The following is a 57,671-nucleotide window of genomic DNA, read 5'->3' on the forward strand; positions in this document are numbered from 1 at the left end:
GGTTATTTTTCACAGGGTTAGGATAAATGTTTAAAGACAGATTATTTTGATCTGTTACAGATAAACTTTCACCAGACATTTTAGAAGTTATTGCAAAAATATTTACAACACCACCTGAATCTTTTGTAATATCAATAGATGTAATCGTTTTTGTTTGATTAGCATTATCTATACTTAATTCCAACTCATAAATACGAGGATTATTAAATGGATTTTGAATAACGTTATCAAACGTACTAACTCTACCTATTCCAGAAATAGCAACTGGTAAAGCTGTAGAATAATACCAATCTGGTACAGTTACCGAAGTAAAAGATTGGCTAGTGTTGTCACTAAAATTAATATCACCAGAAATTGAGGCAGACCCACTTCCTGAGGTAGTTAACAAATATATTTTCTCTGACGGGTAGCCTGCAGGTAATGTTATCGTCTCTTCAACTCCAGCCGTTTCTATTCTTAAAGAATTATTCGCATCATAAGATGCAAAATTATATTCTAGTCCGTCTGTATTTGGACTTGGTAATACACCGTTAGCAGGAAGTCCAAAGCTTAAATCTGCATCCGTTTCTTGTACTTTAAAATCTTCACTCAAGTAAGCATAACCCGTACCATCAATATCTTGAGGCGCAGATACAGAAGCATCTCCTACTCCGTTAGCTATTACATCTGCATTTAAGCCTGTAAGCTCTAGAGGTTTATAATCTCCAAATACAAATGGTCCTGCCCAAGGGCTAAAATTTACATTATCTGGACATAAAGCTCTAACATAAAACTCTTGAGTAACTCCTATATTTGTATTAGCATCGTATGTAGTTGCGCTTACTGTCTCACCACTTCCTGATGGCAAACCACTTCCTTCAGGTTGTACCGTAATTTCCCAACTTGTAGAAACTGTATCTACCCAAGATAATGTAGTTGTTACAGGTCCAATCTCTGCACTTAAATCAGTAGGAGCATCACAATATGGAACTTTTTTAGCACTCACAGCAAATAAATTAAAAACAGAATCTCCTGTGGCATCATTTTGAAAATCCATACCTGTAACTAATTTTGTTTGGTTTGCGACATCAACATCAATCGGTATTTCAAAAATATACGGTCCGCCTGATGGTGCTCCCGAAAGAGAGTTGTCACTTCTGCGCCCCCTTCCTAAGTTATTAGCTATAATAGTAGCGCTATTTGCATACCAATCTGGAATTGACACTGTAAAAGCCTGAGTACTGTTGTCGTCAAAAATAATATTTCCTGAAACTGAAGAAGTTCCACTACCAGAAGTAACAGCTAAATATATAGTTTCGATATTCTCGTTTTCTAAAAAAGTAACACTACCAGATGTAGGTCTACCTTCCTCTAATCCGCCTGCTCCAGCTAATGAATTAGTTGGTCCAATTAACCTTAATGCATTGTTTGAGGTATAATCAGCTAACTGATAAGGGATATTTCCATTATTTAATTCACCATTTGTTGGCAGACCATAAGTAATTCCCACGTTGTAAGCAATGTAGCAATAATCATCCGTAGCTTTATCTACACTTGCTGTAGTAGTACCTGCTAAATCACCCGTCTCCGCAATTACATCTTCATTAAATCCTGACGATATTGTTAAAGCAACATAATCTCCTGTTGTAAAGAAATAAAATTCGGATACATTGTTTGTTTTAGATTTTGCAAAAGAAGCCAATAAGCATAATGCAAAAAGATAAAAGAAAACTTTACTCTTTTTTAAAATGTCGTTTTGTTTCATAAATTAATTGATTTGATTAATAACTATTTAAATTATACTTGAATGACTTTTTATAAACACCTTACTACAAGTACAATTTTTCCCATTCGCAAATTCTTATAATTTTAACATTTTGACTCAAAACATTGTTTCATTTTGTGTCAATTTTGTTTCAAAACATTGAAAAATTGTCGTTTACGAAAGAAAATAGCCAATAAAAAACGCCACTGACTTCAGTGGCGCTTCGAAATAAAAAGAATAATTTATTAAGTTGAATTATAACTCTCCTTGTAAATAGACAGACACAGGAAAATAGCCTTGATTATCTACAAATTGAGCATCAGGAACATCCAAAACAAACGTATGAGCACCAGCTGAAACACTGCCTAAATCATAAGTCCTGATTGGAATAACATCTCCAGGACACCAATTACTAAAAGAAGCCCAAACACTATCTGGTCTAGGTGTCGGCCCATAAATTCCATTGGCTTGTGTATTATAAACCCTAAAAGGCTCGCAGGATTCTCCACCTGGCGTATAACTATCCACTAACATCCCATCCATGTATAAGAAATGTTGTCTTCTCTCATACTCTTCACCACCAGAATTTGCTCCATGATTTGAGATAACCACATGGATTTGGGCATCAGAAATATCAGTAGTCGTCGTAAAATTAAATGTTTTAATTGATTGACCTATTGCGTCTGAAGCTCCTGAATCATAATCATTAAAATTAAAATATGTAGTTACAGACTCTAAATACTGATTTTGTGGTGTGTAAGATTCATTTCTGGATTTAAAAATTACCGTACCTCTAAATACATCATTCCTCCCACTACATCCTGCCACTTGTTCGTTTGCAGCATAAGGAACCCCAAATACATTGAATTCTAAAAAGAAATCGTGTGTAGATGAGATATTTTGATCATTCAATATTTTTGCAATATTATCAACTTGAAATAAATATGGCACTTCATCCGGACTTACATTTTTATTCATAAAAGGGGTTATAAATCTTCCTATCTCTATACGCTCTACAATATTAGACTCAGAATAGTCATCACCTTGGTTCACTAGATTTAAAAATAAATTACCTATTCTATCATAATTATCACATAAAGCCCCAATTATAACTTCAATTTCTAACTCTTCATTGATTTGAGAAATATGCTCATCCGTGATTTTGGTCACATACGATGCATTGTTAACCCTTGTAATTCCAGAAGGTACAGGCTCATTGACAGTAGCCGCATAACCATCATAAAAAACTATTTCGTCAAAAAACATTATTTCTGTTGATTGTGCTATAACAGTTAGTTGGATCGCATTAGAGTTGTAGGTTAATCCATCAATAGTATATTCCGCTCTTACTTCATACTCACCAGTTTCTAATGGTATGTATACATTAGATTCTATCAACTCATCATTTATAAAAAATGACGAGTCATTTGTAAGACTAGTAGAGTTATCACCATGAACAAAAAATGTAAATTGGTCACCCATTTCAATCTGGTTAGCACTGCTTGATAGCACAATTTCAGTTAATGGAATTTCAGTTGCGATTACCGTTACAACATTACTTTCAAACTCTCGCCCACCTGTACTATAAATTGCTTTAATATTATATTCTCCAGGTGAATTAGGCATAAAACTTGTCAAATTACTAAGTTCTCCATTAATATATATATCTGATTCACTAGTAACAATTTGATCTAAATTCGTAGTAACAGTAAAATTCACCGTTGTATTAATATTAACTTCAATTGCACTAACAGAAAGTTCAATAGATTCCACACTAACCTTGTTTTCATCATCTTTACTACATGACAAATAAGTTAATAATGTAACACTGAAAAGTGTTAAAATAGTAAGTTTTGCTTTCATTTATTTAAAATTTATTTTTTACGAACATACTTTCATAAGTGAAGAAATGGAATAAAATCTGTTTCATTTTCTAAAACATATGTTTCAAAAAACAACAAAGAGAAGTTACCCTATCTTTTAAGCGTAAAATGAGCTTTAAATGTCTTTACACTTTCCTCCAAAACTCCAGGCTCTCTATATTCTACTAAAAACCAATAGTCATCTGTTGGCAAATCATTGCCATTATAAGTACCATTCCATCCTTCACCCGAAGGGCTTATTTGTTTTATTAGTTTTCCATAGCGATCAAATATGTAGATTTTAGCGCTACTTTGATCTTCTAACCCTACTATATTCCACGTATCATGTTCAGTATCCCCATTTGGTGTAAAATATTTAGGGTAGCCTATTACGATTACAGAATCTATTGACTCTCCACAGCCATTTTTATCTCTTACAGTGACTAAATGCTCTCCTATAGAAACATTTGTGAATATACTTTCATCTTGCCAATCTCCCTCATCAAGACTATATTCATAATTTCCAAGACCAACAGCATTAACTTCTATTATTTGATTTTCTGAAAATGCTGAAGAATTAACCATTACCTCTATCAATGGAGGCGAACTGTTTACTACTTCTGTACTGGCACTACTTGAACAATTTGTTTCTATTGAAGTCATTCCATCCGTTGCAATTACACTATATGTCCCGGCTTGGGTTGGCTCATAACTCCCTTCTGTAGCTCCTAATATTTCTTCACCATTATAAAACCAGACAAAACTGTATTCTGGAGTTGCTAAATAAGTATCTATTATTGGGGATTGTATAACAGAGTTTCCATCTGCACTTAAGCATAGCGTGTAACTACTTTCCAACTCAAAAGTCGGTTGAGGATTTACCTGTAAAGTCAACGGAGCTATATCAAAGCATAAGGATGTATCTAAACCATTCCCATCTAAAGTATTATTATCAACCCTCACCCATATCTGTTGTGGGTTTACTGTGTTTTCATATAGAAAATCTAACTCATTTTCTGCCATTACAGCATCTACTTGATTTAAATAATAGCTAAGGTGATAGTTTGACGGATCTTGTCCATCTAAAATTTGAGCCTGAATACTTCCAGGTAACAAATCTGAAATATCTTCTACTGGAGTTAAATCAAAAACCGCTGAGTTATTTGCAGAATTGTTATCAAAATCTATTTCATCATCACAAATTTCATATACAATAGCTTCTGAGTTTTCATTTGCTAATGCTCCTTCCTGTACCTCAACATCAAACGATACTGTACTCACTGAGCAACCTGTTTCATTATTTGTTATAGCTATATAAATTGTTTGTGGATTACTAGTGTTAGTATAAGGCATGACCAAGTTATTCTGAACAGAATCTGCATCTTCTTGAGTTTCGTGATATGTAACGGTATACAATGTCTCATCTAAATCCCCTAATACCTCATTATTTTTTAAAGTCAAATCAAATTCATAAATATCGTCAGTATTGATTTCGCATACGATCATATCTGAAACTTCAGAAGTTTCTGGCAATGGATTTACCAAAATATCAAAATCAACTATAGTATAACATCCCGTAGAATCATTTGTAACTCTTACATAGATGGTTTGAGGATTACTTATATTTGTATAAGATTCTGGAGCTGTAATTTCATTGGTTAAATCTTCTGCATCTTCATAACTTTCATAGTATGTAGGTGTAACACCTAGTTCACCATTCAACAATAAGTTTTGATTTGTAGTTAAGTCAAAAGCCACCTGAAAATCCCCTGAATTAACATCATCACATAGAGTTAAACTAGGTAATTCTTCTGTCGGTGTCGGGTTAGGAAGTACACCAATTGTCAATATTTCTTGCGCTGTACAACCTGTATCAGTATCTGTTACTACAACAAATAATGTTTGAGGGTTAGCAGGCTCCCCATTTATTGAAGTATTAGTATAAGCTGTTGCATTAATTGCATTATCTTGAGCTTGGGCATCTTCTTCTGTCTCATAGTATGCAACACTCCAACTCGATTGTCCTCCTGTTATTTCATAGTTCTTTACTGTTAAATCGAATACCGTAATTTCATCAGCGATATCATCATCGCATAACTCTAATGGAGTTGGATGAATTGGCTCTGGTGGTAATGCCACTTCAATATTAAACATACCAACATCTACACAACCAGTTATATTACTTAACAATCTTACATAAATGACCTGAGGATTTCCTGAATTTATATATAAACTAGGATTAGATATTGGTGCATTACCAGATAAAGCATCCGCTTCGGTAATATGATATGTTAAAGTCACATCTGTTTGAGACCCTATAATTTCAGAATCCTTTGTTGTTAAGTCAAAGGTCGCAGTGCCATCACTATCAGCATCACAAATAATATAATCTTCAATTGTAAAAGGCACCTCTGGCTTCTCTAAGACCCTAAGAGTTAATTGCTCAGAAATGTCGTAACATCCTGTTATCACATTTGTTAATCTCAGATAAATTGTTTGAGTATCAATTACAATATTTTCATAAGGACTAGCCAAAGCATTAGACCCTGTGTTTGCGTCTTCTAGTGTTTCATGATAAGTAACCTCTACATCTAATTCTCCTCCAATAATTTCATCGCTTTTAGATTCTAAATCAAAGCTTGAAAAACCATCATTATCCTCATCACAAACTTCCAAATCAGTTGGTGTTGTTGGTGAAGGTATAGGATTAACTCTTAATGTTAACGGTAAGGTTGATGAGCAACCCGTTTCATTATTGATACCTTTTACGATTACCGTTTGAGGGTTTTCAATGTTGGCATAAGGACTTGTTATTGGATTGAGATTATTATCTGCATCTTCTTGAGTTAAGTAAAAAACAAGCTGAATTCCTGTTTGACCATTTAAAATATTATCAATTGCAGTTTCTAAAATGAATAACTCTACTTCATCTCCGGTATTATCATAATCGCATAATTCTAAAGGTGATGGTTGGTATAAAACAGGTAATTGACTTACTTCTAAATCTAATGTTGTTATTTTAAAACAGCCCGTATCATTATCTTCTATCCTTACCCAAAGTATTTGCTCAAAAGCATCTATATTAGTATAATTACCAGGTGTACCAATAGGGTTTGTATTATCTTCTGCACTAGCTGATGTTTCATGAAAAGATATTATGAAAGAAGAAGGATTTGACAAATTCTGAGTGATTTCAGAGGTCTTAGATGTTAGATCAAATTGTCCAAATCCATCACCAGATTCATCATCACAAATACTTAATGGGGTAATTTCATCAAAACCTAATTGAGGTGTTGGGTTAACAACTAATTCTAATTCAACTATTGTTGCACAATCTGTTGCTATTGTAAGACTTTCAACTCTAGCATATATAGTTTGAATATTTTCAACAATATTATTATACGGACTACTTATAGCATCAACATTGTTTAATGCATTAGCATAAGTTTCATGGTAACTTACTGATAAACTATTATCTCCATTAGTAATCTCGTCATCCTTACTAGAAATATCGAAACTACCAAAACCATCACTATCTGGATCACAAAACTCTAATGCCGTTGGCGTAATCGCCGCAGGTGCTTGCTCTACGGAAAGAATTAAAGTTGTTGTATCGTAACATCCGGTAGTACTATTTTCAACTCTAACATAAATTTCTTGATCATTAGATGTGTTTGTATAGGGTATCTCCAAAGAATCTATATCATTATCTGCATTGTATTGTGTTTCGTAATAACTTACTGAATAGCCTGAGTTTCCTCCTGTAATCTCATTATTTTTTATGGTTAAATCCATACTTGTAAGACCATCCGAAACAGCATCATCACAGACTTCTAAAGGAGTTGGATCAATAATCTGTGGTAAAGTATATACCTCTACATCAACATAAGCTGTGTTTGGACAATTTCCACCAGTTATATATTCTACACTATAAGTCTCACCAGGAGTGGCGTTAGTTATTTCACCAGTGGTTGGATTAATATTTGCACTATCAGTAGGTGTTTCAGAAAACGAAAAGATTCCACCCGCTTCATCTACACTAGAAATTTCTGCGCCATAACAATTTGGCGCGTAAGAAAAATTAGGACTCTCGTATGGATTTACAATAATTGAAAATTGAGATATATCATAACAAGACGTGTTATTTACATTTTCAATTCTTACATAAATAATTTGGGTTTGAGGATCCTCATTTTGGTATGCTCCTGCCGATGTAATATCTCCTTCAGCAATCTCTGCATTTTCATATGATAAATGATAAGATATATTAAAAGTATTTGGATCCTGGGTTCCTAAAGCTTGTAAACCCGCTGGCACTAAATCAAAAACAGAAAACCCATCATTAGAACTATCATCGCAAACTTCGATGTTAAAAGGTGTCTCTGCTATAGGTAATGCATCTACAGTTACAACTATAGGTACTAAATCACTTTCACACCCATTAGTAGTTTGCTGAGAAACATAGTATGTTGTTTGAGAAACCACACTTGTATCCACGACTGGCTCTCCAGCTAAAGGTGTATTACCTGAACTATCTGAATACCAATTTAAGGTATAATCTTCTATAGGCTCCACATCTAAAGAATCAACCACACTATTCTGACAGAAGAAAACATCTTCGACTACTGGTGGCTCTACAAATCCTTCACCATAAGTTATTGTGATTGAAAAAGTACAATAAACAGAGTCCCACTCATAAACATAATCGCCAAAAACAGAAAAACCTGTTATTGTAATATTATTACTATTTACATTACTAATAGTGGTAGCCGAAGGATTATCAGGACTAGCAATCCAAGTACCTCCACCTAGACTTTCTATTACAGCTTCATCACCACAATAAATCTCAATTGGCCCTTCTGTAAGTATACCCAATTCAGCAGTAAAACTAATACTATCCAAGAAATTACCAACACTATTGTCTCCACTACTACCATTTACAGATTGAAATATAAATCTTGTAATAGGCTGACCTGCTGGTACGGTATAAGTCCCTGTATTATAACTCCAAGATGTATTTCCTGTAGAAACTGGTGGACCAACATTGACATAAGGTCCTCCTGGTGGTCCTGCTAATAGCTGACATGTATCAGTTCCTTGACGACCTCTATGAGCAAAACCATAATTAAAAATCGTTCCTTCGGGACTATCGTAATCTTGATATAATCCTGAAACAACATTGGCATTCAGCTCCACAAACTGGCTTCCAGAATAAGCAGGTACATTTTCAAAATTAGGGGAAGGCCACAATTCTATTTGACCATCCGATGCCGTGGTGTTCCAACCTGGCATACTATTTTGATTAATAAACAATGGATATATCCCACTGTGATTTGGCTCTTCAAAATCGTAATTTATGGTTGTAACATTACATTCATTACTACTATCCTGAGGGAAGATACAAAACGTTACAAAAAGTAATAATACAAGAGTATATTTTCTTGAAACCACCATTAGTTTCTATGTATTTATTGGATTTTACACTTATTTGATTCTTACAAGAATAAATCATAATTATAATATTAGCTGTAAATCCTGTTACATAAACTAGTGATATTGTTTCAGAAGCATTGATACTGGACTTTTCAGAACCAACAATAGCTAAAATTCTGAAAAACCGTTGAGATACCAATCATTAAAATTAAACACTTATAACCTCAACTTACACATGTTCATATAGTTTATCCGTGAATTTTTTGAGTCCTATTTCTGGCATAAACTGATCTGAAATGGTCAAAATAGCATTCAAATTGTTTCTTAGATGTTCTATATTTATAGGGTTTAGATCTATTGATGTTTGCAATAAATGAAGTGCCATATCTGCTAGGAGAAGTCGTTGTTTTTCAAGCCAATCATCATCACCTTTAACTGCTTTATTATTTAAATAACTCGCTTCAACAAGTGCATGAAGCTCTTTACTAACGTTTAGAATTACTTGCTTATCTTCATTTTTCATTCTTAACTATTTTATTTTAAACGTCTGTCGCTTTCTGCTATTGGCAAATCATTAATACTTGCATAACGCTTTTTCATTAAGCCATTAGCATCAAACTCCCAATTTTCATTTCCATAAGCTCTAAACCACTGATTGTGCTTGTTTCGATATTCATACTCAAATCGTACAGCAATTCTGTTTTCGTTGAATGACCATAATTCTTTTTTCAATTTATAATCGAGTTCATTTGTCCATTTATCTTGTAGAAACTCAATAACTGCATCACTACCATTTATAAATTGGTTTCTATTTCTCCACTCTGTATCTACACTGTATGCGAGTGCTATTTTTTCTGGATTTTTACTATTCCAAGCATCTTCAGCCATTTGAATTTTCTCAATAGCGGTTTCTTTATTAAAAGGCGGTAAAGGATATTTCTTTTCCATTATTATATATTTTTATGTTCTTTTTTTGATGAGCAAAAGAGCAGATATTCCACACAAAATACCTGCCCTTATTTATTTTTAAACTGTCTTTACAGTAACACTAGGTTTTGTTTCTAGCTTGTGAATAAAGTACCATAACGGAATACCGTAAGCAAAATGTCTTACCATAGTTACAATTGGTATCATAATACCTAGATTAACTCCAGCTATTCCTGCTCCTAAAAGTGGTAACATAAAAAACCAAACTAGCGCCACAGTTTCGGCAGTAACAAATAAAAGTGACCTTAGCCAGTTTGGTCCCCAAAGTGATGGTGCAATACCAGCATAAAGTACTGAAAGTAAAATACCATTAGCATAATGACCTACAAGCCCATAACCTAAACCCAAACCTGTTTTCTCTCCTAAAAGTGAAGGAATATCCCAAAAGTTCCCTGTCATTAACCATCCTACTATATCAAATAGGATGGTTCCTAAAACACCTGCTACAATGGCTTTTTTCCAATTAATCTTATTAGTGTTCATCATTTTTTATTTTAAGATTAATTCAATTCAGGCTCTAATTCTGGTGCCAAAGGAAAATCGACAGGAACATTAGTTACGTTATGTAAATAGTTCATCACAACTTTATCTGCGATTAATAAGATTAAGTCTACCAAATTACCTTTACTATAACCTTGCTCAAAGAAAACTTCAAGTTCTTCACTAACATCTTTTCCTTTAGATATAGTTATAGCTTTTGCTAATTTTGCTAAAGCATCTATTTTTTGATCCCAATCAGATGAAGCTGTTCTTATTTGCAGTATTTGCTCGTCTGTAAAACCGTTCATCTTTCCGATAGCTGTATGAGCTGCCAAACAGTAACTACAGTTGTTAACTTGACTTACCACTAAGTTTACAACTTCTTTTTCCTTATTACTAAAAGATGTTTTTCCGTTTTGAAATTGAAGGTAATTAGCTAGTGCTGTTTCAGAATATGCCATAGTTGCATACAGATTAGGCACCATACCAATGGCTTTGTTTAAATTGTCAAAAATTGCTTGATTGTTATCAGATACTTCTCCTCTGACAGGAACATTAAATTGATTCATTTTACACTGTTTTTAATTAATAATTAATTTACAGTGCAAAAATGGCTCATATGTGTAAGTGACTGTTAGGCAGGAATTCCTGACTTGTTGGCTATTTTTCCCATAACCATATTTTTGCGGTAAATTGATGGTGAAACTCCTTCTATTTTCTTAAAAAAACGACTGAAAGCTTGTATATCCTCAAACCCAATATCATAAGCTATCTCTTGAATTTGCTTCTCTGAATATTGCAATAATCGCTTAGCTTCAAGACTTCGCCTTTGATGAATAAATTGCAAAGGTGTTTTAGAACTGATGTTTGAAAACACGTTTGAAATAGTTTTTGGGGATTTATTCAGCAACTCTGCATAATCCGAAACTGTGTGTTTGGTTTTATAATGTTTTTCTACCAAGAAATTAAACTCACGTACCAAATCTGATTCTGATTGCTCACTTGGATACTGCGACTGATTTTTAAAGATACGTGTGTTCATAATCAAAAAGCGTTTTAGCATCATTTGAAGCATATCTTTTTTTAGGTCATCAGAAGATTCCATCTCTAAAGTAAACATGCGCCAAAAAATCTCGAACCGTTCTACATCACTAAGCGGAACTTTAATTGATGGTAATGCCGAAGCAGCAAAAAACAGTACACCTTTACATCCTACTTCAATATCATGATCTAAGATGCAATAGAACGGTCGATTAAACTTTACTAATCGTACTTTTTGAATCTCATCAATTTCTAACTTATGAAATTCGGTTAAAAAAATCATTTCATACTTATTAAAGCATCTACTCTGCCCATCTATAGTTAACCTATTATTATCTGAAATAAACCATAGAATGGTTAATGAGTTTTCTAATTTTTGTTGAAGTAAATAGGAATTCTTTGCCGTAATTTCTTGTAGTGTTAGAAATTCACCAGATGTCGATTGAAATTGCATTAGCTTAATGGTCGATTGATTAACGTACTATTATATAGTCGATAATTTTTTCAATCCTTAACAGTTGCTATAGCAATGTTTATTTTTAAATCTTTTAATAAATGAGCTTTAGTAAAGAGTTTACAAACAAAAAACCCACAGTTTTATCAACTATGGGTTTAGAAATTTTTGTGACCTCGACAGGATTCAAACCTGTAACCTTCTGAGCCGTAATCAGATGCGCTATTCAGTTGCGCCACGAGGCCGTTTTAAAGTGGGTGCAAATATAATACATTTATTAAAAAACCACCAAACTATTTATTTCAAAATTGGAAATCATTATTTTTGACATATGATAGCAAAAGAAACCTTAGAGCCTTTTAAATATTTATTCGATACTGAAACTATTGACAATATCGCTGATGTTGCTGTTCTTAAAAGTTTCAATAAAAATGATATTATTATTGATATTGGTCAGGAATTAAAATTTATCCCTCTGCTAATAAAAGGAAATATTAAGGTGCTAAGGGAAGACAACACTGGTAATGAACTATTGTTGTATGTGCTAGAATCTGGTGATACTTGTGCTATGTCGCTAACGTGCTGTATGGCAAAATCTGTAAGCAAGATTAGAGCTATTGCCGATGATGATGCTACGGTAATTATGATTCCTATTGATAATATGCGACTTTGGTTTCATAATAATGAAAGTTGGAGAAACTTTATTTTAGATAGTTACCAAGTGCGTTTTGATGAAATGCTAGAAACTATAGACACTTTGGCTTTTATGAAAATGGACGAGCGTCTGTTTAAATATCTCAAAGATCACGTAAAGCTGTCTGCTTCTACAACTTTAGAAATTACACATCAGGAAATCGCTGAAGATCTTCATACTTCTAGAGTTGTGGTTTCCCGAATTTTAAAACAGTTAGAAAACGAAGGAAAAATTGAACTGGGCAGAAACAAGATTTTTGTCCTTGAATTTTAATTTTTATCATTAAAAATTAGCTATGAATTTTATTTTAGAACCTTGGCCATGGTATATAACTGGCCCATTACTAGCTTTAGTAATGTTTGCGTTACTTTATTTTGGAAGAACATTCGGCATGTCTTCAAACCTTAGAACACTATGTGCAATTGGTGGTGCCGGAAAAAAAGTACCTTTCTTTAAATTTGATTGGAGAAGTCAACGTTGGAACCTTATCGTGGTTTTAGGCGCTATAACTGGTGGTTTTATTGCACACTTCTTATTATCGAATCCAATAAACATGGATCTTAATCCTGAAACGGTAAACGAATTAAAAACTTTAGGTTTTGAAAATGCTGGAAAATCACTTTTACCTAAAGAATTGTTTGCTTGGGACAATGTATTTTCTATTAAAGGCTTACTTATTTTAATTGCTGGTGGTTTTATGGTTGGATTTGGAACGCGCTATGCTGGTGGTTGTACTTCAGGCCATGCCATTACAGGCCTTAGTAGTTTGCAATTACCTTCACTAATTGCTGTTATTGGCTTTTTTGTAGGAGGTTTAATCATGATTCACTTCATCTATCCAATATTATTTTAAGATGGGAAAGTATATTAAATTCTTTGTTGTAGGTATTGTTTTCGGAATTGTTTTAGTAAAATCCGAAGCTGTTTCTTGGTATCGTATTTATGAGATGTTTAAGTTTCAATCCTTTCATATGTATGGCATAATTGGTTCTGCTGTGGTGACTGGTATTCTTCTTATTTTACTTTCTAAACGTTTAAAACTAAAAACAATTGAAGGTAGCCAATTACGTGTACCTTTAAAGGATAAAGGCTTTACTAGATATATTATTGGTGGCTCAATTTTTGGTTTAGGCTGGGCACTTTGTGGTGCTTGCCCTGGGCCTATGTATATCTTAATTGGTACAGGAGCTTTCTCTATATTTATTGTTATTGCAGCCGCTTTACTGGGCACCTATGTATATGGTTTACTGAAAGATAAGTTACCACATTAAAATTTTAGCCTATATTTTTATTATCTTTAGTATTAGTAAGATTAAAAAACTAATATCATGAAGAAAAATATGGGAAGCTTAGACAAAGGTATTAGAGTAGTATTAGCTATAACCGTAGCTTTACTCTATTATTTTAATGTCATTGAAGGAACTTTAGCTTATGTATTAATGGCTTTCGCCATCATCTTTTTATTGACAAGTTTTATAAGTTTTTGTCCACTTTACACCGTTTTAGGTATAAATACTTGTAAGATTAAAAAATAAGATAACGAATATCTTAAACAATTTCAGCACTTAAACCTGCTTGAAGTAATTTTGAACAACGTGGTTTTAAATCATCGTAAGCACCTGTTTTAACTGTGCATTTTCCTTTATAATGTACTATGATAGAACACTGTTCGGCTTGTTCTGGAGTATGATCACAGGCATAAATAAGCGTATCAATGACATGGTCAAAAGTATTGACATCATCATTGAATAGCACAATTTCATTTTGTTTTAAAAACTCTTCTTCTAGTAGTAATTCTTCTGAATATTTTTCTTTTGTCATAACGTAAATGAATTTGAGGATAACTTAATTCACCACACTAATTTATAAATTTTAGCGATACCCACTGGCCTCTTTCTATAATTTCATTCAATTTTAACATGTGTTTTTCACATTCTGCCTCAATCATAGGTATGTCTTCTTTGTAAAATCCACTTAAAAACAACATCCCATTAGCATTCAAACATTTAGCATAAGATGCCATATCTGCAAGTAGAATATTTCTATTGATATTAGCTATAATAGTGTCGTAATGTCTACCTTCTAGCAAAGTTGCATCACCTTCATAAACTGAAATGTTTTTGCAATCGTTTCGTTCTACATTTTCCAAACTATTTAGATAGCACCAATTGTCGATATCTATAGCGTCTATTTTTGTAGCCCCAACTTTTTCTGCTAAAATTGCCAAAACACCTGTACCACATCCCATATCTAATACAGATTTGCCTTCAAAATCATTTTTTAATATATGTTGAATCATCATGTGTGTTGTTTCATGATGACCTGTTCCAAAACTCATTTTAGGCTCTATAACCAAATCGAACTTTGTATTTGGCTTTTCGTGAAATGGTGCTCTTACAGTTACCAAACCATCAACTTCAATGGGATTAAAGTTCTTTTCCCATTCTTCATTCCAGTTGGTTTGTTCAATTTCATTAAAATCATAAGTGATTTTAAACTCAGTTGATTTTAAAATCTGTATGTCTTCAAGAATAAAAGCATCCCATTCGTCTTTTTTAATGTACGCTGTTACTCCTTCTTCATTTTCTACAAAACTTTCAAAACCAGCATAACCCAATTCTGCAATGAGAATTTCTGTTGCTGGTTGAACCGGTTCTACAACAAAATCGTAGCCAATATATATTTCAGACATGTTAAACTATTTATTATTGCAAAAATAGTAATCATTACCCGAGTTGTATTATTTTTGCCTCCCAAAATACTCTTTTATGCTGAAGTATATTTATGCTATTTTGCTAATTTCGCTCTCATTTTCTATTCATTCTCAAGAAAACAACGACATAAAACTTTCTGCCCTACCTTATTATAGTTACGGAAAAGGACTAGGTATTACTTCACCTGATAGTATTTTCAAATTGAATATTAGGTTTAGAATGCAAAATCGATTCACTTATTTAAATAATAGTGATACCGAAGATGGCTACGAGGCAATGATAAGACGACTGCGTTTGCGTTTTGATGGCTATGTGGGTGATCCTAGTATTATTTATGTGATTCAATTATCGTTTTCTCCAAATGATGTGGGCGCTATTGAAGATGGCGATAACTTAAATATTATTAGAGATGCTATTGTATTTTACAGACCAAATGAGCATTGGAATATTGGTTTCGGACAAACAAAATTACCTGGTAACCGACAACGTATAAATTCTTCTGGTGCATTACAACTTACAGACCGCTCTATAAACAACGCTCGATTTAATATTGATAGGGATTTTGGACTACAAGTGTATTACTTAAACGAATTAGAAAACAAATTTTCTTATAATGTTAAAACAGCTGTCAGTACTGGAGAAGGAAGAAACTGGACTAAAGAACCAGATAATGGGCTGGCCATTACAGGACGTTTAGAACTTTTTCCTTTTGGTGCTTTTAAAAGTAATGGTACGTTGTTTGAAGGAGATCTTAAACGAGAAGAAACACCTAAATTGATGCTTTCTGGTGTATATCACTTTAATAATAATGCTAGAAGAACTCGTGGTACCATTGGTGATGATTTATATGAACAACGAGATTTACAATCCGTACTTTTAGATGCTGTATTGAAATATAATGGTTGGGCTTTTCAAACGGCATATATGAATAGAACAACAGATGACCCTATTACCATAAATCCTGAGGATGCCTCAGATTCTAGATACGTTTTTGTTGGTCATGGTTTTGATACGCAATTGAGTTATATCTTTGAAAACAACTATGAAGTTATTGGTCGTTTCTCATACCAAGAACCTCACAAAAAAATTGAAACGCTTACACCTCAAACCAATCAGTACAGCTTAGGTGTAACCAAATATATTTGGGAGCATTCTCTAAAACTACAGGCTGAAGTAACCAATAGTGAATTTAATTATTTTGATTCAAGTACTTCTAACGATTGGTATTTACGATTTCAGATTGAAATAGGTATCTAAATCTGTTATAGTAATTGTCTTTCCATTGCTATTTTAATCATTCCAACACTATTTTTCGCACCAAGTTTGCTCATAATGTTCATACGGTGTGTTTCAACAGTTTTAGGACTAATAAATAGCTTTTCTGAAATTTGTTGCGTAGTCAGTTCTTCAGAAATTGCAATAAGAACTTCGCGCTCTCGTCTGGTAAGTTTTATGTTTAAACCGTTATCAAAAGGTTTGGACTTGGTTTGATTCAGCAATCGTTCATTTATACTTTTTTGAATATACAATTCGCCAGACAATACCGTTTTTAGTGCCGTTACCAGTTCTAACTTATCAGCGTTTTTTAATAAATAGCCATGAATACCATTTTTGAACATACGCTTCACAAATGACATATCATCAAAATTAGTCAAGGCTATTATCTTTAAATCCTTATGAGTTTTCAGTAGTTGCTTGCTTAAATCTATCCCGTTAATATCTGGTAAATTTATATCTAGAAGCAATACATCTGGATAATCATTCTTTAAACCTTCAATAGTTTCTTTGGCATTAGTATAGGTTGCAATAACTTTGATTTCTGCAGTATTATTCAACATGGTTTCTATACCACGAAGTACCATTTCATGATCGTCTGTTATAGCAATATTAGTTGTCATTCAAATTGTTTAAGTCAATATCTATGGTATACGATGTGCCCTGAGCATTAGAAATTACATCTAAATTCGCATTAAGATAATCTACTCTAGACTGTATATTACTTAACCCAATACCTTGCGAATCTACGTTATTCTTATCAAAACCTTTACCGTCATCTTCTACTGTAATCTGAACAAGATTGTCTCTATGACTTATCTGAACATTAATCTCACTTGCTTCTGCATGCTTTAGAGCATTGGTGATTAATTCTTGAATAATTCTGAATGCATTAACCTCAGCTTTTTTCGTTAAACTAATGTCGTCTCCAAGATGTTGAAACGTTATTTGCTCTTTACTTACGGCATCTAAATTAGCACAATAATTTTCTGTTGCTTCAATGAGATTAAAATTCTCTAAAGATGGAGGTACTAAATTATGGGAAATAGCTCTCACTTGCTCACAAGAACTATCAATCATTGCTATGGCTTCGTTAATGACATTATTATTCATCTCTAACAACGTTGAAAGTTTGTGCTTAATGGCAGATAAATCTCCATTGACACCATCATGCAATTCCTTAGCAATACGTAAACGCTCCTTCTCTTCCCCTTCGATTAAAGATTCTAAAGATTTGATTTGATATTCTCTTTTAAGGGTTATTAACTCTTGATTTTTTCGTTTTTGTTTTTGTCTAAACACAATCCAAGACGCTATGGCAATTAACAGTAATAACACTACCAAACCTGAAACATAAAGAAAACGTCTATCCTTTTTCTGAATTTCAATTTCTTGCTCTTGCAAGGTTATTTGCTGCTTCAGAATAGATTTGTCTTTTTTCTCAGTTTCAAATTGAATTTGAAGTGCATTAATGTTCTTCAGATTGTTTTCATTGAAAATACTATCTTTATAAATAGTGTAAGCTTTGTAATGTTCTAATGCTTTTCTAGGTTGATTAGTAACATTATAAATCCTGTAGGCTTGTTGATGTGCAGTTTGATACTCTTTTATCGATGGTATATCATTTTCAAATGCCTCTTTGATTAGCGCTTCACTTTTTTGATAATTCCCCAAATTGAGATGCACCACACTCAACTGGGTTAATGTTTCAGCAATGTCCGCTTCGTAATTATGCTCTCTTTGAATTTTTAAGGCATTAGTTAAATAACTCAGAGCTTCGTTATACTTCCCGTTTTCAATGTAAATATGACCTATATTGTTACCTACTTTAGCAGTTCCCCAATTATTCCCAATTTCTTTATCAAGATCCAAAGCTATCTTAAAATATTCTAAAGCTTCATCTGATTTTTCTTGCTCGGCATAGACTGCACCAATGCTATTATAAACATTAGCCAGGTTACCTTTGTCGTTCATTTTTTGATGCAAAGCAATCGCTTGTTCATAATTTTCAATAGCCTTATCGTACTTCTTTAAATTTTTATAGACAATACCAATACTATTGAGGGTAAAGCCGATACTAGCAGAATCCTTGATGGCTTCGTAAAGTCTTAAAGTTTTGTGATACTCCTTTAAACTTGATTCGTAATCGGTTTGCAAACTATAAATCACACCTTTTTGATAAGCACTGTTGGCTATCTTAAACGTGTCACGTTGTTCTTTGGCATAATCTATATAAAAATCAATAAAGCGGTGGGCTTCCGGATAATTTCCAATGACACGATTGTAGACTGCATATTTATAATTTGAAATCGCTACACCGTCCATATCTTTAAGCTTAGAATAAACAACCATTGAAGTATCTAAATGTGCTTTTGCTGTTGACACATCAGAATTAAGATACATCCAAGCCAATCTGGAATGTGCAAGTGCTACTCTAGAACTATCTTTGGACTCTTGAGTAACATTAAGCAAACTATCCATGAGTACTTGGCGTTGCTGACTATAAATAGCCATGGTAAAAACCAGAAATAGATAAGTGAATAGCGATTTCAAATTGATAGAATTACTTTTTGAAATTAGGTATTTTATTTTTCTTACAAAAATTAAGTTTTAACCATCTGTACCTCCAGAAGGTTCTGAATATTCGCAAGTCACATTTCTAGTAACAGTAGAACTATTACCCAAAATATCTTCAAACTTAAATTCTAAAGTGTAGTTGCCTGGTTGAATTGTCCTGAAAGATGTATAAATATCTATAATTGAAATTCCGTTTTGTGTTGAAGAGGTTTCCTCATAATATTCAACTTGCATTCCAGAATCATTATAGACTGTAACAGAGCCCATGTCTATTTTAGAGTCATCAGTAGCATCAGCTGTTATAACAATATAATCTGGAGAATCTACGCCTCCATCGGTATAAAACACAGCATTTGCAGAAGGAGTATTGATGGTAATTACTGGCCCAGCATTATCCGCATCCTCACCTTCTCTTGGTGCATCTTCCTCACATTTCATACTCATTAACGAACAACTTAAGGCTATAGTTAGAGCTAAAAAGAATTTTGATTTTTTCATAATTGATTTGATTTAGTGTTTTTTAAAGTTTGATTAGTTTTTTTGAGATGCTTCCTGTTTGGGTAGTTAAGTACAATAGGTATGTGCCAGAATTAAGCATACTCAAATCTACTTTAGCGTTTAGTGGTAGTTTTTCCAATACAACTCTTCCGTTAGTATCTATAATTTTTAAATCTTTGATGTCTTGATTGTTGGTTTCCAGAAACAGTATATCTTTAACTGGATTTGGATAGAATTTGAATTGGTTTGCTATTTCATCTTCAACTGACAAAGACGTTAAGGTCTCTGAAATTGAATACAAACTCCAAACTCCATCAGTATTCAAAACTCTCAGATACAAATAATGATCTCCCTCTGGTAAATCTGTTGGTACTTGTACCGTGAAATCTTGATCAAGGTTTTCAACATCTCCAAAATCTATTGAAGTAGCATTACCAAAGCCTGGATCTATATCAAAAAAATATTCTGCTGCCGTTATAAGCGCTGTATTGTTCTGATAAACATGTAACAACTTTTTCTCATACAAACTCCACACACCTTCAGCATTTAAAACCCTCACATACATCTTATGAAAACCATCCGTCAAACTATGAGTTAAAGCTAGGTTTTGATTAATTTCAGTTCCCGAAATACTTAAAACTGTTCCATTACCAAAACCTGGGTCTGTACCAATAAAATATTCTGCCGAAACTATGGTTGATGCATTAACTTGAGAAGGGTTTACATAGAACAGGTTTTGATCGTAAAGACTCCAGTTTCCATCGGAATTTAAAACTCTTATATAAAGTTTATGTGTGCCTTCAGAAAGCCCTGTTGTTGGTATTGTATAGTTCTGATTTATGCTTTCTCCAGTCAAAGCTAATGGTGTTCCATTTCCTACTCCTGGATCTGTATCTACAAAATATTCGGCAGATGTAATATTTGCAGTATTTTCTTGAACAGGATTAATGTAAAACAGCTTACTTGCATAAAGACTCCAATTACCATCTGTACCTAAAGTTCTCACATAGAGTTTATGAATACCTTCTGATAAACTGGTTGTTGGTATTGTGAAGTCCGAATCAATCACTTCACCAGACATACTAATAGAGGTTCCATTACCAACACCAGGATCTGTATCTATGAAATATTCAGCTTCAATAATTTGTGAATACCCAGAAACACACAAAAAAAACATCAATATATTAAGCAACCTTTTTATACGATTCATATTTTAATCTGTAAAGTTTGTGTTAGCTTTTACATTCACATTCAATGTTTCACCTGCACTTATAATATTGTTATAGATAACAAAATCTGTGAGGTACGGTAATTCAGTTGGGTAACCTCTTAAGCTAAAAGGAAAATTACCATTTAAGATTCCTAAGTCATTACCATCAGTACCAGCATCTTCGGCAGGTGAACCAGATTGAATTTCAAAATCGTTAGACGTGCTGTTTAAAGAAGCATTTTGATTGAAAGCTGTAAATTGAGGATCGGTATCATCGACATTATTGGTTCCAGACAATGGATCAAATGTTGCATTATAACTATAGGTTAGGTTATTTTGAAAGTCTAAACCTGAATTAGTACCCAAATTCATATTAGTAACACTATTTCCAGTAAATAGAAAGATATTATTACTTACAAGTGCTCCTGAACAATTTTGAAACATTCTAATTGATTGGGTTGAGTCTCCATTCTGACGAGTTAACACAACATTATTATTAAAAATTGTTGATACGTTAAACCTATTAAAAAGAGAATATGTTGAAGTAGCATGTAATTGCTCAATGATATTATTAGAGATTATCCAATTCTGAGAGTTATAAGGATCTATAGCATTAAAGCTATTATGTCTAATATAATTCCCCGAAATTATAGCGTTATTAGCTCTTGACGTAGAACCATTTCCTAGAATTTGAATTAATTTATTATTAGTTATTACAACATTATGATTGTTATAAGAACCGTTATTTAAATAAATCGAGTTAATATTTAATCCCGAAATTTTTGAACCAGAAGCATCTCCTGAATTGAAATAAATAGCTCCTATGGTAGCATCTAATCCATTATTAAGTTCAGGATTATATCCTATACCATAAATATTTAATGTCTTAGACATTTGAATATTACCATAACTATTAGGTGATGGCTGAATATAAATAATATCACCAGCCGAAGCATCATCAACAGCAGCTTGTACACTGGTGTAAGCAGCGGCTGAACCTTCATTATTGTCTACAGTATAGACGGTTTGAGCAGAAACAATTGCAGAAATGAGAAGTGCAATCGAAAGACTAATTTTTTTCATGATTATATTACATTTAATAGTTGATTATTTGACTATCGCAATGTAAAATCACTGTATATAAATAAGTTAAGGGCATTCCTTGAATTCAAAAAATTCAGGGAATACCCTTAGAAGTATAATTCCTGCTTGTTCAGGAATGACAATTAGTTTTTAAAATGCATTTACTATAGCAAAGAAATCCTCTGCCTTTAAAGAAGCACCACCAATTAGTCCACCGTCTACATCTTGTTTTGAAAAGATTTCTTTAGCATTGTTTGGCTTTACACTTCCACCGTAAAGAATTGAAACTTCGTCTGCAACGTCGTTACCATACTTATCAGCTAATGTTTTTCTTATAAAAGCATGCATATCTTGTGCTTGCTCTGGAGAAGCAGTTTCCCCTGTTCCTATAGCCCAAACTGGTTCATAAGCTAAAACGATAGATTTAAAAGCATCAGCGCCTAAATGAAACAAAGCATTTTTAATTTGACTTTCTACAACTGCTTCTTCATTACCAGATTTGCGATCTGCTAACTCCTCACCAAAACAAAAAATCACTCTCATATCGTTTTCTAAAGCAGCATCAACCTTTTTAGCTAAAGATTCATCTGTTTCATTGAAATAAGCCCTACGTTCACTGTGGCCTAAGATTACAGTTTTAATCCCAATACTCTTAAGCATACTAGCACTCACTTCACCTGTATAAGCTCCATTTTCTGCAAAATGCATGTTTTGAGCAATAACTTCAATACCTTCTTGTCTTAAGGATTCAAAAGCTTGCCATAGGTTCGTAAACGTTGGTGCAATCATAACTTCTGCATCTGAAGTTTGATTTTGCTTTATTAAATCTGATATTAACATTTCGGTTTCTGGTAAATCGTTATTCATTTTCCAGTTACCTGCAACAATATTTTTTCTCATAGTCTAAGTTGATTTATCAATATGAACAAAAATAACATAAATAAGGCGAAAATCACTTGATATTTATCAGTATAGCTTTAGGATAACTTTACTCTTGGATCTAACCAAGCATAAGCAATATCTACCCATATATTTATGGTTATAAAGACGATAGCAATTACCAAAACTGCTCCCATAATTACAGGCAAGTCTAAAGTATTTAAAGCATTTACGATTTCTTTGCCAAGGCCATTCCATCCAAAAATATACTCCACAAAAACGGCACCAGCTAACATGGAAGCAAACCAACCTGAAATGGCTGTCACTACTGGATTTAAGGCATTTTTAACTGCATGGTTTTTAATCACCTGAAACTCACTCAATCCTTTGGCTCTCGCTGTTCTTATATAATCTTGATTTAAAACTTCTAATAAAGAGTTTCTCATCAGCTGAATAACAACAGCCAAAGGACGAATACCAAGAACTATTGCTGGAAGAATTAAATTTTTCCATTTGATTTGCATTTGCTCACCAAAATCATCAAGTTCATATAAACTTCCTGTCATTTCTAAATTAGTGTATTTATGCAATACAAAACCAAATAACCATGCAAAAAGAATAGCGCTAAAAAATGATGGTACACTCATACCAAACGTACTGAGGACCTGAATAGTTTTATCGACCCAAGTATCTTTGTATAAAGCCGAAATGATTCCAAAAACAATACCCAAACTTATAGCTATGATAATTGCAGAAACCGCTAAAACAAACGTATTAGGAATGGTTTCGCCTATAACTGCTGTTACTTTTTTCCCTTGTTTTGTAAAAGACTCTCTTAAGTAAGGAGTTTTAATTGCAATATCAGTATTAGCAATACTAAACAGTTGTTGAGCCGTATACTTATTTTCACTTAAAAACGTATAATCTTCTTGATTTTTTGAATGAAAAGAAATTGGTGATAAATCATTGAGGTAATATAGGTATTGTGTTCCCAAAGGCTTATCAAAACCATATTTGTGTTTTACGGCTTCTACCTGTTCTGCCGTTTGATTTTGACCCAACATCATTTTTGCAGGATCGCCTGGTAAAATTGTAAAAAGGAAGAAAATAACAGTAACGACACCCAATAAGGTGATGAACGCGTAAAACAGTTTATTTAAAAGATATCTTATCAAATTATAACTCTATATCCTCAATATCATTCCAATGTGCTTTATTCATAACAGTTCCTTTGTTAAGAATTACAATTCCTGGGTTGGCACGAACGATGGTTTTTATCACCTTTTCATCACATAAATAAAAATCGAAATTCAAGTTATGTCCTTGTTTAAATCTAACTTTGTCTTCGGCACCAGAAGACGTTAAACCTATAACTTTATACCCTTTTTCAATGGCTTGGTCTGTAAATGATTTTAGCTTTGCAACTCCTTCGCTTTCACCTGTATTTATATTATACATCGCAACGATAAGTAGTTTATCTTCTTCCAAAAATTGAGAGGTTAAATCTTCATCTTCAGACTCAATAGAAAAGTCTTGGATTGGTGGAATGTAACCTTCATCAATAATTTTTGTTTCTACACTTACATATTCACCATCTACTTGCGGATAGCTTCCGTTAGTTACAAATTCCTTTTCTTCACCATTCACGTTAAAAGTCCATGTATATTCAGTTACCGGTTTGGCAGCATCTTCAGGAATATCCATTTGTTTCTGCAGGTTTTTCCCTATGGCGTAAGCTCTAAAATCTATAGCTGGTAAGTGCATTAACACATGGTAACCAAACCAAAGCGAAACCAAAAAGCTTAAAAGCGCTAAAACCGTTGTTGGCAACTTACCAAAAATTGGTTTTATGTATTTAATTCCGAAGAAAAGGATAAGAATGAACACAAGAAGGATAACATCTTTAGTAAAGCTTTCCCAAGGTGTCAGTTTTAGTGCGTCACCAAAACAACCGCAATCCTTTACTTTATCAAAATATGCTGAATAAAAGGTTAAAAACGTGAAAAACACAATCATTAGTAATAAGCTCCAAACCGTGAATTTAGGCTTGTAGCCTATTAATAAAAATACACCAAGCACAACTTCAAAAACAACAACAAAAACTGAAAGTCCAAGCGCATAAGGAATTAAAAATTCTATATTAAGAACGTCAGCTCCAAAATATTCTTGAAGTTTATATGAAAACCCTAATGGATCGTTCAGTTTGATAAACCCTGAGATTATAAATAATACTCCAACGAAAATTCTGCTTATTTGTGTTATGTATTTCATATAAAAATTCAAAAAAACAAACACTAAATTCCAAAAAAATGGAATTAAACATTTGATTTTTAACTTAATTTATTAATTATTGATGATAATATTTTTCTCAACTCTCCAGCCTCTTCTATTAAATTTTGTATTCTTTCTTGATATTGTTCATTCAAAGCTTTTAAAAGCTTCAACCAATATTCACTTTCCTTAGCTTCCTTTCTAGAAATTTTTAAACGAAACTTTAAGTCTTTATCCCCTAACTTCTCATTCCCTTCAATATAATTTGCTCCAACTGAACCTGAAGATCTAATTAACTGCTTACCATCCTCATTATTTGATATTGTATTTTTCAAATCTCTAACTAAAAACCTACAATCTCTAGCAAACAAAAATGTTCTAACTTCTAAATCATATGTTTTGTTTTTTGGCAATTCTATTGGAATTTAGTTTTTGGAATTTGTTTATTAATTTGATTCTCCAAGATGAATCATTGCAAAAACCGCATAATTAATCATATCCTGATAATTAGCATCTATACCTTCACTAACAATAGTTTTACCTGCATTATCTTCAATCTGCTTAACGCGCAATAACTTTTGAAGGATTAAATCCGTTAATGAACTCACACGCATATCTCTCCAAGCTTCACCATAATCATGGTTTTTATCGAGCATTAACTGTTTTGTTATCGCAATTTTCTCATCATAAAGTTGAGTCGCTTCGGCAGTTTCCATGTCTGGTTGCTCTACAACTCCTTTTTCTAACTGAATCAGCGCCATTATGCAGTAGTTAATAATACCTATAAATTCACTGACTTCACCTTCATCAACTTTTCGCACATCATTCTCTTGTAATCCTCTTATACGTTGCGCTTTTATAAAAATCTGATCCGTTAGTGATGGTAGCCTTAAAATACGCCAAGCACTTCCATAGTCGCTCATTTTATTTACAAAAAGCGTTCGGCACTTATCGATAACAGCATCGTACTGTTTTGAGGTATCTTGCATTAAATTCCGTTTAAATTTGCGTAAATTTCGCTTATTTAGTTTAAAGTTCAAAGTTCTGTATTCAATGTTTTGAAAAGCACTTAAAAGTTTATGAATATGTTAACTTTGAATTTTAAATTTCAATCCAAAAGATGACAATCAACTGCAAAGGCCAACTTATAGATGTATCGCTTCCCAAAGTTATGGGTATACTTAACGTAACTCCCGATTCTTTTTTTGACGGAGGAAAGTATAAAAATGAATCTGAAATTTTAAATCAAGTTGAAAAACACCTTTCAGAAGGTGCTACCTTTATAGATTTAGGTGGTTACAGTTCGCGACCTGGTGCTGATTTTGTTTCGGAGAATGAAGAATTACATCGTGTTGTTCCTGTTGTTGAACTCATTCTAAAACAGTTTCCTGAAACCTTAATTTCTATTGATACCTTTAGAAGTAAAGTCGCTAAAAAAAGTATTGAAGCTGGTGCTGCTATTATTAATGATATTTCCGCAGGAAAGCTTGACGAAAATATGTTATCCACTATCGGTAAACTAGGTGTGCCTTATATCATGATGCACATGAAAGGCAATCCTAAAACGATGCAACAGCAAACGGATTATGATGACTTAACCAAAGACGTTATATCGTATTTTGCTGAGCGTATCCATACTGCACATGCAGAAAAAATCAACGATATTATTATAGATCCTGGCTTTGGGTTTTCTAAAACCACAACACAGAATTATGAATTATTGCACAATCTTGAATTATTACAAATGATAGACAAGCCTTTATTGGCTGGCATTTCTAGAAAATCCATGATTTATAAAACTTTAAACACCACTCCAGAATATGCCTTGAATGGCACAACCGCTTTACATATGATTGCATTACAAAAAGGCGCTAAAATTCTCAGAGTGCACGATGTGAAAGAAGCTGTGGAATGTGTAACGCTTTTTAACCAACTACAATGAAAAATTATTACCTAATACTTTTATCAGTTTTTATATTGAGCTGTAACAACGAGCGAGTTTTGCTATTACCTGAAGTAGAACATGCTGAGATTACTGAAGTGTTGGACGTCTCACCAGCTTATATTTTTTATGATGAAACACAACCAGATTCGGTTTTGTTAAATCGTAAAAACCTTATCAGTACCACAAACTGGTTGGTTAATGTAGACAAACGCTTAACGCTTAAACAAGCGATTCCACACATTAAGTTTTTGCAAGACAAAAAGCGCGATGCTAAAATGCATAAAAACGAAAATGCAAAAAACTACTTTACCTGTAATGATACAAGCATTGGTGATTTAGGATTTATTGAGTTTACGGATGTCAATTACATTTTTAGTGATGAAGAGATTAATTTAGACATCAATCATAAAATAACTAATTCTGATCAATATTTAAATAGAACTAAAGATTCAACTAATATGTTTGGTTCATTATCGGGAATTCATCACACAGACGTAGATTTAAAATTTGGATTTAAAAATGATAAATATATTATATCTCAACGTTCATCATTTTTAAATACGGAAGTTAAAAAGTCTTTGTTCTATGATTATTTGAATGTTGTTATTGAAAACCCTTTATTAGGAAATGTATCAAAAATTAGCCTTCACTTTTCAGAATCTTTATCTTTTCAAGAATACATTTGGATAAAATCCAACCTCAAAAAGGTTGATTCTAAAATGTATTTCATCGAAAACAATGAATTCATTTATTAACATAAATTATTAAATTAGCAAAAAGCTCTAACCTTTGGAAAACTTACAACTTTGGGATTTTAGATTTATAGATTTTGTAGATGTCTTCCTCGTGGCCATACTACTCTATTACATTTATAAACTTGTAAAAGGTACGGTTGCTATCAATATTTTTATTGGGATTCTTGTCATTTACATCGCTTGGCGATTGACCGACTATCTTGAAATGCAAATGCTTTACAGCATTTTTGATGGTTTTATGAAAGTTGGTATTATAGCTCTGATTGTAGTCTTTCAACCTGAAATACGAAAGTTTCTGCTTATGGTAGGCTCTACCAATATTGGTGGAAAAAAGAGCATTTTAAAGAATTTTAAATTCCTTAAAAACGACGATCCAACCTCTACAGATGTTGATGCCATAATGAATGCTTGCAACAGAATGGCAACAACAAATACTGGTGCTTTAATCGTTATTGAACGTAACAATAATCTTGACTTCTTAACCAATACAGGTGACGCTATGAATATTTTGGTATCTCAGCCAATCATAGAAAGCATCTTTTTTAAGAATAGTCCCTTGCATGATGGTGCCATTATTATAGAGAAAAACATAGTGAAAGCAACGCGTGTTATTCTTCCAGTAAACAACGAAAAGAATATTCCTGAACGATTTGGACTGAGACACAGAGCTGCTGTGGGAATTACTGAAAAAACCGATGCGCTTGCTATAGCCGTAAGTGAAGAAACCGGACAAATTTCCTATTTCAAAAGTGGTGAATTTGTAATGTTCAAAGATACCGATGATTTAGTGTCTAAAATTAAAAAGGACTTGGCTTAGTGACCTGCAGAAATTGCCATAAAGAATTAAAAGACTCGCAAAAATATTGTGATGAATGTGGTGCCAAGGTTATTAAAAACCGATTGACACCAAAAATCCTTACTAAGCAAATCAATGAACAGTTTTTGTCAATCGATAATAAACTTTTACTAACTTTTGTAGACTTATTCAAAAGACCTGAAACCGTAATTGTAGAGTACATTGAAGGGACTCGAAAAAAGTACATTGATGTCTTACAGTATTTTGCTATAGCCTTAACCTTAGCAGGTATTCAGGTGTTTTTAATGACGACATTCTTTAAAGATTCCTTAAATATGGATTTTTTAGTGAATTCTGCTTCACAAGAAGATAATCCCTTTAAGGATTTGAGTTTTGAAGGAATGAACCAATATCAAGGTATAATATATATTATTATGGTTCCTTTTACTGCGTTTTGTACATGGATAGTTTATTTTTTATTGGGACAACGACAATACAATTACACTGAGCACCTTGTCATAAATCTTTATTATTCAGCTCAAATTATAATCATAACGGCCGTTTTTAGTATTTTATTTCTGTTATTTGGTCTTAATTATTTAATTGTCTCAACAATACTTACCATACCTCTTTTCCTATATTTAGGATATGTTCTACAACGTATATTCAGAGAAGATTTTTGGGCCACTACGGCAAAGTTTCTTCTTGTAGTAGTGGTTTATGTTATACTCTATGCTATTTTAGGTTTTATTTTTGGCATAATTTTAATTTTATTTAAATACAAAACAATAGCTAATTGAATTGCAGAAACTGTCATACCGAGTTATCTGAAACAGATGATTACTGTAAAAGTTGCGGTGGTAAAATAATACGCAATAGACTGACGCTAAAGAATCTTTTTGAACATGTCAGTGAAACGTTTTTGAACTACGATAATAAACTACTAAGAACATTTATTCAACTTTTCAAAAAACCTGAAGATGTTATTGTTGGCTATATTAACGGTACAAGAAAAAAGTATGTTAATGTTATCAGCTATTTTGCATTAGCTATCACGCTTTCCGGATTACAAATTTTTATCATGAAAAAATTTCAAACGGAGCTATCCCTTTATGATACTACAACCGAAGTTGGTAAAACACAACAAGCTTTTTTTGATTCTACTTATAGCCTTACTACCGAGTATCAATCATTAATAATGATGCTCTATATTCCACTTTATGCAATAATTGCTAAACTGAGTTTTTTAGGAATTAAAAAATTTAATTTTACGGAATTGATAGTTGTTTTTCTTTATGGACAAGCACAACTTTCCATTTGTATTGCAGCTTTAACCGTTACCCTAATTCCGCTAAATATATTATCAGTACAAATGCTTGGATTAATTACAATGCCATTTACCTTCTTTTACTTCGCTTATTGCCTAAAACGTGTTTATAGCCTTAATTTTTCTCAAATATTATTACGGTCGCTATTATTTATTGGAATTATAGGTGTACTTTTTATTTTAGCAATAGTACTTACTTTAATATTCATGTACTATACTGGCAATCTTGACAATATAATCGAAGCTCAAAAAGCTAACGTAGAAGCTCAAAGAGCCTTAAAGGATAGCATAAACTAAACGGCTTCAGCTTTTAAAAACTGTACTTCATAAAGATTTTTATAGTAACCTGACTCTTTTTTAAGAAGAGATTTGTGTGTACCGATTTCAACAATTTGTCCAGAATCCATAACAATAATCTTATCGGCTTGCTGAATGGTTGCTAAACGATGCGCTATTACTATAGAAGTACGTCCTTCAGTAATTTTATCAGTAGCATCTTGTATCAATTGTTCAGAATATGAATCTACAGATGATGTTGCTTCATCTAATATTAGAATACTTGGATTGGTAACATAAGCTCTTAAAAATGAAATTAACTGTCGTTGACCAGAAGATAACATCACACCACGTTCTTTCACATTGTAATGATAACCACCAGGAAGACTCGATATAAACTCATGAATTCCAATAGCCTTAGCAGCATTAATAACGTCTGCTTCTGTTATGTTCTCATTATTTAAAGTAATATTATTCAGAATAGTATCAGCAAATAGAAATACATCCTGCAATACAACAGCAATCTGACCACGAAGAGACTCTAAAGTGATGTCTTTAATGTCAATATCATCGATTTTAATTGTACCAGAATTGATTTCGTAAAAACGATTCAGCAAGTTTATAATTGTAGATTTACCGGCACCTGTAGCACCAACGATAGCTACAGTTTCACCTGCATTAACATCAAATGAAATTCCTTTTAAAACTTCTTCATCTTTAACATAAGAAAATCTGACATTGTCAAAAGCTATATTCCCCTTGAAATGCTCAGCTTCAATTGTGCCATTATCATCGATATTAGAATTGGTATCTAAAACTTTAAACACACGATCTGCTGCAACCATTCCCATTTGTAATGTGTTGAATTTATTGGCAATTTGATTTAAAGGTCTAAACAGCATTGGAATAAACATTGTAAAAGCAATCAAATCACCCATTGTGGCTGTTTCACCAACAACTGTATTTAATCCACCAATCCATATTACAGCTCCCATAGTTAATGAACCAACAAATTCTGCTATTGGAAAGAAGATAGAGTTATACCAAACGGTTTTTAACCATCCTTTTTTATGACGTTCATTAATCGCTTTAAACTTTTTATACTCTGTAGTTTCTCTTGTAAAAAGCTGAAGAATTTTCATTCCAGTAATACGTTCTTGAACAAAAGAATTAAGATTAGACACCTCAGTTCGCACATCTTCAAAGGCGCGCTTCATATATTTTTGAAATATCTTTGTCGCTATTACTATTAATGGCAATGTAGTAAATACGATAAGGCTCAATTTCCAGTTCATGGCCAACATAAATCCTGCAACAACTGCCATTTTCAAAATATCACTGAAGATCATAAACAAACCTTGACCGAAAATATCAGCGATACGTTCCATATCTGTCACTGCTCGAGTTATCAAAACACCTACGGATGATTTATCATAATAAGTCATTTTGAATCGTAACATATGTCGGAACAACTTCACTCTAATATCCCTAACCACTGACTGTCCCAACCAGCTAGCATAATAAATGAAAAGTAACTGGCAAACTACTTCTAAAATAAGAAGCCCTAAAATTATGATAATATAAAAGATAAACCCGTCATACTTTTTTAGGGCTATTTGTGTATCTATCGCTTTTTGAAGAACATCTGGACGCAAAGCACCAAAAACTGCTAAACCAACAACACAAACCAGTGATACTATAAAAACTGTTCTGTACGGTTTTATGTATTGTAATAACCGTTTGAATAACGATAAATCAAATATTTTCTTTCCTTTTTCTGCCATTCTTTAATTCCTAATATCTTCAGGATATACTATTTCCGTTAAATATAATCCATGTGCTGGTACCGAAAACCCAGCTTCACCTCTATCTTTCGATTTTATGATAGCATGCAAATCTTCAGGTTTCAACTTACCTAAACCTATGTTAACCATGGTTCCGACAATCGCTCTTACCATATTTCGCAAAAAACGATCAGCCGTAATTGTAAATATAAGCTGATTATTGTTACTTGTCCAATACGCTTCCTTAATATCACAATTATAAGTTTTTACATCCGTATTGCTTTTAGAAAAACACTGAAAATCTCTATACTCAAATAAAATTTTACAGGCTTTGTTCATAGCATCGACATTCAATGGCAACTGAACTTCGTATGCAAAATCATAATCAAAAACATTTTTCGATGTAGAAACTTTATAATGATATGTTCTGCTTACAGCATCAAACCTTGCATGAGCTTCTGGCTTCACTTTAAAAATTTGCTGAATAGCAACATCTTTTGGCAAAAAAGAATTGAGTTTATAAACCAAGTCCTTAGCTTCAAAATTTTCATCATAATCAAAGTGAGCAAACATTTGTGATGCGTGTACTCCTGCATCTGTTCTCCCAGCACCAACAATACTAATTTCCGATTTTAAAATCGTAGACAGCGCTTTCTCCAAAACTTCTTGTACAGTAATTGCATTGGGCTGATTTTGCCAACCATGATAGGCCTTACCATTGTATGATAACTCAATAAAATATCTCAAAAGATTAGCTATTTTTGCTAGAAGCTACAAAGATAAACAGAAATAGTAGTAAAACTCACAATATTATCTTAATGCAAAATATCCTACTCTTATCCGATACACATAGCTATATCGATGATGACATTTTAAAGTATGTAAAACAAGCTGATGAAGTCTGGCATGCTGGAGATATAGGCGATTTAGAGGTCACCGATAAAATAAAGGCTTTAAAACCCTTAAGAGCTGTTTACGGAAATATAGATGACAACAAAGCTAGGGCTGAGTTTCCGCTAAACAATAGATTTTTTTGTGAAGAAGTAGATGTTTGGATTACCCATATTGGTGGCTACCCACCAAAATATAATTCTAAAGTTAGTGATGAATTGATATCCAATCCTCCAGATATTTTTATTACAGGACATTCCCATATCTTAAAAGTAATGCCAGACAAAAAACTAAATCTACTACATATGAATCCTGGTGCTGTTGGCAAACATGGGTTTCATAAAGCTAGAACTATGCTACGCTTCAAAATTGAAGGAAAAAATATTAAGGATCTAGAAGTGATAGAATTTAAGCGGTAAAAATGAAAAACCCAGACGGCAGAGTCTGGGTTTTTCGCACTAATACTACTAAGATTTTAGGTTCATCGTAATCGATCTACAGATTTTACGAGATCTTCATCCTTCTTAATAGCCTTGTTAGCCAAGGCTAAACACACAATAGAAAAAATAGGAAGAAGAATCCCAATACCTTTCTCAGAAACGTTAGTTTCTCCAGATAAATTTAGAGATTGATACACAAAGACTCCTAGTAAAATAAAGTTTAATATTATATTCAGTCGTCCCAAAACAAATTGAGATTTTCTGTTTTTAAATCTAAAAATTGAAATAATTGATAACAACGCTGACCCTAAAAACATACCTAAATAGGTATAGTTATCTACCGCAAACACCTTAGTACCTTCACTATTTGTCCATAAGTGAAACACAAATATTAAGCCTGCAGAAATACCTGCAGCTAAAATTAAATAAAGTGTTTGTATACGTTGAATCATTATTTTATTTCAAAAGCAGCACAAAATTAGTAGTTTATTTTTTAAAAAGATAGATTTTATTTTAAAATAAAATTGTATTATTGCAATAGAAAGAAGTAACGCACTGAGTTGCATCATTCTAATCTTCCAAATTAATTTCACTTTTTTTCTTTTTATTTCATTTAGAAAATATTGAATTAATAGTATCAAAAATAATTTACATTATATAACATAAGAATGTTTGAAATTTCCCAGTTAAAAGCTAAAAAGCTTCCTGAGTTGCAGGATATAGCTAAACAACTAAATGTACCTAAATATCGTACTTTAAAAAAATTAGACTTGGTATATCAAATTTTAGATTATCAAGCTGCAAACCCAGAAGCTGTAAAGGCTACAGTAAGTTCTGAACCTAAAAAGGAAGAACCAAAACAAAGTAAGCCACAGCAAAAACGTGCTAGAGTTCAGAAAAAAACTCAGCCTAGTCCAGAGCCAAAACAAACTGAGGCTAAGGACAAAAAACAAGACGCTAAACCTCAGGACAACAAGTCCAACACCAATAATAGCCAGAACTCTAAAAGACAAGACAACAAGGCTAAAAACGACAAACCGAATACTGATAAAAAGGACGATAACAGACCACAGAATCGTTCTAACAATAATCAAAAACAAAGTCGTCCTAACAACAACAATCAAAAAAATAATAACAACAATAATAACAGCAACAATAACAACCATTCAAAAAATAATGGCAACAAGGATAACAGAAACCGTTACCGTGAGCCAGATTTTGAATTCGATGCTATTATTGAAAGTGAAGGTGTCTTAGATATCATGCAAGATGGTTATGGTTTTTTAAGATCTTCGGATTATAACTATTTAACCTCACCTGACGATATTTATGTATCTCAATCTCAAATCAGATTATTTGGTTTAAAGAAAGGTGATACTGTTTTAGGAAATGTTCGTCCACCAAAAGAAGGTGAAAAATATTTTCCTTTAATTAAAGTAAATAAAATTAACGGACAAAGTCCACAAGTGGTTAGAGACAGAGTTGCTTTTGAGCACTTAACTCCATTATTCCCTAAAGAAAAATTCAACATTGCAGAAAAACAATCCACTATTTCAACACGAATTATGGATTTATTTTCTCCAATTGGAAAAGGGCAACGTGGTATGATTGTGTCTCAACCAAAAACAGGAAAAACAATGCTTCTAAAGGATGTAGCAAATGCTATTGCTGCTAATCATCCTGAAGTTTATCAAATGATTTTATTAATTGATGAACGTCCTGAAGAAGTTACAGATATGCAACGTAATGTACGTGGTGAGGTCATTGCTTCTACCTTTGATAAGGAAGCTCACGAACACGTAAAAATTGCTGATATCGTACTAGAAAAAGCAAAGCGTTTGGTAGAATGTGGACATGATGTTGTGATTCTTTTAGATTCAATTACACGTTTAGCCAGAGCATACAATACGGTTCAACCTGCTTCAGGAAAAATCCTTTCTGGAGGTGTAGATGCAAACGCACTTCACAGACCAAAACGTTTCTTTGGTGCGGCACGTAACATCGAAAATGGAGGTTCTTTAACTATTATTGCTACAGCGCTTACCGAAACAGGTTCTAAAATGGATGAAGTAATCTTTGAAGAATTTAAAGGTACTGGTAATATGGAGCTTCAGTTAGATCGTAAGATTTCTAACCGTCGTATCTTCCCTGCAATTGATTTAACATCATCTTCTACGCGTCGTGATGATTTATTACTTGACGATGCTACGATACAAAGAATGTGGGTAATGCGTAAGTATTTAGCTGACATGAATCCTGTTGAAGCTATGGAATTCATTAACGAAAGATTTAAACAAACAAGAAATAATGAAGAGTTTTTAATCTCAATGAACGGTTAAAAAACTTTTTTTGATACAATAAAAAACCTCGAATTAGTAATTCGAGGTTTTTTTATGATCTCGGTTTACCGAGCGTTCTATCGTACATTACTATACTTCCTGCTACGGAAACATTAAGACTAAGTTGCGAATTAAACTTTACTAAAAAGTGACTCTTATCAATAGCTTGTCTTGACAATCCATGATCCTCTGCTCCTAGCAAATACACACATCGTCTTGGATGATGAAATGTTTCCAAATCCTCTGCTTCATCTGTCAATTCAACACCTACAATTCTTGCGCCTTTTGGTAAATTATTAAAAAAATCATCAAAAGTTTCATAATGAAAATAAGGCATTGACTTTACAGCATTATGTGTATCACAAGCCTGTTTTGCATAACGGTTACCAATGGTAAAAATGAAACTCGCACCCAAATTTTGTGCAGATCTCCAAAGCACACCTAAGTTTTCAGGAGTTTTTCCATTTTGAATACCGATACCGAAGAATTCATTTTTTAAATTATCATTCATGGTGTAAAGCTAAACAAAAGCTTCAAAACACAGAGAACTCTAAAAATTTATTCAGACAGGAGCATTCTGCTCTATCAACTTAGCGTCTTTTAACTCTTCCCAAAGTGCTTTCGGTACTTTTGTTTTAAAGGAGTCTACATTAGCTGTAACTTGCTCAGCTAAACTAGCTCCTGGAATTACTGATGCCACTGTTGGGTGCGCTGCACAAAAATTTAAAGCTACAGTTGCTAAATCAACATTATATTTTTTTACGATTGCATTGATCTGTTTTCTTTTAATCACCATACTTTCTGGCATAGTTCCACCATAGTTAAAACGATTTCTATCTGCTAAGAAACCAGCATTTAATGGTCCTCCAATAACAGCTTTTACATTTTTCTTATCCATTTCTGGAAAAACATTATTCAAAGCATTTTTATGGTCTACCAATGAATATTGAATAGCTACCAACATTATATCAGGGTCTGCTACTTCCAAACATTTAAGAATAGGTTGTGGTGTATTTACTCCCATTCCCCAAGCTTTTATAATGCCTTCTTCTCGCATTTTGGTCAACTCAGGAAATGCTCCTTTCTTAGCTATTTCAAATTGTTCAGTCCAACTTTCTCCTAAATCACCATTATCTGGTGATAAGTCATGCACAAAAACAACATCAATAGAAGATAAGCCCATACGCTGTAAGCTGTCTTCTACAGAATTTCTTACGCCTGAAGCTGTATAATCATATTTATGCTTAAAGTTCAGTTTTCCTTTCCACAATAAATCTGAATTTGGAGTAAAGTTATCGTTAGGTTGCATCAATCGTCCTATTTTAGTAGAAACGATAAAATCTTCACTATTTTTTTCGAATAAAAACTGTCCCAATCGACGCTCACTGAGACCTAAACCATACCAAGGAGAAGTATCAAAATAACGAACACCAGCGTTCCATGCCGCTTCTAGTGTTTTTGTTATTTTCTCGTTACTATTTTCCTGAAAGCCATTACCCAAAGCAACACCTCCCATACCAAATTTTGATGGAAACTTTAAATCACCTTTAGGTAACCCTTGAAGTCGTGTACTGTGTTCTGAATATATATCTTGACTAGCAAAGCTACTTAATGGTGAAGCAGCTATCGCTGCAGTTGCCAAAGCAGATTGCTTAAAAAATTTTCTTCTTGTATTCATAGTGTTATTTACTTGCTGTATTTAATAATTCTAAATCTTCTGAATCTAGTTGAAGTTTTGGTGCGTCAAACATTGTTTTTAAATGACTTTCTTTGGTTGCACTTGCAATTGGTGCGCCAATATGCGGTTGTGCTAATAACCAAGCTAGTGATACTGTAGCTTGAGTTGTATTGTTCTTTTCTGAAACTTTATCTAACGCAGCTAGAATATTTAAGCCTTTCTCGTCTAAATATTTTTCTACACTACCACCACGCACACTTTTACTTAAATCATCCTTAGAACGGTATTTACCCGTTAAAAATCCTGAAGCTAAAGACCAATAGGTAAATACCGAAAGGTTATACTTATCTGCTAATGGCGCATATTTGCTTTCGTAGTTTTCTCTTTCTACCAAATTATAATGTGGCTGCAAAGCTTCATACCTTGGCAAACCATATTTTTCTGAGGCTGCAAACGATGCTTCTAAACGCTCTGGAGATATATTAGAAGCAGCAATGTAACGTACTTTACCAGCTTTGATGATTTCATCATAAGCTTCAAGAGTTTCTTCAACTGGTGTTTTTTCGTCATCAAAATGCGTGTAATACAAATCAATATAGTCGGTTTGAAGACGTTTTAAAGATTTATCTACCGCTTCTAAAATGTGTTTTTTACTTGTATCGACTGGGTGCTTACCGGTTTCACCACCAACTTTAGTTGCTAAAACAATGTCTTTTCGGTTGTTTCTAGATTTCATCCATTTTCCTAAAATGGTTTCCGATTGTCCACCTTCACCTCCATCAACCCAATATGAGTACATATCTGCAGTATCAATAAAGTTGAATTCTCCAGCTGTAAAAGCATCTAAAATTTTAAATGATTCCTTTTCATCTAAAGTCCAACCAAAAACGTTTCCACCTAAATTAATTGGTGCTACTTCTAGGTCTGTATTTCCTATAATTATTTTTTTCATTCTTCAGTAGTTTCGATTTTTTATCAAAATTAATCAAGAACTCACAAAGCAACCCTGTAAATATCTATGGTAATGTTGTAATTTTACATTATGAAACGTTATAAGCAATTCAGTGAACTAAAGGTTCATGATTTTGAAACTGAGTTTTGGGAACATCCTTTGCACAATCACAACCATTTTGAGATTATATTTATCGCAAAAGGTTATGGTGTTCATCATCTAAATAAACGACTTGTTCCTTACAAAGCTGGTCACTTATATCTTCTAGGCCCTGAAGATGAGCACGAATTTATTGTGTATGAAAAAACGCGTTTTATCTACTTTAAGTTTACTAACTTTTACCTAGACACCAAGGATGTTGACAATCCTTCAAATTGGAATAGAGACGTTGATATTATTCTTAATAACAAAGCTAGAACGTCTGGTAATATTTTAAAGTTTGAAAAAGATAAAACTCTTGTGGAAAACATTTTGAACTTAATCGTGAGAGAGTATGAGAGAAATGAAATTTTGAGCAAGAAAATTATTTTTCAGTTTTTTAAAGGCTTGGTGCTTATTATAAAACGCAACTTATTACAAGACTCTAAACTAAAAAGTGAATTAAGAAAAATAACCAATACAACAGAAGAATTGTTAGAATATATTGAGGTTAACATCTATAATCCAAAGTTATTAACGCAAAAGCAAATTGCGAATCATTTTAATCTTTCGCCTAATTACATTGGTATTTATTTTAAGGAAAAGGTTGGCACTGCCTTAAAGCAATATATTCAAGAATATAGATTTGAGCTTTTAGAACAACGTCTTAAAAACGGACAAGTAAGCACCAAACAGTTGGCTTTAGATTTTGGCTTTACCGATGAGAGCCACTTGCACAAATTTGTAAAAAGTTATTCTGGAAAGCGATTGGCAGAATTGAAGCATGAATTTTCTACAGTAAGTTAGTTATAACGCTCCTAATGACACTAACTTATTTACACCAACCTTTTATTTCTAAAAAACTATGCTGCATAATTGGTTCTAAAGTCATCATAAATTTCTTTACAACCATAGCCTGTAATAAAAAACGATCGATTTTCTTTTTGAGAATTATTGAAGAAATATCTTAAAACTGAAAGTCCAGTGACATCTATTTCAGTAACGTTATCAATATTTATTACTACCTCTTCACAGGTTTGAAAAAGCACATCCATATGAATTTTAAACGATTTTGAAGTCTCGGTATTTAGAGAACCTTCTACTGTAAATATTCCGTTGTTTTCTGTAATTTTTAGTGCCATAACTAATATCTTTTTTGAGTTATTACTAGTGTAAAATTAACTTACATTCACTGATGTTTTTTAAATATTCTTTCTTAAGTATTTGTCTTTAGGTAGATTACATTTTACTGTCGACGAGTTGTAAAAATCGTTTCTGAATTTATTTTCTCAATACTTTCAGAAACAGAAAATAAGCTTTGATAGTAAGTCTGTCTTACTTTTTTATTAGCTATTTCTTGTTGATTAAATTCTAGAATAGGTTGATAATTTTCAACAAAGTCTTCTAATTCTTTCAAAATTTCAATATTATCTGATCCGATAATATAACCTACATACTTTAAGTTATCATCACTATACAGAGACCTTGCACCTGATTTGATTGAAATTGTATTAGACTTCTTCCGTTTATTATTTACAACTGTTGTGTTTTCGTTTTGATGTGCTATTTCTGAAAGAATTTCAAAAACCTGATCGCTACTATTATTACACACCAAACAAATCTTGACATCTTTAAGTTTATTAAATGATGAGATAAAATTGCTCTTTAATACATCATTTTCAAATTCATTAAATACTATAATAAGACCTACATACATAATCCTGAAAATTTATCTTTAATTTTTAATTTAAACTGCTCTTTTTGCACGTTCCCAATTCACAGATTGTGTATTATTCATAAATCTGAAGAAGCCTAAAACAACCGACAAATTCATAATAAAGAAGTAATACGGCACAAATAACACTTTGATTCTTGTGGCATTATTTTCTAATAACCAACCTAATAAAGCTGACATATACATTACTATTTGCAACCAAAAGAAAACCGTGTAAAATTGAAAATTATTGAGTCCTTCGTTGAAGGCTAAAAGTGCAGAAACAGGAATTAACAGCAACAAACTTAACGGTGTTATCGTCCAACGTAACACACGATGCGATATATATTGAAATGACAATAATCCGTATTTGAAAATATTGAGTAACGAACGTAACCTGATTACTGATTGAATACCGCCAGCGGAAATCCTAATCTTTCGTTTTAATTCTTCTTTTACATTAGCCGAAGCTGTTTCGATAGCATAGGCTTCTGGGTTATATTGAATAGTATATCCTTTTTGCGCGACTCTTAATGAGATAATGAAATCATCCAAAAGCGTATCTTGCTCTACTTCGTTATATAATTCGGTTTTTATAGCAAATAATTCACCTGCTGCACCAACTGCTGAATACAATTCTGCATCCCATTTTTTTAAGGTAGATTCATACTTCCAATACAAACCTTCGCCTGCGCCTGCAGCTGCATCACTTTCCTTTTTTACTATGCGTTTTTCACCAGAAACACAACCTACTTTTTCATCGTTAAAACAATTTACAATGTGTGTAATTGAGTCTTCACCAAGGTTAGTATTTGCATCACTAAAAATCACAATTGGTGTTTTTATATGAGGCATAACTCGGTTCATGGCATTGATTTTTCCTCTTCTTTCATCTTTATGAAACAACTGTACATTTTCGTAATTTTCTAAAAGTGAATTTGTACCATCGTTAGATCCATCGGTTACCCAAACTATATTTAATTTATCTTTTGGATAATTAAGATTCTGCGTGTTTTCCATCTTTTGAAACACATAATCTTTTTCATTGTATGCAGGAATTAAAAGCGTAACTTTTGGCAATTCTTCAATAGTATTAACACTTGTTTTTGTTGAAAATAATCGCTTGATTTTTACCATAACATACAAGATAATGCCATAACCTACATAGGTGTAAAAAATGATAAATAATAAAATCCAGAAAAGTATTTTTAGAGTTTCCATAACATTTATTTTTGGGTGAAATTAGCTGAGTTTTTGATGTAACTTTTTAATTTTCTTTGTGACGACTTTCAGCTTAGATTAATGGCTATTTAGTTTCGGTAGACTGCTTTTTAAGTTGGCTTGATTATTTGTGATTTACCTTTTCCCAAGTTTTAGTTTCAAAATTATATTGCTTTAAAACTCTTGCCGGATTACCAGCAGCAACAGCATATTGAGGGATATCTTTAGTCACAACACTACCTGCTGCAACAATAGAATGTTTGCCAATAGTAACACCAGGAACAATCACAACGTTTGCACCAATCCAAGATTCGTCTTCTATAACAATAGGCTTTGTAGATACGCCTTGCTCGTGAATTGGACTATCAATTTCGGCATAATTATGATTTAAACCAGACAGCACTACATTTTGCGCTAATCTTACGTCATTTCCTATTTTTACTGGTCCAATAATAGTATTGCTTAATCCAACACGCGATCTATTACCTATAATAACATCGCCTACACCATTATTTACTGCTGAAAAATCTTCAATTGTAGATGCTTCACCAAGAGTAAATTTATTCCAAGGAACAACGTCTAACCTCGTGCGTTTTCTTATGCAAGATTTTTTTCCTTTTTTATGAATAAATGGATTGACAAACCATTTGATCCATAATCTTGGTCGTGCTTGATTAGGAATTAAAATTGACCAATGTGCTAATTGTTTTAAGGTACTATTCGATTTTATTTTTGCTACTAATTCCATAATTAAATAAGTTTTAAGGTTGTTTCCATTGCCATGTAAATATCTTTTACACTGTTTGCCCAAGTATGTTTGTTGGCAAACTCAATTTGTTGCTTTGCTTTGGTTACAGAGTGTTCTGTTAAAGCTTTTTCGATTAGTGTTACGTAATCTTCCTTAGTTTTCCCTAAATAGGTAAAGTCTTTAAACATCTGCATAGCTTTGGTTTTTGTTGCCACTACAGGTTTTCCCATTGCGAGATATTCGTCTATTTTTCTAGGATAATTTCCTATAGTGATTTCATTTACGACTTGCGGATTTACAGCTACATCAAAACCTTTGATATATGACGCTAATTGATCTGCTGGTTTGTTGCCAAAAAAGTGAACATTTTGTAAGTGATGTAAGTTTGATTGCTTAAAATTTTCGTCTTCTGGCCCAACTAAAACAATGTTCCAATCTTGTCTTTGTTTAGCAATAAATTCTATCAATTCTATATCTAATCGTAATGTAGTCAATGAGCCAACGTAGCCAATTACTGGTCCGTTAATGGCATTAAATTCTTCTGGAACAGGAATATTTCCTTCGGAATCATCAAACATTGTGACATCACAACCTTGACCAACCATTATGCTATTTTGGTTATATTTTGAAGTATAGTCTACATAGTATTCTGAATTATTAACTACAACATCTGCGTTTGCAATTACTTTTGGCTCTAGTTGTTCGCCGTGTTTTTTCCAGTAAGGCACTTTTACCAAATTGTCTCTTACGTAGTAAGTGTATAATTCTGGTCTTAAATAGTCTTTTAAATGAAGTCCTAAAAACATTGAACTATCGTTAAATAACAGCACATCTTTAAAACCCAAACGCCTTACAGCCTTTTTAATATCATTTGCAAAACGTTTTGTATTGTGTTTATTTAAGGTGTTATAAAGCTGATGATTTGGTACCCAATTAATCGACTCAATCAATGTTTTTGGATACAGATTCCATAAGTTTTCATCTATTATTTCGATGTCAGACTGCTGTCCTTTTGAAATTTTTATTCGTTTTTGAATGCTTTCCTTCTGTTTTTGCTTGTATCTAGTAATTCTATCTAAAGGCGGGTTCACGTAAAGTACGCGATTATCTTTAGCGAATTCTGTTGCAATGTTTTTACAATTACTACCAATTTCGATATCCCAAGGTTGAATGCCTACAATAATTATATCTCTTCCTTTTATCATAATTTCTGAATGTTTTTGTGATTAAATTGTTGATAGATGTTCAACACTTTTTTTGCTGCATTTTCCCAAGAAAATAATTTATGACGTTCTAGTCCTTTACTTATTAATTTGTCTCTAAACTCTCTGTCTAAACGCAATTTTACAATAGCTTCAAAAATGCTTCCTACCCTATTTGGATCTACAAATAATGCTGCATCACTAGCAACTTCAGGCATTGAAGAAGTGTTTGAAGTAATTACAGGAACACCACAAGCCATAGCTTCTATAATTGGTATTCCAAAACCTTCGCGTAAGGATGGAAACAAGAACATTTCCGAAAGATTAAATACAGCAGGTAAATCTTCATCCGAAACATATCCTGTTAACACAATCTTTTTCGCTAGTTCTTTTTCTAAACCTATGTCTTTCAATAGACTTTTCAGCTTAGATTCATTTAGACCTATTAATACGAGCTTTACTTCATCTGAAAAATTATTGTTGTACTTATTAAATGCTTTTAAAACTCTTGCTGTATTTTTTCTAGGCTCTGTATTCCCAATGTGAAGTAAAAACTGTTTTGGAAGGTTATATTTTTCTCTTACCATTTCCTTTTTAGCTTCACTAATTTCTGATGTAAAGTTTCTATTTACACCATTATGAACGGTTTGTATTTTTGAATCATCTAATCTGTAAACATTAGAAATATTATGCTTTTCATAATTTGAAACTGTTATTAATTGGTGACTTCTTTTTACAACAGCATCTACAATTAATCGTCTGTATAGATTCCCTATTTTTTGGTACCATGATGCACTACTAGTCAATTGTTTTTGTATAGTACTTTCCTTAAAAATAACATCGTGAAGTGTTGTAATTAATGGAATTTTTACATTTAATGGTGCTGTATTACTTGTACAGTGCAACACATCGCAGTTATAAGATTTTACCATTTTTGGCAGTTTAACCTGTTCCCAAATAGGATACGATCCGCCTTCAACTTCAACAATTTTAAAGTTTTCAGTTTCTTCAATTACAGTATTGCCTTCATCTGGTTTTACAAAAATGAAATACTGATTTTCTTTATCTAACACTTGTAAATTCTTAATTAACTCAAGTGCTACTCTATCCATTCCGTGTTTATGCGGTCTGAATAATCGCTGTGCTTCTATACCAATTCTCATCATCTTAACTTTTAATTACACCGTGCGATGTGTGAATAAATTTGGTGTTTGCACCTTTTAAATTGAACAACAAACGGAACATTCTAAAAAACGCTGAAGGCATAGAAACCATAGCTTTTACCGTTGCCGAATTATAAAAAGATTTTGGAAGCGCTAACACAAAAGCAACTACTAAAAGTCCAAAATTGATTAACCAAAACTGACTAGAAACGAATATTGTAATACCGAAACCAAAATCTAAAACACAATAGATTAGTGTAGTAATTGTAGTGATTCCTAAAAGCAAAATTCTTGGTGGCACAACCATTTGAAACACTTTATCAAAGAAGTTTATATTGCCTTTTAAAAGCGCTTTAAATCCTAATTTATAGTTACGTTTTAGATATATAAATTGTGTTGCTAACCAACGTCTTCTTTGCTTAGAAAAATCTGAAGACTTCTGAACTTTTTCATCTAAAACCACTGTATCCTGAAGATATTCTATGGTGATGTTTTGTTTAGCTAATTCAAACTCTAATTCCTTATCAAAACCACCAACAGCTGTTACGGTTTTCATAATAGATTTGAATAAGTTGTACTCAAATCCCATTCCTGATCCAATTAACCCAGAAGATAAACCTAAAGCACTGTGACCTCTTCTGTAAATGTGATTGTTAATTTCTTCACTAGCTGCATCTAAAATAGCAAATGATGTATTTAGGTTTTTAGCTTTTCTATGTGCTTGCACCACTTGGTAACCCTTGTTAAATGCAGTATTCATTTTAGTTAAAAAATGAGATTCCATAATATTATCTGCATCAAGGATTATGGCATAATTGTAGGGTTTTGTCAAGCTAAACATTGCTGCATTTAAAGCTTTGGCTTTTGTACTATTTTCAAAACTTACTTCAACTACTTTAAGCGGTAATTCTTTTAAATTATTTAAGGTTTCATTTTTCAAAGAATCTGCAATGACAATGACATCAAAAAAGCTTGGTGGATATTGTTGAAACAAAGCTTTTTTTGCCACATCAACAATCACTGCATCTTCCTTATAGGCTGGAATAAATACTGCTATTTTATTCAGTTTATCGTTAGCGACTTGCTTACGCTTTTTATAGAAATGTCCTGCGACAGCAAACACTAAAACATACAAACATGATATAGCGAAATAGATGACTAAAGCAACTTCTAAGCTTTGTATGATATAATTAACTATTTGATTTAGGGTTTCCATTGGTTTAGTTTTTAGGGTTAAACTATTAGTTTGAATTAAGCTTTAATTCTCTTCTTTTCAACTTGTGAAATAGTGTTCTTAATTGCAATGCTGATTCTCTTAAAAACGGAAGATATTTTCCACTTTTGATGTTGTAAGTCATAGATTCTGACTCATAAATCATTTTGAAGTTTTCAGTACAAAAAACAGGCTTCTTGGTTAGTTTATTGATTTCGATTGCTTGTTTTAGATCACTTTCAACAAACAGATTGTATTTACTGTTTTTAAACTCGTTTGCCTTATGACTTCCGTGACAATTTGCCTTTTGTCTTGCCTTCATATCTGGCAAGTCTAACATCACTAATTTATCGTATTTAATACCGTGATTTTTTAACCAAGTTTCGGTTTCTGCTCTGTATTTTTCTAACCTTGAAGTCACTAATGTCCCAATTTTACTACCAGGAATGTAAAGTGGCGCAGCATTCAATAAAAATGAAACATAATTTGGTCCATCATCATTTTGTTCCTTTGTTGGATCTACACAAAGCACACCATCTATATCAAAACACGCTTTATCTAAAGTTGAATGGTTAAAAATGTTCCATTGAAAATAACGTGGTGTCGCAACAGTTTCTAAAGCAATATCTACTACTCTTTCTTTTTCTGGTGACGCATAAACCACGCAATATTTAAAATTGAATGTTGAGTTTAAATGCTCTAAACTTTTTTTGCATTCTACCAATGCTGAGCCTGAAGCAATACTATCATCTACTACCAAAATGTTTTTATATTCTGAAGCTTCAAAAAATTGTTTTCTTGCACCTGCTTTATACACAAAACCTTTAATAAAAGAGTGAATATCTGTATAAGGCAAATTAAGATAAAGCGCCAATAAATTAGCTGGTAACATTCCACTTCTTGGTACACCAACAACCAAATCTATGTTTCTTGGAATAACGTGAAGCTTTCTTAAAATTGTTTCGTTTAAATCGTTGATACTTCTGTAATTCATCACTTAAAATTTTATTGGTTTGTTAAACTTTTCTTTTTATCTAATTGCGGTGAAATGAACATAAACACCATAGTTACGTACATAAGAATTCCTGATGGCATTTGTCCAAACACGCCATTTCCGTAAGATGCCATCATTATACCTGCCATTCCGCAGGTAAGCGCTGTAATCTGAACTTTTAAATTGTTATCTCTTATTTTGAACATCACATTTCGAGCACCAGAAATGAGAATAAAAAACAGCATAAACAAGTAATACACTAAGCCTACTATGCCTGTATCTGCCCAAATCATCACGTACCAACTATCTGTTGCTGTATTGGCTAAAAAACTGTGTGGTGTAAAACGTTGTCCCCAATTTCCTGTTGCGCCAAGTCCGCCACCAAAAGGTCTTGAAGCCAAGTAACCTTTAAGTTTTCTTTGATTAGCCAAACGTACTTGTAGCGATGCTTCGTTAGGATCAAAAGCTGTTCGCATTCTTCTAATTTCAGCATTACCTTGCCCAATAGTTGTATGAGCAAAAAACACATATACACCAATTCCTAAGATTGCGCCTAAGACAAGAACTTTAATGTTTTTACGAAGAATTAAAAACATAAAACCACCTAGAGCAGGCACAGCAATAGCGCCTCTTGTTCCAGAGATAATCATCCCTAAAAAACCAGCCATTGCCACGCCAATAAAAAATGCTCTAAGTTTAAAACTTGTTTTTTTGAATGCTGCCAAAATGCCAAACACAACACCTGTATGTGCTTGTGATGCACCGTATTGTCCTGCATCTGAATAGAATGAAAACACTCTAAGTTTCCCAAAAAGTATATGAGTTTCTGCGCCACCTTGATCTAACCAACGTTGCTCAAAAGGATCTACACCAAAATAGAACTGCTGTAAGCCTTTTAATGTTCCTATTACTGAAAGAATACCCCAAATGATGAAGAAATTATCTAAATCTTTTTGCTTATTAAAAAGCATAAATAATAACGGAATTGCCAAAAATTGATATAAAGCAACACCGCGCATTGCATAAAACCAAGCTTCTCTACTTAACACTTCTGGATTACCTAATTCTAAAAACACATAAGCCATCCAAATGCTAACCACTAGAGTTAAGCTTGATTTTGCTTTAATCCACGGTAATTTCACCGCAAATCCTTTAAAAAATAAAGCAATATAAATAAGTACAAGAACAGCATCTATAGTCAATCCCCAAGGTGCTACGACATATCTAGCTGCACCTGTAACAAAAAAGCCTAAAATGATAAGTAGATAAATACCAACTTTAGGTGTTTTGAATACAGTGTAAACTAAAGCTGTTACAAAAAACAACGCCATACATAATGCAAATCCTAAAACCTCAGCCTTTATAATAATAAGTCCTAAAACGCTTAACAGACCAATCACTGCAATCACAGTATTTAGGTTTGTAATACGCATTGAACCTGAATTGGTTTCAAAAGGATTGATATGATTTTTTATTGCATTCATTGTATGTTCAAAAAACTTGCTAATTGCTTGTTTTACAATACAAACATAGCTTGAAGACAGAGAGAATTCTGTTAGATTTCGATGGATGAACATTAAGTGTAGACGAATAGAAACCTAATATTGATGAAGTCGTTTCATCGTTTACAACTTTGAATTTCACTTATAAAAAAAGCTACAACTTTTACATTGTAGCTTAGAAAATTGCTATTAATCTCAACTTTTATAAAGCGGGATATCTTCTTCTAAATTGCTTAGACTTATACCATAAATTCTTATAAAACAGATTGGCACTTTTGAAAATTTCGACTAAGGAAACCTTAAAGCTTTTATTGAGAAAATAAGCACCAACTACAATACCAACGGTTGTAAAAATTAGTGTTGAAACGGCAACCATTTCTATGGAATGAAATACATAAATAGACACCAAATCACCTATTATATTTGCAACTAACATAATAAGCACTTTTATAGCATTTATATTAGGCTTGTTAATACTATCCAAACCAATTCCTGTCATTCTATCAATTGGTAATAACAACCCGTAAACGGATAGTATTTTTACAATTGAAACAATGTCTATTCCTGTAATGTGTTCATCTAAGTATTGTGTTCCTGAAATAAGCATTACAAACTCTTTAGCAAAAACAAAAGTGACTATCGAGACCGCAAAAAACAAATAGGTTATGGCACCAGAATACACATTGAACAATTCTTTAACCTGGTTGGTTTTTCCTTCTAAACTTGCTTTTGACATTTTTGGAAATGCTGTCGCGGTAAAACTTCGTAACGGAATTTGCTGGATTTCAGTCAACTTTAAAGGAATACTAAACAAAGCTACTGCTGTGCTACCAAAAGGACTAATACTTATGATTAAGATGTCTGCGTTACGCAATAGGTTTGTCCCAATTAGTGTGAATGTACTATACTTTCCAAAATTGAGCAGTGTATTTAAAGTAGCTTTATTCGCTTTTTTAAACAGTAATAAACCATCCCAAGATTTGCCAATACACACCAAAGAAGTTAAGGTGTTGATTAGTAAAAAAACGATTGTAATTTCTAAAATTGAAAGTTTTAAAAAAATTGTATTTACCAACAAAAAGCTAAAAAACAATCCACTATTTAGGGCTTTAATAAAAAGGATGTTATCATATTTCATTTTAGCTTGTTGTACTACAAGCGCATTATTTAGTGGCAAATTCACAAACGCTAAAACAGGATACCATTTAAAGAATAATGCATAAGAAGATGTATTAATTACATTACTAAACAACAGTTTTATTGCTATTAATATTAATGCGATTATCAATGTAGCGCAGAAGCTAATTACAACATTTGCACCAATAAATCTTTCTTTATTTTGGTCTGTAGCACCAGATAAAAACCTAACTAATCCATTGTTAGTAATACCGTAACGTAGCATTTCGACTAATGATCCACCTGAAATAAATAATACCCATTGTGCAAATTCTTCAGTTTCTAAACTTCTTGCCAACAGTGCAAATCCGCCAAAACCAAGTAATGCAATAATTAAGTTGCCTGACAAGGATAAGAAGTTATCTTCTCTAATTATTTTATGTATTAGCTTTTTCATGTGTTAATATTTATTTTTTCCAACGGTCACATGGAACATCCTATTATCATTTTTTTGCTGTGTTATTTAAGATAAATCGTGGATGTTTCATTTTTAAATATGGTTGTTAGTGAAAAACTGAAAACGGAACATATTTTTTATTCTAACTCTAGTTTTTGATCGCTTTTTAGGTAATTCGCCTAAAACCGTTTCAATTTCTTTAATATCTACACCGTTGACGATGAATTGAATCTTATCACCTACTAATTCTTTTATGTGATCCAGAATATTATTGTCGGCTTTTGTCCATAAGCGGTTAGAGCGACAAACCATTAATACTAAATCTGAATTTGCTATCAATTCTGAAGGATAATTAAACTCTATTAAGTTTGGTAATTCTATTAAAACATAATCTGGGTTTTGGTTGATTGCTTCTGAGGTATCAACACTCAGTTCTTCATAATTTACAACATCTTTATAAGCTTTATTCGTGTTATAAACACTGTATTCCGAAGCACTTAAACCAGTTGTTATTTGTGATAAAAATGGGTGATCATAATCTATTCTCGGATCTTGATAACCTAAAAATTTATACAACCAAGGTGATTTAGAAACTCTTGTTTTTGACTTATCTTCATTTGAATGATTTAATACTAAAACTGAATGTCCAGATGCTTTTAATCGTTTTGCAATATTTGCGGTAATAACACTTTTACCTTCATTATTTCTAGTACTAAAAACAATAATAATTTTTGGTGTTTTGGTATTATTTTGAGCTTTAAAGTTTTGATGAAAATTTTGCATCACAAAATCCATTAATCGGTCTTGCATTCTTACCAGATCTAAATATGGTTTTGCTTTAAAAAGCTTTGGTAACATACCCATTGATGGTATTTGTAATTTTTCTGAAGCCTTTAGCTCATTTTTTAAGGTATCATCAAAAAATTCCATAAACAAAATGGTGGCCAGTATTATAATTCCAGTGATAAATACCATTGCGATAATGATGATTTTTCGTTTTGATGGAATTGGTTTTAACGGATAAAAAGGTGGATCTACAGCTGTTAAATTGCTAGACAATTGAGCATCCTGAAATTTTAATTTTGCCAAATTAAGTCCGTGTAAAATCTCTAAATATTCTTGCTCTGCCACATTAATTTCACGTTCTATACGCTTCAGGTTTGCACCAGCTGGTGCGTAAGTAGCAAATTGCTTTTCGATAGCTTTGTTTTGTTGATTCATCACCGAAAGTTTCGCTTTTAAATCTTCACTTTCTACAGTTTTGTCTACCCAATCTGGCAATACTTTTTTTATAGGAACACCATCGGTTGAATTTTGAAAGGTGTACAACTCATCTACATTAGATTTAATTTCTTTTTGAAGTGCTTTTGCTTGCTTCTTAAGGTTTTCTAAATTCTGTTTTGATACTTCATCATTACTAGATTTTGCGGTGTACATTCCTATTTTATAGTTAAGTTCACCCAATTCTTTTTTGCTATCTACAATTGCATTATTTTTTTGTTGAATTAGCTCTTGTATTGCTAATTTTTCTTCTAATCGCTGAGCAGAAGCTTCAGATCCTGCCAATTGTGCCATTCCTTTTTTGTAGGCGACATCCATATCTTCTTTAACAATAGCAACTGCTTTACTCTGTTCGTAATAGTTGATAATGTTGTTATCTTGATTGAATTTTAGTAGTTTTTGCTCTATCGTTTTTAGCTTTTTTTCAGATTCAGAAAGTTGTGCTTCAAAATATTTCACCACTGTATCAGACCCATTTTCCTTTAAATCTTTATACTTTTTTGTGCAAACATCTATGTAGATTTTTAATGTTTGTTGGCAGATTCCAGGATCATCAATTTCGTAACTTAATTTTACCAAATCACTAGAAGAAATACGCTCTACTTTCACTTTAGAAATTGCTTCGAGTGAATAATGTGGATCGTCAAAACTTAGTAATGAATACACAAAATTTGAGTTGTCACTATTCATTAATTCAGTTAAGTATGTAACTGTTGATTCGTAATCTAAGTTCCCGTTTTCATCTAGATTTTGATCATTTGCCAAATAGCTTTTTAGATCTTCCGGAAGAATTTCCATCAACGCCTCATAAGATTCATCTGAAATGAATTTATGATTTGGCTTTTTTAATGATAAATGCTGACTTAATAGACGTATCGCCACTTCTTCTTGAGTATCTCTTGATTTTATAACATTAATCAAATTGTCAAACGCGTTATTAGCTGCCAGATAGTTAAATGTTTTGTCCATTTCTATAGACGAACCCGAAGCAATACCAGTGTACAACATTGTTTCTGAGTAGTAGCTTCTTTTTGGATTAACGGTGAGTAACACCGCCAACAACCCAAAAATTAAGGGTACAACTATTAGAATAGTTTTGTGTTTTAGGATAAGTTTTATAAAATCAATTGGTTTCATCTTGTTGTGTTTAAGACATTAGTTGATTTGAACACCTGTATAGTTTTCTAAAAGTTTTTTGGCTAGTAATAAGTTGGATTTTGCCTTTTCAAACTCGGCAGTAACACCTGCTGTGATATCAGAAATTCGAATGTATTCGTAAATTTCTATTTGCCCGTTGGTAAACTCTTTTTTAGCCATTTCCATATTTACTTTGGCATCGCTTAGATTGGTGGCTTGAATTTCTAGCAGGTTTTCTTTCAAAATTAAATCCTCATAATAGCGAATTACTATTTCTTTAATTTCATCTTCTTGAAATTTCACCAAATTTTCTGCTTGAGAAATTTCTGTTTTAGCTTGTTTGATTTCAGATTTTCTGTTGAAAATATCAAACACAGGAATTTTTAAGTACAATCCAACACCGTAGTTAGTCTGCGTTGTTGCACTTGAAAGTGTTACAGTATTTGAACCTGAAACATTGTTAGAAAAATTGTTGAAGTTACCGTATCTTGTATCTGCTTGGATCCCAAAATTTCTGGTCCAATTGCGACGCTTAGATTTTAGGTTGGCTTTTTTAACTTCAATTTCGTCTTTTCTATATCCTAACATCCCGTTGTTTGCCAAAGCAGAATCTATTAAAACTTCAAGCTCTGGTATTAACAGTTTAAATAATTCTTTTTGGTTTACATCTACAATTGAATCTTGCGCGTATACAGAATAATTAACCAACGATAGGATAAATACTGCTATTAAAACTTTTAAAGTAGGTTTCATAATTTTAAACATTTGTCTTTGTTAGACGTGTTTTAACTGATACAAACTTACACTGCTATTAGAGTGAATTCTGGTATATTTCGATGGATGAACGGTAAGTGTAGATGAATTGAAAATATACTATGTTTAAGCTATTTGGGGTCTATTGAAATAAAAAAAGCTACTATTTCAACCTAATGAAATAGTAGCTAAAATCAACAACCAAAAAATCAAAAAAAATTATACTGTGCTCTTTTGAAATAATGCAGGAACAGTTCTCATGAGAATCTTTAAATCGAACCATAATGAATAATTATTACCTGCAAAATAATCTGCATAACGGTTATCTAATGCAATACGTTCTTCTTCCGACATATCGCCACCTTTTCCTCTTAATTCCACTTGCCACAAGCCTGTAATACCTGCTGGTGCCAAAAAACGTTTAGACATTTGATCTTGAGTTAGCAGTTCTGCTTCATAGACTGGCAAAGGTCTGTTTCCAACTAAAGACATGTCTCCTTTAATGACATTGATTAGTTGAGGCAACTCATCTATACTTGTGTTTCTTATTATCTTACCAACTTTAGTAATCCTTGGGTCATCAACTATTTTTATAAAACTTGAACTGTTTTTCTGTTCTTGCTTTTTTTGTTTTGTATACCAATAATCACAAATTTTATTTCCTTCAGCATATTTTAATGGCGAACAAGATTCGCCTTTTTGCAGTTTACTACATCGTGGACATTCTTCTTTTTCATCTGCTACCTTAATTTCAGGTTTATTATATTGATTTTTATCTTTAGCTAGTTGTTGCAATAGCTTATCCGATCCGGTTCTCATGGATCTTAGTTTGTAAAAATCAAAGGTTTTTCGGCCAACACGCTTTGCTATATAATAGACTTTTCCTTTCGATTCTAATCGAATTGCTATAATCGTAATTAAAAACAGTGGTGAAAGAAAGAATAAGATTGTTGACGCTATAACGATATCAAAAATTCTCTTTGAAAGTGGAAATTGATACTTGATTGGTTCAACTTCTTTACTGCCCAATGACGCTGCTTCTTTTCCTCTAGACAATTGTTTTGCTCTAAGAAAAATCTCTTCTATGTTAGTCGATTTTATCACAAAATAATCATTCACGCCAGCTCTAAAAGCATCTTGATAAACTTGATTATTATGTTCCTGTAAAAGAAGAATAAAAGGTATCGCTGACAAACAGACCTCTTCTTTTAGTCTTTTGTGTAAATAAAGACCGTTATTTCCAGTCAAATTATACTCACATATTATAGCTTCAACATCCTTTTGAACTTTTAAAATATTGACAGCCTCTAAACTATTACTACAAAAAATCACTGAGATTTCTGTATTCTCAATACTCCATTGGATGTCGTCTATATTTTTTCCTATGTATAGTGTTTTCATGTTATCTGGGGAATTAATATCTAACAGATCATTTACTTTTACCAAGCATTAGCATAATGGATTGGGTATAGATTTTTCTTTACAACCTCATCTAATTCTTCTGGATTAAATGGTTTTATAAGATAATCTTGAGCTCCTAGCTTATAAGACTTTATGCGTTCCTTACTTTCGGCTTTACCAGAAAGCATTATAACTGGCGTATGCTTTGTATAACCTCTTAATCTAATATTTTGCAATAGCGAAAACCCATCCATATCATCCATTTGAATATCGCTGATTATTAAATCTGGTAGATTGTTTTCTAACCAACTTTCCGCTGCTTTTCCTGAGTTTACTGCTTTAACCTCGTACTTATTAGATAAGAAAAATTCTAAAAGCGTTGTCATTGTTAACTCATCGTCTATAACTAATATCTTTTTTTTCATGACTTTAAAAATTGAATTTTTTACTATTTAATGGCTTCTTTAAAAAAGGCAATGGTTTTCTCTAAGCCTTCATCTAATTTCACTTTAGGCTCCCAGTCTAGTTGCTTCTTAGCTAAAGTGATATCTGGTTGTCTCATTAATGGATCGTCAGATGGTAATGGTCTAAAAACTATTTTAGATTTTGAACCTGTAAGTTGAATGACTTTTTCCACCAATTCGATGATTTTGAACTCATCTGGATTACCAATATTAACTGGGCCTGTAAATGAACTATCTGTTGCCATGGTTTTTATCATACCTTCCACTAAATCATCTACAAACTGAAAGCTTCTAGTTTGTTCTCCTTTACCATAAACAGTGATATCTTTATTCTGTAAAGCCTGAACAATAAAATTAGACACCACTCTACCATCATTTGGATGCATTCTTGGACCATAGGTATTAAAAATCCTAACAATTTTAATATTGACATTGTTCTGTGCATGATAGTCTCTAAACAATGTTTCCGCTGCTCTTTTACCTTCATCATAGCATGAACGTTCACCTATTGGGTTTACATTTCCCCAATACGATTCTGGCTGTGGATGTACCATCGGATTGCCATACACTTCACTCGTTGAAGCTTGTAAAATTTTAGCATTGACACGCTTTGCTAATCCTAGCATATTAATGGCTCCCATTACAGATGTTTTAATGGTCTTTATAGGATTATGCTGATAGTGTACAGGCGAGGCAGGACAGGCCAAATTGTAGATTTCATCTACTTCTATTAAGTAAGGGTTAATAACATCGTGGCGAATTAGCTCAAAGTACGGATTAGACCTTAGATGCAGAACGTTCTGCTTCTGTCCTGTAAAAAAATTGTCTAAACAATATACTTCATGTCCTTCGGACAATAATCTTTCGCAAAGATGTGAGCCTACAAATCCTGCTCCTCCTGTAACTAATATTCTTTTTTTATTCATGATTCTTGGGGTTGAAGTCTTCTGAATTGAAACTGTTTATGCTACTTGTATATTTAGCTGAGTTTTAGTGATGTTTTTCTTTTCAGTATTTATACCAATACAAGAATATTGATAACCTAAAGCATGCATTTCTTCTTTGTCATAGATATTTCTTCCATCGAAAACAATTGGACTGTTCAACAAATGCTTCATCACTTTGAAATTAGGAATCTTAAATTCTGCCCACTCTGTTAATATGGCTAAACAATCTGATCCAATTAACGTTTCATATTGATCGTCGCAGTACGTAATTGTATCTCCAAAATGATGCTGTGCTTCCTCTTTAGCAACAGGATCGTATGCTTTTACCGTTACGCCAGCAGCTAATAGTTCCTTTATGATTTGCAATGAAGGTGCTTCGCGCATATCATCGGTTTGTGGCTTAAATGATAATCCCCAAATTGCTATGGTTTTTCCTCTTAAATCACCTTCAAAATGTGAATTGATTTTATTGAACAACACTAACTTTTGAGCTTTATTAACCGATTCAACTGCTTTAAGTACTTGTAGTTCATATTTATTTTCACTAGCCGTTTTTATTAAAGCTTGCACATCTTTCGGAAAACATGATCCACCATATCCAATTCCTGGGTAGATGAATTTTGTACCAATACGAGAATCTGAACCTATCCCTTTTCTAACATTATTGATATCTGCTCCAACAATTTCACAAAGGTTTGCAATGTCATTAATGAAACTAATTTTAGTAGCAAGCATTGAGTTTGCTGCATACTTTGTCATTTCGGCAGAGACGATGTCCATTGAAATTACCGGATGACCATTTAACGTAAAGGGTTTGTATAACTTTTCAAGTACCTTTTCTGCTCTTTCACTTTCTGTACCAATAACAATTCTATCTGGTTTCATAAAGTCATCAATAGCGGCACCTTCTTTTAAAAATTCTGGATTTGAAGCTACATCAAAAGTAACATCTACCATGCGTTTATCCAGCTCGCCTTGAACTGCACTTTTAACTTTTTCAGAAGTTCCCACTGGTACAGTGCTTTTAGTTACAATCAACTTGTAATCGTTCATGTGTTTACCGCATTCTCTTGCAACTGCTAGTACATGTTTTAAATCTGCACTACCATCCTCATCTGGTGGTGTACCAACACTAATAAATATTGCCTCTGCTTCTGATATGGTTTCAGCAAGACTTGTAGAAAAGTTTAAACGCTCTTTAGACATGTTACGCTTAATCATATTTTCTAAACCTGGTTCATAAATTGGGATGATTCCGTTTTTTAGGTTTTCGATTTTTTGCTCATCGATGTCTACACAAACAACATCAATACCTACTTCTGAGAAACATGCTCCGGTAACTAAACCTACGTATCCGCTTCCTACTATTGCTATTTTCATAATTAAAGTTTTTTAGTTTTTTAATTCTGAAGCAAACATAGTCGTGATAGCGCTTTTGGTTCGGTAAATTTCGATGGACAAACATTATGTGTAGACCAATGGAAGATAATATTTGATGTGTTGTTTTTCAGAATATTACAAAACACATTAGATATTTCTACAAAGTAAAAAAGGCACAGAAAACCTGTACCTTTTTTACTTTTGCTATCTAACCATATTCATAAAACTAACTTTGAATATGATACAAATATAGATTTGAAAGTAGTGTAGAGTTAATAATATTCGTTTGTTGGTAAACCAAGTACCTTGAATCACATTTTTGAAACGTTAAATGGATTTTGATTAAAGAAGATTTAAGCGCTTCATTAATTCTGGACGGTTAGAACGACTCACCGGAATAACATCTTTCTTTATTAAAACACTATTGTCTTCAATGTCTATAATTTTATCAACGT

General features: G+C 32.7%; 56 protein-coding genes and 1 tRNA gene (2 of these 57 cut by a window edge). 13 read left to right on the top strand and 44 right to left on the bottom strand.

Annotated features, from left to right (window positions below; all coding sequences use genetic code 11):
* The 9 genes from AC2H4K_RS03260 to AC2H4K_RS03300 all read right to left on the bottom strand — a co-directional run.
* A protein-coding gene (locus AC2H4K_RS03260) for a T9SS type A sorting domain-containing protein (RefSeq protein ID WP_281138285.1) crosses the window boundary here: on the bottom strand, positions 1–1,744 show its 5' portion. Its footprint begins 179 nt before the window's first position; the window shows 1,744 of its 1,923 coding nt (coding positions 1–1,744); the start codon lies at positions 1,742–1,744; its stop codon lies off the left edge, out of view.
* Positions 1,745–1,999: 255 nt separating this feature from the next.
* Positions 2,000–3,607 (bottom strand): peptide-N-glycosidase F-related protein, encoded by a 1,608-nt coding sequence (locus AC2H4K_RS03265; RefSeq protein WP_281138286.1) that lies wholly within the window; start codon positions 3,605–3,607, stop codon positions 2,000–2,002.
* Between the two features lie 110 nt (positions 3,608–3,717).
* The gene (locus AC2H4K_RS03270; RefSeq protein ID WP_493742817.1) at positions 3,718–9,060 is read right to left on the bottom strand and encodes a T9SS type B sorting domain-containing protein; all 5,343 of its coding nucleotides are present in this window, start codon (positions 9,058–9,060) and stop codon (positions 3,718–3,720) included.
* Between the two features lie 208 nt (positions 9,061–9,268).
* The gene (locus tag AC2H4K_RS03275; protein WP_493742818.1) at positions 9,269–9,562 is read right to left on the bottom strand and encodes a hypothetical protein; all 294 of its coding nucleotides are present in this window, start codon (positions 9,560–9,562) and stop codon (positions 9,269–9,271) included.
* Between the two features lie 11 nt (positions 9,563–9,573).
* Positions 9,574–9,987, bottom strand: coding sequence for a DUF1348 family protein (locus tag AC2H4K_RS03280; RefSeq protein ID WP_493742819.1), 414 nt, complete (start codon positions 9,985–9,987; stop codon positions 9,574–9,576).
* 78 nt (positions 9,988–10,065) lie between these two features.
* The gene (locus AC2H4K_RS03285; protein WP_493742820.1) at positions 10,066–10,512 is read right to left on the bottom strand and encodes a hypothetical protein; all 447 of its coding nucleotides are present in this window, start codon (positions 10,510–10,512) and stop codon (positions 10,066–10,068) included.
* A 14-nt stretch (positions 10,513–10,526) separates the two neighbouring features.
* Positions 10,527–11,075 carry a carboxymuconolactone decarboxylase family protein gene (locus tag AC2H4K_RS03290; protein WP_493742821.1) on the bottom strand — a complete coding sequence of 183 codons (549 nt, stop codon included), beginning with the start codon at positions 11,073–11,075 and terminating at the stop codon, positions 10,527–10,529.
* Positions 11,076–11,140: 65 nt separating this feature from the next.
* A complete protein-coding gene (locus AC2H4K_RS03295; protein ID WP_493742822.1) occupies positions 11,141–12,001 on the bottom strand; it encodes a helix-turn-helix domain-containing protein in 861 nt (286 codons plus the stop codon).
* 171 nt (positions 12,002–12,172) lie between these two features.
* Positions 12,173–12,246: transfer RNA gene (locus AC2H4K_RS03300), tRNA-Arg, on the bottom strand.
* Between the two features lie 86 nt (positions 12,247–12,332).
* On the opposite strand from AC2H4K_RS03300, the gene AC2H4K_RS03305 reads away from it, so the two are divergent.
* The 4 genes from AC2H4K_RS03305 to AC2H4K_RS03320 are packed head-to-tail and all read left to right on the top strand — an operon-like array spanning position 12,333 to position 14,230.
* Positions 12,333–12,968, top strand: coding sequence for a Crp/Fnr family transcriptional regulator (locus AC2H4K_RS03305; RefSeq protein WP_281138295.1), 636 nt, complete (start codon positions 12,333–12,335; stop codon positions 12,966–12,968).
* A 22-nt stretch (positions 12,969–12,990) separates the two neighbouring features.
* The gene (locus AC2H4K_RS03310) at positions 12,991–13,548 is read left to right on the top strand and encodes a YeeE/YedE family protein (protein WP_493742823.1); all 558 of its coding nucleotides are present in this window, start codon (positions 12,991–12,993) and stop codon (positions 13,546–13,548) included.
* Between the two features lies 1 nt (position 13,549).
* Positions 13,550–13,966, top strand: a complete 417-nt coding sequence (locus AC2H4K_RS03315; protein WP_493742824.1) for a DUF6691 family protein — start codon at positions 13,550–13,552, stop codon at positions 13,964–13,966.
* A 57-nt stretch (positions 13,967–14,023) separates the two neighbouring features.
* Positions 14,024–14,230, top strand: a complete 207-nt coding sequence (locus tag AC2H4K_RS03320; RefSeq protein WP_281138298.1) for a YgaP family membrane protein — start codon at positions 14,024–14,026, stop codon at positions 14,228–14,230.
* A gap of 13 nt (positions 14,231–14,243) precedes the next feature.
* On the opposite strand, the gene AC2H4K_RS03325 is transcribed toward AC2H4K_RS03320, so the two are convergent.
* Together AC2H4K_RS03325 and prmA are read right to left on the bottom strand one after the other, a co-directional pair.
* The gene (locus AC2H4K_RS03325; RefSeq protein WP_493742825.1) at positions 14,244–14,516 is read right to left on the bottom strand and encodes an ATP-dependent Clp protease adaptor ClpS; all 273 of its coding nucleotides are present in this window, start codon (positions 14,514–14,516) and stop codon (positions 14,244–14,246) included.
* 37 nt (positions 14,517–14,553) lie between these two features.
* The gene (prmA, locus tag AC2H4K_RS03330) at positions 14,554–15,387 is read right to left on the bottom strand and encodes a 50S ribosomal protein L11 methyltransferase (RefSeq protein ID WP_493742826.1); all 834 of its coding nucleotides are present in this window, start codon (positions 15,385–15,387) and stop codon (positions 14,554–14,556) included.
* A gap of 76 nt (positions 15,388–15,463) precedes the next feature.
* Here prmA and AC2H4K_RS03335 point away from each other — a divergent pair, with 76 nt between their 5' ends.
* Positions 15,464–16,666, top strand: a complete 1,203-nt coding sequence (locus tag AC2H4K_RS03335; protein ID WP_493742827.1) for a porin — start codon at positions 15,464–15,466, stop codon at positions 16,664–16,666.
* 5 nt (positions 16,667–16,671) lie between these two features.
* On the opposite strand, the gene AC2H4K_RS03340 is transcribed toward AC2H4K_RS03335, so the two are convergent.
* The 10 genes from AC2H4K_RS03340 to AC2H4K_RS03385 all read right to left on the bottom strand — a co-directional run bounded on the left by AC2H4K_RS03340 (position 16,672) and on the right by AC2H4K_RS03385 (position 26,191).
* Positions 16,672–17,307, bottom strand: a complete 636-nt coding sequence (locus AC2H4K_RS03340; protein WP_493742828.1) for a response regulator — start codon at positions 17,305–17,307, stop codon at positions 16,672–16,674.
* Positions 17,297–19,198 (bottom strand): tetratricopeptide repeat-containing sensor histidine kinase, encoded by a 1,902-nt coding sequence (locus tag AC2H4K_RS03345; RefSeq protein ID WP_493742829.1) that lies wholly within the window; start codon positions 19,196–19,198, stop codon positions 17,297–17,299. Before AC2H4K_RS03345 ends, AC2H4K_RS03340 begins: the two co-directional genes overlap by 11 nt.
* A 96-nt stretch (positions 19,199–19,294) precedes the next feature.
* On the bottom strand, positions 19,295–19,759 hold the full coding sequence (locus tag AC2H4K_RS03350) for an immunoglobulin-like domain-containing protein (protein WP_493742830.1): 465 nt from the start codon (positions 19,757–19,759) through the stop codon (positions 19,295–19,297).
* A gap of 22 nt (positions 19,760–19,781) precedes the next feature.
* Positions 19,782–20,969: a T9SS type A sorting domain-containing protein gene (locus AC2H4K_RS03355; protein ID WP_493742831.1), complete on the bottom strand. Its 1,188-nt coding sequence runs from the start codon at positions 20,967–20,969 to the stop codon at positions 19,782–19,784.
* A gap of 3 nt (positions 20,970–20,972) precedes the next feature.
* On the bottom strand, positions 20,973–22,052 hold the full coding sequence (locus tag AC2H4K_RS03360) for a right-handed parallel beta-helix repeat-containing protein (RefSeq protein ID WP_493742832.1): 1,080 nt from the start codon (positions 22,050–22,052) through the stop codon (positions 20,973–20,975).
* 150 nt (positions 22,053–22,202) lie between these two features.
* Positions 22,203–22,952: a triose-phosphate isomerase gene (tpiA, locus tag AC2H4K_RS03365; protein ID WP_493742833.1), complete on the bottom strand. Its 750-nt coding sequence runs from the start codon at positions 22,950–22,952 to the stop codon at positions 22,203–22,205.
* 77 nt (positions 22,953–23,029) lie between these two features.
* Entirely contained in the window at positions 23,030–24,106 is a 1,077-nt protein-coding gene (locus AC2H4K_RS03370; protein WP_493742834.1) for an ABC transporter permease, read from the bottom strand.
* Between the two features lies 1 nt (position 24,107).
* Entirely contained in the window at positions 24,108–25,202 is a 1,095-nt protein-coding gene (locus tag AC2H4K_RS03375) for a BT_3928 family protein (RefSeq protein ID WP_493742835.1), read from the bottom strand.
* Between the two features lie 59 nt (positions 25,203–25,261).
* A complete protein-coding gene (locus AC2H4K_RS03380; RefSeq protein WP_281138311.1) occupies positions 25,262–25,615 on the bottom strand; it encodes a four helix bundle protein in 354 nt (117 codons plus the stop codon).
* Between the two features lie 33 nt (positions 25,616–25,648).
* A complete protein-coding gene (locus AC2H4K_RS03385) occupies positions 25,649–26,191 on the bottom strand; it encodes a DUF1599 domain-containing protein (RefSeq protein WP_281138314.1) in 543 nt (180 codons plus the stop codon).
* 131 nt (positions 26,192–26,322) lie between these two features.
* Between AC2H4K_RS03385 and folP the strand changes: the two genes are divergently transcribed.
* The 5 genes from folP to AC2H4K_RS03410 are packed head-to-tail and all read left to right on the top strand — an operon-like array spanning position 26,323 to position 30,322.
* Positions 26,323–27,144, top strand: a complete 822-nt coding sequence (gene folP, locus AC2H4K_RS03390) for a dihydropteroate synthase (RefSeq protein ID WP_493742836.1) — start codon at positions 26,323–26,325, stop codon at positions 27,142–27,144.
* A complete protein-coding gene (locus AC2H4K_RS03395) occupies positions 27,141–27,902 on the top strand; it encodes a hypothetical protein (RefSeq protein WP_493742837.1) in 762 nt (253 codons plus the stop codon). The genes folP and AC2H4K_RS03395 overlap by 4 nt, the downstream gene beginning before the upstream one ends.
* A 34-nt stretch (positions 27,903–27,936) precedes the next feature.
* The gene (gene cdaA / locus AC2H4K_RS03400) at positions 27,937–28,719 is read left to right on the top strand and encodes a diadenylate cyclase CdaA (protein ID WP_281138321.1); all 783 of its coding nucleotides are present in this window, start codon (positions 27,937–27,939) and stop codon (positions 28,717–28,719) included.
* On the top strand, positions 28,719–29,498 hold the full coding sequence (locus AC2H4K_RS03405) for a DUF3667 domain-containing protein (protein WP_281138323.1): 780 nt from the start codon (positions 28,719–28,721) through the stop codon (positions 29,496–29,498). The genes cdaA and AC2H4K_RS03405 overlap by 1 nt, the downstream gene beginning before the upstream one ends.
* Positions 29,495–30,322 (top strand): DUF3667 domain-containing protein, encoded by an 828-nt coding sequence (locus AC2H4K_RS03410; RefSeq protein WP_281138324.1) that lies wholly within the window; start codon positions 29,495–29,497, stop codon positions 30,320–30,322. The genes AC2H4K_RS03405 and AC2H4K_RS03410 overlap by 4 nt, the downstream gene beginning before the upstream one ends.
* Here the strand turns inward: AC2H4K_RS03410 and AC2H4K_RS03415 are convergent.
* Complete coding sequence (locus tag AC2H4K_RS03415) at positions 30,319–32,085, bottom strand: ABC transporter ATP-binding protein (RefSeq protein ID WP_281138325.1); 1,767 nt, start codon at positions 32,083–32,085, stop codon at positions 30,319–30,321. The genes AC2H4K_RS03410 and AC2H4K_RS03415 overlap by 4 nt on opposite strands.
* Positions 32,086–32,088: 3 nt before the next feature.
* Positions 32,089–32,832: a tRNA pseudouridine(38-40) synthase TruA gene (gene truA / locus AC2H4K_RS03420; protein ID WP_281138326.1), complete on the bottom strand. Its 744-nt coding sequence runs from the start codon at positions 32,830–32,832 to the stop codon at positions 32,089–32,091.
* Between the two features lie 71 nt (positions 32,833–32,903).
* On the opposite strand from truA, the gene AC2H4K_RS03425 reads away from it, so the two are divergent.
* Positions 32,904–33,395: a metallophosphoesterase family protein gene (locus AC2H4K_RS03425; protein ID WP_281138327.1), complete on the top strand. Its 492-nt coding sequence runs from the start codon at positions 32,904–32,906 to the stop codon at positions 33,393–33,395.
* Between the two features lie 62 nt (positions 33,396–33,457).
* Here AC2H4K_RS03425 and AC2H4K_RS03430 read toward each other — a convergent pair whose 3' ends face one another.
* Positions 33,458–33,868, bottom strand: coding sequence for a DUF4293 domain-containing protein (locus tag AC2H4K_RS03430; protein ID WP_281138328.1), 411 nt, complete (start codon positions 33,866–33,868; stop codon positions 33,458–33,460).
* Positions 33,869–34,084: 216 nt separating this feature from the next.
* On the opposite strand from AC2H4K_RS03430, the gene rho reads away from it, so the two are divergent.
* A complete protein-coding gene (gene rho, locus AC2H4K_RS03435) occupies positions 34,085–35,755 on the top strand; it encodes a transcription termination factor Rho (RefSeq protein ID WP_281138329.1) in 1,671 nt (556 codons plus the stop codon).
* Between the two features lie 52 nt (positions 35,756–35,807).
* Here the strand turns inward: rho and AC2H4K_RS03440 are convergent, their stop codons facing one another.
* From AC2H4K_RS03440 to AC2H4K_RS03450, 3 genes are read right to left on the bottom strand one after another with little or no spacing between them, the layout of a single operon-like run.
* Positions 35,808–36,266, bottom strand: coding sequence for an RNA methyltransferase (locus AC2H4K_RS03440; protein WP_281138330.1), 459 nt, complete (start codon positions 36,264–36,266; stop codon positions 35,808–35,810).
* Positions 36,267–36,317: 51 nt separating this feature from the next.
* The gene (locus AC2H4K_RS03445) at positions 36,318–37,433 is read right to left on the bottom strand and encodes an aldo/keto reductase (RefSeq protein WP_281138331.1); all 1,116 of its coding nucleotides are present in this window, start codon (positions 37,431–37,433) and stop codon (positions 36,318–36,320) included.
* 4 nt (positions 37,434–37,437) lie between these two features.
* Positions 37,438–38,385, bottom strand: a complete 948-nt coding sequence (locus AC2H4K_RS03450; RefSeq protein ID WP_493742838.1) for an aldo/keto reductase — start codon at positions 38,383–38,385, stop codon at positions 37,438–37,440.
* A 90-nt stretch (positions 38,386–38,475) separates the two neighbouring features.
* On the opposite strand from AC2H4K_RS03450, the gene AC2H4K_RS03455 reads away from it, so the two are divergent.
* The gene (locus tag AC2H4K_RS03455) at positions 38,476–39,330 is read left to right on the top strand and encodes an AraC family transcriptional regulator (RefSeq protein ID WP_281138333.1); all 855 of its coding nucleotides are present in this window, start codon (positions 38,476–38,478) and stop codon (positions 39,328–39,330) included.
* Positions 39,331–39,386: 56 nt separating this feature from the next.
* On the opposite strand, the gene AC2H4K_RS03460 is transcribed toward AC2H4K_RS03455, so the two are convergent.
* The 17 genes from AC2H4K_RS03460 to AC2H4K_RS03540 all read right to left on the bottom strand — a co-directional run.
* The gene (locus AC2H4K_RS03460; protein WP_281138334.1) at positions 39,387–39,665 is read right to left on the bottom strand and encodes an STAS domain-containing protein; all 279 of its coding nucleotides are present in this window, start codon (positions 39,663–39,665) and stop codon (positions 39,387–39,389) included.
* Positions 39,666–39,769: 104 nt separating this feature from the next.
* The gene (locus tag AC2H4K_RS03465; RefSeq protein ID WP_281138336.1) at positions 39,770–40,240 is read right to left on the bottom strand and encodes a hypothetical protein; all 471 of its coding nucleotides are present in this window, start codon (positions 40,238–40,240) and stop codon (positions 39,770–39,772) included.
* 30 nt (positions 40,241–40,270) lie between these two features.
* On the bottom strand, positions 40,271–41,458 hold the full coding sequence (locus tag AC2H4K_RS03470; RefSeq protein ID WP_281138338.1) for a glycosyltransferase family 2 protein: 1,188 nt from the start codon (positions 41,456–41,458) through the stop codon (positions 40,271–40,273).
* A gap of 124 nt (positions 41,459–41,582) precedes the next feature.
* Positions 41,583–42,206: an acyltransferase gene (locus AC2H4K_RS03475; RefSeq protein WP_281138340.1), complete on the bottom strand. Its 624-nt coding sequence runs from the start codon at positions 42,204–42,206 to the stop codon at positions 41,583–41,585.
* 2 nt (positions 42,207–42,208) lie between these two features.
* Complete coding sequence (locus AC2H4K_RS03480; RefSeq protein WP_281138341.1) at positions 42,209–43,411, bottom strand: glycosyltransferase; 1,203 nt, start codon at positions 43,409–43,411, stop codon at positions 42,209–42,211.
* Positions 43,408–44,571, bottom strand: a complete 1,164-nt coding sequence (locus AC2H4K_RS03485; RefSeq protein ID WP_493742839.1) for a glycosyltransferase family 4 protein — start codon at positions 44,569–44,571, stop codon at positions 43,408–43,410. The genes AC2H4K_RS03480 and AC2H4K_RS03485 overlap by 4 nt, the downstream gene beginning before the upstream one ends.
* A gap of 4 nt (positions 44,572–44,575) precedes the next feature.
* On the bottom strand, positions 44,576–45,787 hold the full coding sequence (locus AC2H4K_RS03490; protein WP_281138343.1) for a glycosyltransferase family 2 protein: 1,212 nt from the start codon (positions 45,785–45,787) through the stop codon (positions 44,576–44,578).
* Positions 45,788–45,812: 25 nt separating this feature from the next.
* Complete coding sequence (locus AC2H4K_RS03495) at positions 45,813–46,778, bottom strand: phosphoribosyltransferase family protein (protein WP_281138344.1); 966 nt, start codon at positions 46,776–46,778, stop codon at positions 45,813–45,815.
* Between the two features lie 11 nt (positions 46,779–46,789).
* Positions 46,790–48,262, bottom strand: a complete 1,473-nt coding sequence (locus AC2H4K_RS03500) for an O-antigen ligase family protein (RefSeq protein ID WP_281138345.1) — start codon at positions 48,260–48,262, stop codon at positions 46,790–46,792.
* A 220-nt stretch (positions 48,263–48,482) separates the two neighbouring features.
* Complete coding sequence (locus tag AC2H4K_RS03505) at positions 48,483–49,853, bottom strand: lipopolysaccharide biosynthesis protein (RefSeq protein ID WP_281138346.1); 1,371 nt, start codon at positions 49,851–49,853, stop codon at positions 48,483–48,485.
* Positions 49,854–49,946: 93 nt separating this feature from the next.
* Complete coding sequence (locus tag AC2H4K_RS03510) at positions 49,947–52,271, bottom strand: exopolysaccharide transport family protein (RefSeq protein ID WP_281138348.1); 2,325 nt, start codon at positions 52,269–52,271, stop codon at positions 49,947–49,949.
* 18 nt (positions 52,272–52,289) lie between these two features.
* A complete protein-coding gene (locus AC2H4K_RS03515) occupies positions 52,290–53,024 on the bottom strand; it encodes a TolC family protein (protein WP_281138350.1) in 735 nt (244 codons plus the stop codon).
* A 219-nt stretch (positions 53,025–53,243) separates the two neighbouring features.
* The gene (locus AC2H4K_RS03520) at positions 53,244–54,425 is read right to left on the bottom strand and encodes a sugar transferase (RefSeq protein ID WP_281138351.1); all 1,182 of its coding nucleotides are present in this window, start codon (positions 54,423–54,425) and stop codon (positions 53,244–53,246) included.
* 38 nt (positions 54,426–54,463) lie between these two features.
* Entirely contained in the window at positions 54,464–54,850 is a 387-nt protein-coding gene (locus AC2H4K_RS03525) for a response regulator transcription factor (protein ID WP_281138352.1), read from the bottom strand.
* 23 nt (positions 54,851–54,873) lie between these two features.
* Positions 54,874–55,815, bottom strand: a complete 942-nt coding sequence (locus tag AC2H4K_RS03530) for a UDP-glucuronic acid decarboxylase family protein (protein ID WP_281138353.1) — start codon at positions 55,813–55,815, stop codon at positions 54,874–54,876.
* A gap of 36 nt (positions 55,816–55,851) precedes the next feature.
* Positions 55,852–57,216, bottom strand: a complete 1,365-nt coding sequence (locus tag AC2H4K_RS03535) for a UDP-glucose dehydrogenase family protein (RefSeq protein WP_281138354.1) — start codon at positions 57,214–57,216, stop codon at positions 55,852–55,854.
* A gap of 342 nt (positions 57,217–57,558) precedes the next feature.
* Positions 57,559–57,671, bottom strand: partial view of a LytR/AlgR family response regulator transcription factor gene (locus AC2H4K_RS03540; RefSeq protein WP_281138355.1) — the end only. The gene runs 601 nt beyond the window's last position; 113 of the gene's 714 nt are visible here — the last part of the coding sequence; the start codon falls outside the window, past its right edge; it ends in the stop codon at positions 57,559–57,561.

The sequence above is a fragment of the Winogradskyella sp. 266wxhm genome (assembly GCF_058964685.1).

Bases quoted from the DNA above. Each gene is read 5' to 3' on its own strand.
- prmA (WP_493742826.1), bottom strand. From the start codon at position 15,387: ATGTCTGAAATATATATTGGCTACGATTTTGTTGTAGAACCGGTTCAA.
- AC2H4K_RS03480 (WP_281138341.1), bottom strand. From the start codon at position 43,411: ATGATAAAAGGAAGAGATATAATTATTGTAGGCATTCAACCTTGGGAT.
- AC2H4K_RS03425 (WP_281138327.1), top strand. From the start codon at position 32,904: ATGCAAAATATCCTACTCTTATCCGATACACATAGCTATATCGATGAT.
- AC2H4K_RS03395 (WP_493742837.1), top strand. From the start codon at position 27,141: ATGAAAAATTATTACCTAATACTTTTATCAGTTTTTATATTGAGCTGT.
- AC2H4K_RS03325 (WP_493742825.1), bottom strand. From the start codon at position 14,516: ATGACAAAAGAAAAATATTCAGAAGAATTACTACTAGAAGAAGAGTTT.
- AC2H4K_RS03345 (WP_493742829.1), bottom strand. From the start codon at position 19,198: ATGGCTATTTATAGTCAGCAACGCCAAGTACTCATGGATAGTTTGCTT.
- AC2H4K_RS03350 (WP_493742830.1), bottom strand. From the start codon at position 19,759: ATGAAAAAATCAAAATTCTTTTTAGCTCTAACTATAGCCTTAAGTTGT.
- AC2H4K_RS03320 (WP_281138298.1), top strand. From the start codon at position 14,024: ATGAAGAAAAATATGGGAAGCTTAGACAAAGGTATTAGAGTAGTATTA.
- AC2H4K_RS03295 (WP_493742822.1), bottom strand. From the start codon at position 12,001: ATGCAATTTCAATCGACATCTGGTGAATTTCTAACACTACAAGAAATT.
- AC2H4K_RS03440 (WP_281138330.1), bottom strand. From the start codon at position 36,266: ATGAATGATAATTTAAAAAATGAATTCTTCGGTATCGGTATTCAAAAT.
- AC2H4K_RS03455 (WP_281138333.1), top strand. From the start codon at position 38,476: ATGAAACGTTATAAGCAATTCAGTGAACTAAAGGTTCATGATTTTGAA.
- AC2H4K_RS03430 (WP_281138328.1), bottom strand. From the start codon at position 33,868: ATGATTCAACGTATACAAACACTTTATTTAATTTTAGCTGCAGGTATT.
- AC2H4K_RS03415 (WP_281138325.1), bottom strand. From the start codon at position 32,085: ATGGCAGAAAAAGGAAAGAAAATATTTGATTTATCGTTATTCAAACGG.
- folP (WP_493742836.1), top strand. From the start codon at position 26,323: ATGACAATCAACTGCAAAGGCCAACTTATAGATGTATCGCTTCCCAAA.
- AC2H4K_RS03470 (WP_281138338.1), bottom strand. From the start codon at position 41,458: ATGGAAACTCTAAAAATACTTTTCTGGATTTTATTATTTATCATTTTT.
- AC2H4K_RS03505 (WP_281138346.1), bottom strand. From the start codon at position 49,853: ATGAAAAAGCTAATACATAAAATAATTAGAGAAGATAACTTCTTATCC.
- AC2H4K_RS03510 (WP_281138348.1), bottom strand. From the start codon at position 52,271: ATGAAACCAATTGATTTTATAAAACTTATCCTAAAACACAAAACTATT.
- AC2H4K_RS03290 (WP_493742821.1), bottom strand. From the start codon at position 11,075: ATGAATCAATTTAATGTTCCTGTCAGAGGAGAAGTATCTGATAACAAT.
- AC2H4K_RS03270 (WP_493742817.1), bottom strand. From the start codon at position 9,060: ATGGTGGTTTCAAGAAAATATACTCTTGTATTATTACTTTTTGTAACG.
- AC2H4K_RS03355 (WP_493742831.1), bottom strand. From the start codon at position 20,969: ATGAATCGTATAAAAAGGTTGCTTAATATATTGATGTTTTTTTTGTGT.
- AC2H4K_RS03375 (WP_493742835.1), bottom strand. From the start codon at position 25,202: ATGAAATACATAACACAAATAAGCAGAATTTTCGTTGGAGTATTATTT.
- AC2H4K_RS03460 (WP_281138334.1), bottom strand. From the start codon at position 39,665: ATGGCACTAAAAATTACAGAAAACAACGGAATATTTACAGTAGAAGGT.
- AC2H4K_RS03485 (WP_493742839.1), bottom strand. From the start codon at position 44,571: ATGAGAATTGGTATAGAAGCACAGCGATTATTCAGACCGCATAAACAC.
- AC2H4K_RS03490 (WP_281138343.1), bottom strand. From the start codon at position 45,787: ATGGAAACCCTAAATCAAATAGTTAATTATATCATACAAAGCTTAGAA.
- AC2H4K_RS03285 (WP_493742820.1), bottom strand. From the start codon at position 10,512: ATGATGAACACTAATAAGATTAATTGGAAAAAAGCCATTGTAGCAGGT.
- AC2H4K_RS03535 (WP_281138354.1), bottom strand. From the start codon at position 57,216: ATGAAAATAGCAATAGTAGGAAGCGGATACGTAGGTTTAGTTACCGGA.
- AC2H4K_RS03530 (WP_281138353.1), bottom strand. From the start codon at position 55,815: ATGAATAAAAAAAGAATATTAGTTACAGGAGGAGCAGGATTTGTAGGC.
- AC2H4K_RS03515 (WP_281138350.1), bottom strand. From the start codon at position 53,024: ATGAAACCTACTTTAAAAGTTTTAATAGCAGTATTTATCCTATCGTTG.
- AC2H4K_RS03275 (WP_493742818.1), bottom strand. From the start codon at position 9,562: ATGAAAAATGAAGATAAGCAAGTAATTCTAAACGTTAGTAAAGAGCTT.
- AC2H4K_RS03520 (WP_281138351.1), bottom strand. From the start codon at position 54,425: ATGAAAACACTATACATAGGAAAAAATATAGACGACATCCAATGGAGT.
- AC2H4K_RS03280 (WP_493742819.1), bottom strand. From the start codon at position 9,987: ATGGAAAAGAAATATCCTTTACCGCCTTTTAATAAAGAAACCGCTATT.
- AC2H4K_RS03450 (WP_493742838.1), bottom strand. From the start codon at position 38,385: ATGAAAAAAATAATTATAGGAAATACAGACCTAGAAGTAGCACCAATT.
- AC2H4K_RS03465 (WP_281138336.1), bottom strand. From the start codon at position 40,240: ATGTATGTAGGTCTTATTATAGTATTTAATGAATTTGAAAATGATGTA.
- tpiA (WP_493742833.1), bottom strand. From the start codon at position 22,952: ATGAGAAAAAATATTGTTGCAGGTAACTGGAAAATGAATAACGATTTA.
- AC2H4K_RS03340 (WP_493742828.1), bottom strand. From the start codon at position 17,307: ATGACAACTAATATTGCTATAACAGACGATCATGAAATGGTACTTCGT.
- AC2H4K_RS03265 (WP_281138286.1), bottom strand. From the start codon at position 3,607: ATGAAAGCAAAACTTACTATTTTAACACTTTTCAGTGTTACATTATTA.
- AC2H4K_RS03305 (WP_281138295.1), top strand. From the start codon at position 12,333: ATGATAGCAAAAGAAACCTTAGAGCCTTTTAAATATTTATTCGATACT.
- AC2H4K_RS03445 (WP_281138331.1), bottom strand. From the start codon at position 37,433: ATGAATACAAGAAGAAAATTTTTTAAGCAATCTGCTTTGGCAACTGCA.
- AC2H4K_RS03310 (WP_493742823.1), top strand. From the start codon at position 12,991: ATGAATTTTATTTTAGAACCTTGGCCATGGTATATAACTGGCCCATTA.
- rho (WP_281138329.1), top strand. From the start codon at position 34,085: ATGTTTGAAATTTCCCAGTTAAAAGCTAAAAAGCTTCCTGAGTTGCAG.
- AC2H4K_RS03475 (WP_281138340.1), bottom strand. From the start codon at position 42,206: ATGGAATTAGTAGCAAAAATAAAATCGAATAGTACCTTAAAACAATTA.
- AC2H4K_RS03525 (WP_281138352.1), bottom strand. From the start codon at position 54,850: ATGAAAAAAAAGATATTAGTTATAGACGATGAGTTAACAATGACAACG.
- AC2H4K_RS03360 (WP_493742832.1), bottom strand. From the start codon at position 22,052: ATGAAAAAAATTAGTCTTTCGATTGCACTTCTCATTTCTGCAATTGTT.
- AC2H4K_RS03500 (WP_281138345.1), bottom strand. From the start codon at position 48,262: ATGAATGCAATAAAAAATCATATCAATCCTTTTGAAACCAATTCAGGT.
- AC2H4K_RS03315 (WP_493742824.1), top strand. From the start codon at position 13,550: ATGGGAAAGTATATTAAATTCTTTGTTGTAGGTATTGTTTTCGGAATT.
- AC2H4K_RS03385 (WP_281138314.1), bottom strand. From the start codon at position 26,191: ATGCAAGATACCTCAAAACAGTACGATGCTGTTATCGATAAGTGCCGA.
- AC2H4K_RS03495 (WP_281138344.1), bottom strand. From the start codon at position 46,778: ATGAATTACAGAAGTATCAACGATTTAAACGAAACAATTTTAAGAAAG.
- AC2H4K_RS03335 (WP_493742827.1), top strand. From the start codon at position 15,464: ATGCTGAAGTATATTTATGCTATTTTGCTAATTTCGCTCTCATTTTCT.